At 32.8% G+C, this 56,265-nt stretch carries 67 protein-coding genes, 1 other RNA gene, 1 pseudogene and 1 riboswitch (1 of these 70 cut by a window edge); of the genes and pseudogenes, 17 read left to right on the forward strand and 52 right to left on the reverse strand.

What is annotated here, in order from left to right; genetic code table 11:
- Positions 1-32 precede the first annotated feature (32 nt).
- From B4E59_RS11790 to rpsH, 23 genes are all read right to left on the reverse strand, one after another.
- A complete protein-coding gene (locus B4E59_RS11790) occupies positions 33-2,297 on the reverse strand; it encodes an NADP-dependent malic enzyme (protein WP_291053177.1) in 2,265 nt (754 codons plus the stop codon).
- 143 nt (positions 2,298-2,440) lie between these two features.
- Positions 2,441-5,068 carry a carboxypeptidase regulatory-like domain-containing protein gene (locus B4E59_RS11795; RefSeq protein WP_291053181.1) on the reverse strand — a complete coding sequence of 876 codons (2,628 nt, stop codon included), beginning with the start codon at positions 5,066-5,068 and terminating at the stop codon, positions 2,441-2,443.
- 15 nt (positions 5,069-5,083) lie between these two features.
- Positions 5,084-5,890, reverse strand: coding sequence for a GLPGLI family protein (locus B4E59_RS11800; RefSeq protein ID WP_291049324.1), 807 nt, complete (start codon positions 5,888-5,890; stop codon positions 5,084-5,086).
- Positions 5,891-5,959: 69 nt separating this feature from the next.
- Entirely contained in the window at positions 5,960-6,205 is a 246-nt protein-coding gene (locus B4E59_RS11805; RefSeq protein ID WP_291053185.1) for a hypothetical protein, read from the reverse strand.
- Between the two features lie 158 nt (positions 6,206-6,363).
- Complete coding sequence (locus B4E59_RS11810; protein ID WP_280051335.1) at positions 6,364-7,209, reverse strand: GLPGLI family protein; 846 nt, start codon at positions 7,207-7,209, stop codon at positions 6,364-6,366.
- Between the two features lie 59 nt (positions 7,210-7,268).
- The gene (locus B4E59_RS11815; protein ID WP_286495360.1) at positions 7,269-8,570 is read right to left on the reverse strand and encodes a glycosyltransferase family protein; all 1,302 of its coding nucleotides are present in this window, start codon (positions 8,568-8,570) and stop codon (positions 7,269-7,271) included.
- A 7-nt stretch (positions 8,571-8,577) separates the two neighbouring features.
- Entirely contained in the window at positions 8,578-11,223 is a 2,646-nt protein-coding gene (locus B4E59_RS11820) for a YfhO family protein (RefSeq protein WP_286495359.1), read from the reverse strand.
- Complete coding sequence (locus tag B4E59_RS11825) at positions 11,213-11,470, reverse strand: hypothetical protein (protein WP_286495358.1); 258 nt, start codon at positions 11,468-11,470, stop codon at positions 11,213-11,215. Before B4E59_RS11825 ends, B4E59_RS11820 begins: the two co-directional genes overlap by 11 nt.
- Before the next feature lies 1 nt (position 11,471).
- Complete coding sequence (locus tag B4E59_RS11830) at positions 11,472-12,542, reverse strand: DUF6263 family protein (protein ID WP_291053188.1); 1,071 nt, start codon at positions 12,540-12,542, stop codon at positions 11,472-11,474.
- Positions 12,543-12,772: 230 nt separating this feature from the next.
- Positions 12,773-13,246: a 50S ribosomal protein L17 gene (gene rplQ, locus B4E59_RS11835; protein ID WP_038335555.1), complete on the reverse strand. Its 474-nt coding sequence runs from the start codon at positions 13,244-13,246 to the stop codon at positions 12,773-12,775.
- A 12-nt stretch (positions 13,247-13,258) separates the two neighbouring features.
- Positions 13,259-14,251: a DNA-directed RNA polymerase subunit alpha gene (locus tag B4E59_RS11840; RefSeq protein ID WP_038335552.1), complete on the reverse strand. Its 993-nt coding sequence runs from the start codon at positions 14,249-14,251 to the stop codon at positions 13,259-13,261.
- Positions 14,252-14,273: 22 nt separating this feature from the next.
- Complete coding sequence (rpsD, locus tag B4E59_RS11845; protein ID WP_038335550.1) at positions 14,274-14,876, reverse strand: 30S ribosomal protein S4; 603 nt, start codon at positions 14,874-14,876, stop codon at positions 14,274-14,276.
- Positions 14,877-14,923: 47 nt separating this feature from the next.
- Positions 14,924-15,313, reverse strand: a complete 390-nt coding sequence (rpsK, locus tag B4E59_RS11850; protein ID WP_019974178.1) for a 30S ribosomal protein S11 — start codon at positions 15,311-15,313, stop codon at positions 14,924-14,926.
- A gap of 11 nt (positions 15,314-15,324) precedes the next feature.
- Positions 15,325-15,702: a 30S ribosomal protein S13 gene (gene rpsM / locus B4E59_RS11855; RefSeq protein WP_038335547.1), complete on the reverse strand. Its 378-nt coding sequence runs from the start codon at positions 15,700-15,702 to the stop codon at positions 15,325-15,327.
- A gap of 12 nt (positions 15,703-15,714) precedes the next feature.
- Complete coding sequence (gene ykgO / locus B4E59_RS11860; protein WP_013598490.1) at positions 15,715-15,831, reverse strand: type B 50S ribosomal protein L36; 117 nt, start codon at positions 15,829-15,831, stop codon at positions 15,715-15,717.
- 75 nt (positions 15,832-15,906) lie between these two features.
- Positions 15,907-16,122 (reverse strand): translation initiation factor IF-1, encoded by a 216-nt coding sequence (gene infA, locus B4E59_RS11865; protein ID WP_019974180.1) that lies wholly within the window; start codon positions 16,120-16,122, stop codon positions 15,907-15,909.
- Positions 16,123-16,144: 22 nt separating this feature from the next.
- A complete protein-coding gene (gene secY, locus B4E59_RS11870; protein ID WP_038335544.1) occupies positions 16,145-17,515 on the reverse strand; it encodes a preprotein translocase subunit SecY in 1,371 nt (456 codons plus the stop codon).
- Positions 17,516-17,530: 15 nt separating this feature from the next.
- A complete protein-coding gene (gene rplO / locus B4E59_RS11875) occupies positions 17,531-17,986 on the reverse strand; it encodes a 50S ribosomal protein L15 (protein ID WP_114999016.1) in 456 nt (151 codons plus the stop codon).
- Between the two features lie 30 nt (positions 17,987-18,016).
- Positions 18,017-18,196 (reverse strand): 50S ribosomal protein L30, encoded by a 180-nt coding sequence (gene rpmD / locus B4E59_RS11880; RefSeq protein ID WP_038335538.1) that lies wholly within the window; start codon positions 18,194-18,196, stop codon positions 18,017-18,019.
- An 11-nt stretch (positions 18,197-18,207) separates the two neighbouring features.
- Complete coding sequence (gene rpsE / locus B4E59_RS11885) at positions 18,208-18,729, reverse strand: 30S ribosomal protein S5 (RefSeq protein WP_114999014.1); 522 nt, start codon at positions 18,727-18,729, stop codon at positions 18,208-18,210.
- 16 nt (positions 18,730-18,745) lie between these two features.
- Positions 18,746-19,099 carry a 50S ribosomal protein L18 gene (gene rplR, locus B4E59_RS11890; protein WP_114999013.1) on the reverse strand — a complete coding sequence of 118 codons (354 nt, stop codon included), beginning with the start codon at positions 19,097-19,099 and terminating at the stop codon, positions 18,746-18,748.
- Between the two features lie 13 nt (positions 19,100-19,112).
- Entirely contained in the window at positions 19,113-19,658 is a 546-nt protein-coding gene (rplF, locus tag B4E59_RS11895; protein WP_219034155.1) for a 50S ribosomal protein L6, read from the reverse strand.
- 22 nt (positions 19,659-19,680) lie between these two features.
- Entirely contained in the window at positions 19,681-20,082 is a 402-nt protein-coding gene (rpsH, locus tag B4E59_RS11900) for a 30S ribosomal protein S8 (RefSeq protein WP_019974187.1), read from the reverse strand.
- A 287-nt stretch (positions 20,083-20,369) separates the two neighbouring features.
- Positions 20,370-20,462, forward strand: a riboswitch (TPP riboswitch).
- Between the two features lie 82 nt (positions 20,463-20,544).
- Here rpsH and thiM point away from each other — a divergent pair.
- The 5 genes from thiM to B4E59_RS11925 are packed head-to-tail and all read left to right on the forward strand — an operon-like array spanning position 20,545 to position 24,074.
- Positions 20,545-21,348 carry a hydroxyethylthiazole kinase gene (gene thiM / locus B4E59_RS11905; RefSeq protein ID WP_221853935.1) on the forward strand — a complete coding sequence of 268 codons (804 nt, stop codon included), beginning with the start codon at positions 20,545-20,547 and terminating at the stop codon, positions 21,346-21,348.
- Positions 21,338-21,997, forward strand: coding sequence for a thiamine phosphate synthase (gene thiE / locus B4E59_RS11910; RefSeq protein ID WP_038335526.1), 660 nt, complete (start codon positions 21,338-21,340; stop codon positions 21,995-21,997). The genes thiM and thiE overlap by 11 nt, the downstream gene beginning before the upstream one ends.
- Complete coding sequence (gene thiD / locus B4E59_RS11915; protein WP_038335524.1) at positions 21,972-22,808, forward strand: bifunctional hydroxymethylpyrimidine kinase/phosphomethylpyrimidine kinase; 837 nt, start codon at positions 21,972-21,974, stop codon at positions 22,806-22,808. Before thiE ends, thiD begins: the two co-directional genes overlap by 26 nt.
- On the forward strand, positions 22,792-23,454 hold the full coding sequence (gene tenA, locus B4E59_RS11920; protein WP_038335522.1) for a thiaminase II: 663 nt from the start codon (positions 22,792-22,794) through the stop codon (positions 23,452-23,454). The genes thiD and tenA overlap by 17 nt, the downstream gene beginning before the upstream one ends.
- On the forward strand, positions 23,439-24,074 hold the full coding sequence (locus B4E59_RS11925) for an HAD family hydrolase (protein WP_125349695.1): 636 nt from the start codon (positions 23,439-23,441) through the stop codon (positions 24,072-24,074). The genes tenA and B4E59_RS11925 overlap by 16 nt, the downstream gene beginning before the upstream one ends.
- Positions 24,075-24,145: 71 nt before the next feature.
- Here the strand turns inward: B4E59_RS11925 and rpsN are convergent, their stop codons facing one another.
- The 18 genes from rpsN to rpsL all read right to left on the reverse strand — a co-directional run bounded on the left by rpsN (position 24,146) and on the right by rpsL (position 34,012).
- Complete coding sequence (gene rpsN / locus B4E59_RS11930; protein ID WP_019974193.1) at positions 24,146-24,415, reverse strand: 30S ribosomal protein S14; 270 nt, start codon at positions 24,413-24,415, stop codon at positions 24,146-24,148.
- 6 nt (positions 24,416-24,421) lie between these two features.
- Positions 24,422-24,985, reverse strand: coding sequence for a 50S ribosomal protein L5 (rplE, locus tag B4E59_RS11935; RefSeq protein WP_038335516.1), 564 nt, complete (start codon positions 24,983-24,985; stop codon positions 24,422-24,424).
- 1 nt (position 24,986) lies between these two features.
- Positions 24,987-25,301 carry a 50S ribosomal protein L24 gene (rplX, locus tag B4E59_RS11940; protein WP_038335509.1) on the reverse strand — a complete coding sequence of 105 codons (315 nt, stop codon included), beginning with the start codon at positions 25,299-25,301 and terminating at the stop codon, positions 24,987-24,989.
- Between the two features lie 9 nt (positions 25,302-25,310).
- Positions 25,311-25,679, reverse strand: a complete 369-nt coding sequence (rplN, locus tag B4E59_RS11945; RefSeq protein ID WP_019974196.1) for a 50S ribosomal protein L14 — start codon at positions 25,677-25,679, stop codon at positions 25,311-25,313.
- 8 nt (positions 25,680-25,687) lie between these two features.
- Positions 25,688-25,942 carry a 30S ribosomal protein S17 gene (rpsQ, locus tag B4E59_RS11950; RefSeq protein WP_019974197.1) on the reverse strand — a complete coding sequence of 85 codons (255 nt, stop codon included), beginning with the start codon at positions 25,940-25,942 and terminating at the stop codon, positions 25,688-25,690.
- Between the two features lie 16 nt (positions 25,943-25,958).
- On the reverse strand, positions 25,959-26,147 hold the full coding sequence (gene rpmC / locus B4E59_RS11955; protein WP_038335494.1) for a 50S ribosomal protein L29: 189 nt from the start codon (positions 26,145-26,147) through the stop codon (positions 25,959-25,961).
- A gap of 22 nt (positions 26,148-26,169) precedes the next feature.
- A complete protein-coding gene (gene rplP, locus B4E59_RS11960; protein ID WP_038335490.1) occupies positions 26,170-26,589 on the reverse strand; it encodes a 50S ribosomal protein L16 in 420 nt (139 codons plus the stop codon).
- Between the two features lie 36 nt (positions 26,590-26,625).
- Positions 26,626-27,348 carry a 30S ribosomal protein S3 gene (gene rpsC, locus B4E59_RS11965; RefSeq protein WP_019974200.1) on the reverse strand — a complete coding sequence of 241 codons (723 nt, stop codon included), beginning with the start codon at positions 27,346-27,348 and terminating at the stop codon, positions 26,626-26,628.
- 4 nt (positions 27,349-27,352) lie between these two features.
- Positions 27,353-27,769, reverse strand: coding sequence for a 50S ribosomal protein L22 (rplV, locus tag B4E59_RS11970; RefSeq protein ID WP_019974201.1), 417 nt, complete (start codon positions 27,767-27,769; stop codon positions 27,353-27,355).
- A gap of 9 nt (positions 27,770-27,778) precedes the next feature.
- Positions 27,779-28,057: a 30S ribosomal protein S19 gene (gene rpsS, locus B4E59_RS11975; protein ID WP_019974202.1), complete on the reverse strand. Its 279-nt coding sequence runs from the start codon at positions 28,055-28,057 to the stop codon at positions 27,779-27,781.
- Positions 28,058-28,060: 3 nt separating this feature from the next.
- Positions 28,061-28,885 carry a 50S ribosomal protein L2 gene (gene rplB / locus B4E59_RS11980; protein WP_038335472.1) on the reverse strand — a complete coding sequence of 275 codons (825 nt, stop codon included), beginning with the start codon at positions 28,883-28,885 and terminating at the stop codon, positions 28,061-28,063.
- A gap of 15 nt (positions 28,886-28,900) precedes the next feature.
- Positions 28,901-29,185: a 50S ribosomal protein L23 gene (gene rplW / locus B4E59_RS11985; RefSeq protein WP_038335466.1), complete on the reverse strand. Its 285-nt coding sequence runs from the start codon at positions 29,183-29,185 to the stop codon at positions 28,901-28,903.
- A 10-nt stretch (positions 29,186-29,195) separates the two neighbouring features.
- Positions 29,196-29,825 carry a 50S ribosomal protein L4 gene (gene rplD / locus B4E59_RS11990; RefSeq protein ID WP_038335460.1) on the reverse strand — a complete coding sequence of 210 codons (630 nt, stop codon included), beginning with the start codon at positions 29,823-29,825 and terminating at the stop codon, positions 29,196-29,198.
- Positions 29,816-30,445: a 50S ribosomal protein L3 gene (rplC, locus tag B4E59_RS11995; RefSeq protein ID WP_038335606.1), complete on the reverse strand. Its 630-nt coding sequence runs from the start codon at positions 30,443-30,445 to the stop codon at positions 29,816-29,818. The genes rplD and rplC overlap by 10 nt, the downstream gene beginning before the upstream one ends.
- A gap of 248 nt (positions 30,446-30,693) precedes the next feature.
- Positions 30,694-30,999: a 30S ribosomal protein S10 gene (gene rpsJ / locus B4E59_RS12000; protein WP_019974208.1), complete on the reverse strand. Its 306-nt coding sequence runs from the start codon at positions 30,997-30,999 to the stop codon at positions 30,694-30,696.
- Positions 31,000-31,009: 10 nt separating this feature from the next.
- Positions 31,010-33,133, reverse strand: coding sequence for an elongation factor G (fusA, locus tag B4E59_RS12005; protein ID WP_219034156.1), 2,124 nt, complete (start codon positions 33,131-33,133; stop codon positions 31,010-31,012).
- A 6-nt stretch (positions 33,134-33,139) separates the two neighbouring features.
- Entirely contained in the window at positions 33,140-33,616 is a 477-nt protein-coding gene (gene rpsG, locus B4E59_RS12010; protein ID WP_019974210.1) for a 30S ribosomal protein S7, read from the reverse strand.
- 12 nt (positions 33,617-33,628) lie between these two features.
- The gene (gene rpsL, locus B4E59_RS12015) at positions 33,629-34,012 is read right to left on the reverse strand and encodes a 30S ribosomal protein S12 (protein WP_019974211.1); all 384 of its coding nucleotides are present in this window, start codon (positions 34,010-34,012) and stop codon (positions 33,629-33,631) included.
- Between the two features lie 414 nt (positions 34,013-34,426).
- Here rpsL and B4E59_RS12020 point away from each other — a divergent pair, with 414 nt between their 5' ends.
- From B4E59_RS12020 to B4E59_RS12030, 3 genes are all read left to right on the forward strand, one after another.
- Positions 34,427-35,071: a DUF47 domain-containing protein gene (locus tag B4E59_RS12020; protein ID WP_038335434.1), complete on the forward strand. Its 645-nt coding sequence runs from the start codon at positions 34,427-34,429 to the stop codon at positions 35,069-35,071.
- Between the two features lie 22 nt (positions 35,072-35,093).
- Positions 35,094-36,200 (forward strand): inorganic phosphate transporter, encoded by a 1,107-nt coding sequence (locus tag B4E59_RS12025; protein WP_260509517.1) that lies wholly within the window; start codon positions 35,094-35,096, stop codon positions 36,198-36,200.
- A gap of 114 nt (positions 36,201-36,314) precedes the next feature.
- Positions 36,315-37,412, forward strand: a complete 1,098-nt coding sequence (locus B4E59_RS12030; RefSeq protein WP_038335433.1) for an inorganic phosphate transporter — start codon at positions 36,315-36,317, stop codon at positions 37,410-37,412.
- Positions 37,413-37,494: 82 nt separating this feature from the next.
- Here B4E59_RS12030 and B4E59_RS12035 read toward each other — a convergent pair whose 3' ends face one another.
- Genes B4E59_RS12035 through B4E59_RS12050 form a run of 4 tightly spaced genes read right to left on the reverse strand, consistent with a single transcriptional unit; the run spans position 37,495 to position 41,477 of the window.
- Entirely contained in the window at positions 37,495-39,210 is a 1,716-nt protein-coding gene (locus B4E59_RS12035; protein WP_291053196.1) for a phospho-sugar mutase, read from the reverse strand.
- A gap of 9 nt (positions 39,211-39,219) precedes the next feature.
- Positions 39,220-39,924, reverse strand: a complete 705-nt coding sequence (locus tag B4E59_RS12040; protein WP_291053199.1) for a GIN domain-containing protein — start codon at positions 39,922-39,924, stop codon at positions 39,220-39,222.
- A 17-nt stretch (positions 39,925-39,941) separates the two neighbouring features.
- Positions 39,942-40,904 (reverse strand): glycosyltransferase family 2 protein, encoded by a 963-nt coding sequence (locus B4E59_RS12045; RefSeq protein ID WP_114998995.1) that lies wholly within the window; start codon positions 40,902-40,904, stop codon positions 39,942-39,944.
- Between the two features lie 3 nt (positions 40,905-40,907).
- A complete protein-coding gene (locus B4E59_RS12050; RefSeq protein WP_114998993.1) occupies positions 40,908-41,477 on the reverse strand; it encodes a DUF4199 family protein in 570 nt (189 codons plus the stop codon).
- A gap of 229 nt (positions 41,478-41,706) precedes the next feature.
- Between B4E59_RS12050 and ffs the strand changes: the two genes are divergently transcribed.
- From ffs to B4E59_RS12070, 4 genes are all read left to right on the forward strand, one after another.
- An RNA gene (ffs, locus tag B4E59_RS12055) (signal recognition particle sRNA small type) lies at positions 41,707-41,805 on the forward strand.
- An 81-nt stretch (positions 41,806-41,886) separates the two neighbouring features.
- Positions 41,887-43,539: a CTP synthase gene (gene pyrG / locus B4E59_RS12060; RefSeq protein ID WP_125349700.1), complete on the forward strand. Its 1,653-nt coding sequence runs from the start codon at positions 41,887-41,889 to the stop codon at positions 43,537-43,539.
- Entirely contained in the window at positions 43,517-45,361 is a 1,845-nt protein-coding gene (yidC, locus tag B4E59_RS12065) for a membrane protein insertase YidC (RefSeq protein ID WP_286495353.1), read from the forward strand. Before pyrG ends, yidC begins: the two co-directional genes overlap by 23 nt.
- A 213-nt stretch (positions 45,362-45,574) precedes the next feature.
- A complete protein-coding gene (locus tag B4E59_RS12070; RefSeq protein ID WP_286495352.1) occupies positions 45,575-46,141 on the forward strand; it encodes an acetate uptake transporter in 567 nt (188 codons plus the stop codon).
- 66 nt (positions 46,142-46,207) lie between these two features.
- On the opposite strand, the gene B4E59_RS12075 is transcribed toward B4E59_RS12070, so the two are convergent.
- Entirely contained in the window at positions 46,208-46,522 is a 315-nt protein-coding gene (locus tag B4E59_RS12075; protein ID WP_180905890.1) for a GlsB/YeaQ/YmgE family stress response membrane protein, read from the reverse strand.
- 119 nt (positions 46,523-46,641) lie between these two features.
- On the opposite strand from B4E59_RS12075, the gene glmM reads away from it, so the two are divergent.
- The 4 genes from glmM (at position 46,642) to B4E59_RS12095 (ending at position 51,884) form a co-directional block, all read left to right on the forward strand.
- A complete protein-coding gene (gene glmM, locus B4E59_RS12080) occupies positions 46,642-48,024 on the forward strand; it encodes a phosphoglucosamine mutase (protein ID WP_286495351.1) in 1,383 nt (460 codons plus the stop codon).
- Positions 48,025-48,116: 92 nt separating this feature from the next.
- Positions 48,117-49,496 (forward strand): tetratricopeptide repeat protein, encoded by a 1,380-nt coding sequence (locus tag B4E59_RS12085; protein ID WP_291053206.1) that lies wholly within the window; start codon positions 48,117-48,119, stop codon positions 49,494-49,496.
- A 102-nt stretch (positions 49,497-49,598) separates the two neighbouring features.
- A complete protein-coding gene (locus B4E59_RS12090; RefSeq protein WP_291053208.1) occupies positions 49,599-50,192 on the forward strand; it encodes an acyl carrier protein phosphodiesterase in 594 nt (197 codons plus the stop codon).
- 63 nt (positions 50,193-50,255) lie between these two features.
- On the forward strand, positions 50,256-51,884 hold the full coding sequence (locus B4E59_RS12095; RefSeq protein WP_221853945.1) for an acyl-CoA carboxylase subunit beta: 1,629 nt from the start codon (positions 50,256-50,258) through the stop codon (positions 51,882-51,884).
- A gap of 53 nt (positions 51,885-51,937) precedes the next feature.
- Here the strand turns inward: B4E59_RS12095 and B4E59_RS12100 are convergent, their stop codons facing one another.
- The 3 genes and pseudogenes from B4E59_RS12100 to B4E59_RS12110 all read right to left on the reverse strand — a co-directional run.
- Positions 51,938-52,513 (reverse strand): sugar transferase, encoded by a 576-nt coding sequence (locus tag B4E59_RS12100; RefSeq protein ID WP_221853946.1) that lies wholly within the window; start codon positions 52,511-52,513, stop codon positions 51,938-51,940.
- A gap of 5 nt (positions 52,514-52,518) precedes the next feature.
- Positions 52,519-53,286: a CpsD/CapB family tyrosine-protein kinase gene (locus B4E59_RS12105; protein ID WP_349676127.1), complete on the reverse strand. Its 768-nt coding sequence runs from the start codon at positions 53,284-53,286 to the stop codon at positions 52,519-52,521.
- Positions 53,287-53,302: 16 nt separating this feature from the next.
- Positions 53,303-53,470, reverse strand: a pseudogene (locus B4E59_RS12110) (glycosyltransferase); the annotation flags it as partial.
- A 105-nt stretch (positions 53,471-53,575) separates the two neighbouring features.
- On the opposite strand from B4E59_RS12110, the gene B4E59_RS12115 reads away from it, so the two are divergent.
- Positions 53,576-54,091, forward strand: coding sequence for a DUF8465 domain-containing protein (locus B4E59_RS12115; RefSeq protein ID WP_221853947.1), 516 nt, complete (start codon positions 53,576-53,578; stop codon positions 54,089-54,091).
- A 112-nt stretch (positions 54,092-54,203) separates the two neighbouring features.
- On the opposite strand, the gene B4E59_RS12120 is transcribed toward B4E59_RS12115, so the two are convergent.
- From B4E59_RS12120 to B4E59_RS12130, 3 genes are all read right to left on the reverse strand, one after another.
- The gene (locus B4E59_RS12120; protein ID WP_291053213.1) at positions 54,204-55,181 is read right to left on the reverse strand and encodes an IS110 family RNA-guided transposase; all 978 of its coding nucleotides are present in this window, start codon (positions 55,179-55,181) and stop codon (positions 54,204-54,206) included.
- 239 nt (positions 55,182-55,420) lie between these two features.
- Positions 55,421-56,071: an alpha/beta hydrolase gene (locus B4E59_RS12125; RefSeq protein WP_221853948.1), complete on the reverse strand. Its 651-nt coding sequence runs from the start codon at positions 56,069-56,071 to the stop codon at positions 55,421-55,423.
- Positions 56,072-56,132: 61 nt separating this feature from the next.
- Positions 56,133-56,265, reverse strand: partial view of a TIGR02757 family protein gene (locus B4E59_RS12130; protein ID WP_221853949.1) — the 3' portion only. Its footprint extends 632 nt past the window's final position; the window shows 133 of its 765 coding nt (coding positions 633-765); its start codon lies beyond the right edge, outside the window — the gene reads right to left on this strand; its stop codon occupies positions 56,133-56,135.

A 56,265-nucleotide genomic window follows, 5' to 3' on the forward strand; every position in this document is an offset into this window, starting at 1 on the left:
AAGTGGATTTTTTGTATTATAAATTTTATATTTTACTGATGTTGTTGTGCATCAATTACAGCAATGGTAACCATATTCACAATTTCGCGAACAGTACTATCCAATTGTAACAAATGAATTGGTTTTTTCATTCCGATCAAAATTGGTCCAACCGCTTCTATATTTCCTAATTCTTGTAATAATTTATACGAAATATTCGCTGATTCAAGATTTGGAAAAACTAATGTATTCGCATGCGTTCCTGCTAATTTAGAAAATGGAAAATTACTTTGTAATTTCTCTCTGTTTACTGCAAAATTTGCCTGAATATCGCCATCAACTAAAACATCTGGATGATTTTGATGTAGATAATTCACTGCATTCTGAACTTTAGAAACCGTTTCTCCTTTATTTGATCCGAAGTTTGAATAAGATAATAATGCAATCTTTGGTTCAATTTTAAATTTCTTAATTGTTTCGTTAAATTGCAATGTAATGTTAACTAAATCCTCTGAAGTTGGATCTAAATTAACCGTTGTATCACCTAAGAAAACTGGTCCTTTTTCTGTCAACATCATATACATACTCGCAACTTTTTGACCTTGTTCCGCTCCAATTAATTCTAAAGCTGGACGAATCGCTTGCGAATAATTTTTCGTCATTCCCGAAATCATTGCATCTGCATAACCAAACTCAACCATACATGATCCAAAATAATTACGATCTCTCAATAATTTTTTCGCATCAGATTTTGAGATTCCTTTTCGTTGACGTTTCGAATAAATAAAATCAACGAATTGATTGTATCTATCCGAATCTTCTTCAGCATTTGTATCAACAATTTCAACATCTTCCAAATCCAACATATAATCTTTAATCATTTGTTGAATTTTATTTTTCTTTCCTAAAATAATTGGAATAGCGATTTTTTCTTCCTTTACAATTTGCGCTGCACGAAGAATTTCGAAACGATCTCCTTCAGCAAAAACAACACGTTTTGGATTTGATTTTGCCGTTTGTGTCAAATTACGCATAATCGTACTTTCTTTTCCGATTCGCTTAATCAAAGACAATTTATATGCTTCGAAATCTGTAATGATATTTTTAGCAACACCAGTTTCGATCGCCGCTTTTGCAACCGCAGCCGAAACTTCTGGTAACAAACGGGGATCATTAGGTTTTGGAATTATATAATCTTTTCCAAATTTGATCGAATGATTATTGTATGCTTGCGTCACAACTTCAGGAACTGGTTCTTTTGCTAATTCTGCAATTGCTCGAACAGCAGCAATTTTCATTTCCTCATTAATTGTCGTCGAACGAACATCTAACGCTCCTCTAAAAATATACGGAAACCCCAGTACATTATTCACCTGGTTTGGATAATCAGAACGCCCAGTTCCCATAATAATATCTTGACGCGTCGCAACTGCTAAATCGTATACAATCTCTGGATTTGGATTTGCCATTGCTAACACAATTGGGTTTTCTGCCATTGTATTCAACATATCTGCTGATAAAACATCTGCAGCCGATAAACCGATAAAAACATCTGCATCTTTAACAGCATCTGCCAATGTCGAAATATCACGATCTGTTGCCCATTCAGACTTAGAAGGATCAAGATTATCACGGTCAGAACGGATTACGCCTTTACTGTCTAACATCACGATATTTTCTTTCGTTGCACCAACAGAAATATACATTCCTGTACACGAAATTGCCGCAGCACCAGCTCCGTTTACTACAATTTTAACTTTAGAAATATTTTTTCCTTGTAATTCACATGCATTAATCAACGCTGCACCAGAAATAATAGCTGTTCCGTGTTGATCGTCGTGCATAACTGGGATATTCATTTCAGCTTTCAAACGTTTCTCAATTTCGAAACACTCAGGCGCTTTAATATCCTCTAAATTAATTCCTCCAAAAGTAGGCTCTAAAGCTTTTACCGTATTGATAAATTCATCAACATTTTTTGTATCCAATTCGATATCGAAAACATCAATATCAGCAAAAATTTTGAATAGAAGACCTTTACCTTCCATCACCGGTTTTGAAGCTACCGCACCAATATCTCCCAAGCCTAAAACGGCTGTACCGTTACTAATAACTGCAACCAGATTTCCTTTTGCTGTGTACTTATAAGCATTTTCTGGATCTTTTTCAATCTCTAAACAAGGCTCCGCAACACCTGGTGAATAAGCAAGCGATAAATCACGTTGTGTATTCGTAGGTTTTGTAGGCACTACTGCAATCTTTCCTGGTTGACCCATTGAATGGTAATTCAATGCATCTTTCTTACGATTGTCATTCATTTCTCTGTGGTTTATATTTTTTCAAAATAAATTTAGGTAAAATATATTCAACCCACTTATGACAGATGTTAGATTTTGATATTTTATTAAAATAAATTATCGAGTTATACAATTTTGAAGTTAATAATTATGAGGTTGATAAATTAAAAATTAAATCGAGTGGTAAACATAACTTGAGTTGGTCTCAACTTATAGATAAATCGTTGTTCATAATTGGAAGAAAAACTGTTTTGAGAAAAATATTTTTCATTAAAAAGATTATAAGCAGACAATTCAAAATCTATTTTCTTCTTTTTTAATGAATAACGATACATTAAATCTCCGAAAGTTGAATTTGGATTTAATCTTGAATCATCATTAACATACAAATCAAAATTAAGTTTTATATAATGCTGATCTGCAGGAAAAAAATGTAATCCTATTTGGTGGATTTGATTGGTGATTGAACGTGATTCAGATTCCTTTGAAAACTTATTTTTATAATTTGTTAAACCGTATTTATATTCAAAAGTCATCCAACTTAATAATCTGAAAGATGCATCAAAATTAGAAGTTAAAATGGTATTGTGAATTTCGATTAAATCATCATTTAATAATTGATCGTAGGTTGTAAAATTATAACCTCCAGCTAAATTAAATGTTGTCTTAATTTTAGAAAAATATTGACTTATTTTAGCATTAACAGAATGTGTTTTTTGATGATTTTTTAAGTTCAAAGCTTCTAAAACTGTACTTGCATCCGCATTATAGCTGTAATTGTAGATTAAGTTATTTTCTGACCAATTGTACGAATATCCAAAATTGATAAACCTAGATTTTATCGGATTTTTATACTCGAAACGTAAAGAAGAAATCCATTTTTTTACTTCGTTAAAATTTCCGTCATTTTGTTGAATAGAATTGTATCGATACAATATAAATCCTTCGTGCAAACGTGTTAAACTCCCCAAATCATTAGAGAAATTATGCGAGGTTGATACTTTCCAGAATTTTGAAAATTCTAAACCTATATTAAATTTTGGTTCGATGTAAAAACGATTGTATGAAGTTTTATTTCCGAAAGAATTATTCTCTAAATTATACCACTGAAAAGGAATTCCAAAAGAAAAATTAAGTCGATTCTTTCTGTACGAAAAGTTATTTTCTACATACGGATTTAAAGTTGACCAGCGTGTATTGTTAGTAAAAGTAGAATTTATTGGTTGATTATCTGCTAACAAATCACTTTTCATTGTATGATTGGTGTACTTAATTCCAATTTTTGATTGTAGCGTTAAAGCTTTTATTCCTTTTGAAAATTCAGCGAAATTATTTGTCGAAAATTTCTCAAAATTAATTTGTTGAAACACATTTTGATAATCATTTCCGTTGTTTATAAAATCAGTAAAAACTCCAGGAGAAACACTTAAATTCTCGTTATAATTTCTGTATGCAATAACAGAACGCAACGTAATTAATTGTTTACCAACTTTCTTGATTGTATTAAACTGATTGGTAAACTGCCGATTTGGTTGTGTTAATCGTTGTGTAATAAAATTATTATTTTGATTGAGATCTCCTCTCGAACTGTTCCAGTCTCCTTTAAATTCCAAGACATTTTCAAGATAATTTTTAGAACTATTTTGAGATAATGTTGCTTTTAGATTAAGACTTTCTATTTGCAAATAATTTTTTTTGATTTCGTTGAGAAATATATCACCTGTTGGTAAAAAATATTGTGTGTTTGTTTCTCCGAATCGCTTTTGAAAATCGTTGTGATAAGACAAGTTAATTCGTAAATCTAGCTCTTTTTTTAATTTAAAAAGATGATTCCAAGAACCAATATTTATTGCATTATCTAACCAACGTTCGCCATCAAAATTGGGAGTTTGTACACCTGCAATTGATAACCAACTTTCGTTCGAAAATTTTTCAGAGTCATTTAAAAAATCTTCAAGACTTAAGGTTTTTAATTGACGAGAAACATCATTTCCACGATTATTTCCTTGATAAGAACCTATCATTTGTTGCTTTTTTGTGAACAACATTGGTGTAATATTCGCCTGATACAACAATGGTGAAGCGCCAAGACCAACTTCTGCTTTACCAGAATAGGTAATTTTGCTTTTTAATTTGATATTTAATGCGGCTTTAGAGCTATAAACCAAACTGTCTAAAATCTTGATCGGTTGATGATTCTCTAAAATTTGTACTTTATCCACAGCGTCTGCAGAAAGATTTTCGTTTGCTAATGCATATTTTCCGCCCAACAAATCCATTCCTTCGATGTAGTATTTATTGATTGGTTCGCCTTGATACAAGATTCTACCAGAATTTTCGATTTCTATTCCAGGCATTTTTTTGATCACATCTGCTATAGAACGGTCTTTTATATCTTTAAAATTACTGACATCATAGGCAATTGTGTCGCCTTTTTTGCGAATTGGAGATTCTTTTAATTTAACTTCTTTTAACTCGATAGCTTTTTCTTGTAAAGTGAAATCAAAGTTTGTAGACGATTCATTTACCAAATCTGAAGTAAAAGCATAATTCATCGCACGAACCTTAATTTCATAGGTTTCGTGCGATGGATTATCTATTTTGATAGAATATTTACCATCAGATTTTGTAATAAAGTATGCCAACGTTTCGTCCGAAGTACTTGGTGAAATGGTAACATTAGCACCAGAAATAGGTTTTCCTTCTTCATTTTTAACAACACCAGAAATAGTAAGTTGTGCAAAAATAAAGTGTGAGATTAGAGTAAATAATAGTGTTAATTGATATCTCAAATTGATAATGATATTTTATAGGTATAGCATTAAATCTTTAATTATAAATCTATATTTTTGATTTTTTAAAAACTCTCTTATTTTTGTTTTTTTATCTTCGGAAACTTGTATTCCAGCGCTTTCAATTGAAATAGTTGGGTCCATGAAGTCCTGATTTATGATATTATTAAATTCTTTATTTGAAAGTTTAATTGCTTTTTTAATTCTTTTAGCTAAAATTTCTTTGTTTTGATTATTAACATCGTATTTATATTGGGATAAAGTCCAGTTGTAATTATTTTCTACATCATATAATTCTACAATTAGTCCTGGTAAATTTTTGAAAATAAATGGACCATCGTTAATGGGAATATTATCATTATACCAAGCAATCCACTGACGCCCTAAGTAAGTAGTAGTAGCTTTTTTTAATTCAATATTATTTTTATGCTTTTCATCTTTTAAATTCCATATGATATCAGGAAAACTTAATTCTGTTTCATAATTGATTGTTCCTAATTTAGAATTAAGAATCATTGTATTTGAAGCTTTCTCGTAGATGATAGTGGTTAGTTTAGAATTAGGAATTTGACCTAATTTACTCCAAGTTGTTTGAGGATTCTCGTTATTGAGATTAGCTAAATACTCAATTTCATTAATGTTGTAAGTATTTTTAGAAACATAATATCTATCGATATCGTTTCTTAAAACAAATATATCTTCTTCAATTATATTATTAGGATGTAAACTGTCATATTTATATGTGTAATTATATACAAATTCATATGATTGACATAAAGAGATAATTGGTATTAATAATAATATATATAATAGCTTTTTCATGGTATCGATAAATGTAGATAACTAAATAATATTTATTTAATTATCTACATAATTTATTAGATTATTACTTTAATTTGCAGGTGGAATAGATTCTATTAATTTTTCCATTTCACATAGCTTTTTATCTGCTTCATTTATTGCTGCTAAATCCCAAGTTGCGTCTTTATCTTTGCAAGCCATTATATAACCTCCACATTCTGTACTTGATTTAAATAAATCACATTCTTTTTCTACAACTGTAGTAGTGTTAGTTTCATTTGCCATTGCAAAAGTTCCGATAAGTGCAAAAGCACTTGTTAATAACATTTTTTTCATTTTTTAAGTAATTTAGTTTTTTAATAATCAATCATAGTTTGCAACCTACAATTGCCTCATTAACGTTAATTACATCAATAATAATAATAATAATAAATGAATAAAACAAATCGTTTTGTAAGTTAAGTAATTAAAAACAAATAGAATATGTTAAATTCTTACTCCAATTCAATAGGGTTATAAGGCATTCCACCCAAATTGGTTATAGGTTTCTTATTTTCGTCAAGAGCATATCCTTTTAACCTTTCAGCTGCATTTTCATGATAATCTTTTTCGGCTTTATAGAATTCTGTTTTTTTAACCTCTATAGGTGTTTTTTCACCTTGTGCTAAATAGATTTGTTTAGGTTTTTGGTTGATAGCGTTTGCTGTAAAATGATAATGTTCTTTATCATCATAAATTTCTAAAATAAGACCAGGCAAACCATAAAATTTATACGGACCAGCATTCATTGGGATTTCGTCTGTGTACCAAGCCGTCCATTTTCTACCACCGTAGTTTACAGTCGCTTTTTTTGCAGTATAATTCAATATTTGTTTGATGTCATTCAGTAGTTTCCAATCCAATTTTGGTAACGTTTCTTTATAAAAAAATGAATCGTGATAAATTTTATCTGCAAAAGTCAATTGATCTTTTTCTTTATCGATAATAATTTGATATCTAAAGGCAGATTTGAAACGTTGAGCCATACTAATATTAATATCATTTGCATTAACTGTTCCCAAATGACTATGTTTTTCGTCTATAGAATCTGATCCAATTCTATTGTAATCGACGAATTTATTGTAACGTTTACCAATTTGTAGAAGTGCTAAACCAGCTTTCGCTTTTTCCGGGTTTTTTATATTACGAACAACTTTGTAATCGTAAGTTATATTGTAATCAGATAACTCGAAATTTGTTTGGGAGTAATTAGAAGAATTGAATGTCGCGTCGGTTTTTATTTGTGGCTGTGCATATACAATGCAACCAATAAAAATGATAAAATAGTATAGTAATTTCATTATAAGGTTGTTAATTATGATGAAATTACTATAAATATTTTTATTCTACAAATATAGTATTAATTTATTTTTAAATTATTTACCACGTCAACCAACTTTTTAGTTAAGTTTTTACGGTTGAATTGTTGAACTTCGTCTTCGTTTGTTTCAAATTTTTGAAGAGGATTTCTTAACCATTGGTTATAAATAGAAAGGATGAAAGATTTTATTTCAGTAACATCTTGATGGCTAAAATAATCGCCAGCTTTCGTTTTATGCAGTATTTTTTGAACATCAGCCTCAGCTGGTCCAATTGCTAAAATAGGATTTCCAGTCGCCATATATTCAAATAACTTTCCAGGAATAATTCCTTTAGATGCAACATTATCAAAGTTGGTCAAAATCAAAACATTTGCTGTATTAATAGCGTTCAATGACTCTTGATGTGAAACGTAACCATGTGCAACCAAGTTTTTCTCTAAACCTGCATCAATCACTGTTTGTTTGACGTCATCAGCTAAAGAACCATAAAAATTAAGTTTTAAATCTTCTTTGAATGATTGATTTTCGGAAGTTAATTCAGCTAAAGCTTTCCACAATGCAACAGGATTTCGAAGCATTTCCAAACCTCCAGAATACGTCAAATGAAAGTGATTTTGATCTTTTTCTGTTTGTTGTTTTACTTCTTCAAAACCATTTGTAATTACTTCTACATGTTTTGCACCAATCTTCTTGAAATTTTCTCCATCAGCATAACTTGTTGCTAAAACAACATCTGCTTTTTGCATTACTTCACGCTCTAAATCTTCGTGTTTTTTTGCAGCCCAAAAAGTTAATTTCAATTCTTTGTGATAACTAATTTGAGTCCATGGATCACGAAAATCTGCCAACCATTTGAGATTTGGTAATTGTTTTTTCAATTTCAAACCGATTAAATGTAAGCTATGAGGCGGACCAGAAGTTACAATCGTATCTATATTTTCTTTCTGTAAAAAGTCTTTTAAATATTCTGCAGAAGGATTTACCCAAAACTTGCGCGCATCTGGAATAAAGAAATTTCCACGCACAAAAACTGACAATCTCGACATGAAAGATTGATTTTCTTTCTTTTCGAAATGTCCACCTTTATAAGCTTTATTCTTTGGATTCAGTTTTTCTGCTAACTGATAAGGTTCCCAAATTTTATTCTTGATGATTTTAACTTTTGGATTAATGTCCTTGGCTAAAGTTTCATCGAGAATTGGATAAGAAGGATTTTCTGGAATATAAACATAGGTTTCATATCCAAATTCAGGAAGATATTTTGTGAATTTCAACCATCTTTGAACACCAGGACCTCCCGCAGGAGGCCAGTAATAGGTGATGATTAATATTTTTTTCATTCCAAAATTAAGCCTTTTCAGCGACTAAGTTTAAATTCTCTTTTATAGAACATTTTTTATATCCCAAATAAATACCTCCAGCCACAACGATTAAAAGTAAAATATTCGAAACTATCACAATCATATTTCCAGTAGAAATAACTTGTGGTTTAAATTCCATCACGATTGTATGATTTCCTTTTTGTACAGGAACTGCACGCAAAACATAATTCGCTTTTTCGATCGGAACTTCTTTTCCATCAACCGTTGCAATCCAACCGTGCGGATAATAAACTTCTGAGAAAACAGCAATTTGATCTGTATTAGAAGAAGATTTATACGTCATCTTCATTAGTGAATAATCAACCAATTCAATTTTCGCATTAGTATCTGCCGAAACATTCATGTTTTTATTCTCAACCAAATCTTTACGTAAAATTACCGTGTTATTAATTGGAGTAGAATTTATCGCTAAAATTTCATCATTTGCATTTTCTGTCCATTTGATATTTGAGGCTAACCAAACACTTCCCAAAGCTGTAGGATTTTGCTGTACTTGCGGCTCCGTTGGACTTCCATGAATAATGTATTTCGTATTCATCATATTCAATACATTAATCAAACCTGTTTCATCTTTGATTCCATATTTTTTCAATTGCGGATCTTGAGAAAAATAGATATCCACAACATCTTGGTATTTTCCTAATTTCGCCGCATGATAACCACCAATTGAAGGAACAAAATATGAAGTTCCAGCTTCATTAAATGTACTCAAAACCGTATTGTACACACGGAAATGTGATTTATCTTGTTTTGAAATATTTAATAATAAATTATTCAATGGAACTTTGTAAGCAATTTGCGCTACATTATTGTTGTTCTCTGCTTCAGTTTGTAAACGAGGCGACATTTCAGTTGGGAAAGGATTATCAACAATGTATTTAGATACAAAATTATCTTCGTTCAAATATCTTTTATTCACCGTAAATCCGTCAATAAAAGCCAATGCACCAATCGCTAAAATGACGATAATTGGTTTTTTGATAAACTTGAATAAATAAGCCAACAACAAAGCCATTGTGAACAAAACAAAAATCAATGTGCGAACTGTATCCGCTTTAAACATAGAAATTCTATCTTGAATTAATGCTTCATCTAATCGTTTTATTAATCCATCCCAAAGTCCGATTGCATTTGGATTTGCTTGCTGAATTTGTCCGATTAATTGTTCAGTCATTAATTTTTCATTCTCTGATGTAAATGGAAAAATCATTCCACCGAATAAGAAGAAAATAATTAGAATTCCGACTGTAGAACCACCAGCTATATAAAGTACTTTCTTTTTGAATTCATCTGATTCGTCAGAATTAAAGAAATAATATAAAGTCAAAATTGCTAAGAAAGGCATTGTAAATTCGGCAATTACCAAGATTGATGATACAGCGCGGAACTTATCATACATCGGGAAATAATCAATGAATAAGTTGGTAACGAATGGTAAATTTTTACCCCAAGCCAAAATGAAACTTAGAATCGTTGCTCCAACTAACCATTTTTTATAGGTCGCGTATTTTCCACGTACCATAAACATTCCGATAATAAACAAGAAAACGACTACAGCTCCCTGATATGCAGGTCCGGAAGTTCCTGGCTGATCTCCCCAATATGCACTTCTCGGTTGACTTGCCACAGCTTGAAAAACTTGCTGATTGAACTCGTCTTCACCAAGGCTATATTGAGTATTTTGTAATTCTGATGTATAATTCTTTAAATCTTCTGGATTCGTTTGCGAACCACCACCCATCAAATTTGGAATAAAAAGATTTAATGTTTCTAATTTTCCATAACTCCATTGTGTGATATAATCGTGATCTAATCCGTTCGAATTCTTTTTCAACAAGGTCATCTCAGATTTTCCACGAGTTGTTTCTTTACTGTATTCGTAAGTTGACAATAATCGATTTGCATTCAATCCTGCTGCAATAATTAAAGCGACAACTACTAATGCAGATGATTTTAAGAAATCTGGTAATTCTTTTTTCTTTAAACTATCAATAAATTGAACAATTGCAAAAACCAACATCGCTAAAAACAAATAGAACGTCATTTGAATGTGATTGGCTTGTAATTGCAATCCCATAAACAAGGTTGTAAGTACAAAACCTGCAATGTATTTTTTACGATACAATAAAAGAATTCCGGCAACAAAAGGCGCGAAATAACCAATTGTATGGAGCTTTCCGTTATGCCCTGCTGCAATCAGCTCAAAATAATACGAACTAAAAGCAAAGAAAATTGCACCAACTAAAGCATATTGCCATTTTTTGAAAAGCGTTAAGCCAAGAATAAAAAATCCTGTAAATAACAAGAAAATATAATCTGCTGGACGTGGTAAAAATCTGAAAACACCATCTATCGTTTTGATAATATCAAAATCATATTTTGCTCCAGTTTGATAGGTTGGCATTCCACCAAACATCGCATCAGACCAATAGACATTTTCTCCTGTTTTGTCTTGATACGTCAACATTTCTTGCGCACTACCCCTGTAGTTGATAATATCAGGTTGAATAACAGATTTTCCCGATAAAACTGGTGAACAATACACCAATGCAATCACTGCAAAAAGCAGCAATGAGATAAGAACGTAGAGTAAATTCTTTTTATTTTTCATCCTTTTTTTCTTCGATTATTTCGTAATCCACCGTTTCGGCGTCTATATTATATTTCGGTTTGTCGAAAGATGTGTTTGGTTTCGATTCGTTGTACGAATCATTTGAGTTTTGGTTCTGATTATAAGCATTTCTTTGCTGATTAATTGCTTCTTGAAAAACTTTTTTCACTGCAAATACTTTTCTTAAAAATCTAAAAATAGTTAAGAAAATAATACTTAAAATTATAATCCAAATAATTGTTTTCATTTTAGTTAACTGTTGTGACAGTTGTAACCGACTCAGTCATCGTTTGTTTTTGACCTTGCGCTTCTACTGTACGTTTTAATGTTTCCTTTTTCGTTAAATTAACTTTGTTGATCCAACCAGATTTAGTGTCCAACAAAATTTTTCCATCTACATTCGCACTACTATTCGCAGACATTGTAACACCTTGTTGCGACTCATTACCTTTCAAACTTTGCGTTCCATTTACAGTAATTGTCGTATTTGCAGGCTCAACACTTGCTAAAGTTCTTTTCATCGAAATATTTCCTTTCATTGGACCTTGATCAATTTTTTGACTATCGCTCCAAGATTCTTTAAGCGCTAAAGTTTTGTTAGGGAAAATATTCATCGTTTCTTCAAATTGAGAAGAAATTGCTTGTTTGTTTAATGAATTGTCGATAATCTGTGTAAAGAATTTAAACTCTTCTGCTGAAACTTGTTTCTTCACAGAGTTAAGAATTGAAGTTTTGATTCCTTCTAATCCATCAACGCTTACAACTTTTCCTTTCTGATCAACTTTCATTGTATACGTTTTTCCTGTCATAGCTTTGTAAATCGACCAAGAAACCGCAATATCTTTGTTCGCTGGTTTTGCAGCATTTGTGTCATACGAAATTGATTTTCCCGAAGGATCTGTCATTTTCTCGCTATATTGTTTAGATTTCACTTCTAATGTATACACACCATCTTTGAAATCTTTTACCGTATAATCAATTTGTTTTTTACTTTCACTTGACATTTTTTGAGATTGTTTCCCGTCCGAAGCCGTGTGAGTTGTTTTAATTCCCAACGTCATTGGATAAGTCTTTCCTATCTCCAAATTGTATTTGTATGTATATTTGTCATCTGCACCTTTTGTTATTGCAACAACTTCTGTTTCAGCAGGCGTTTCAGCGATTTTCAAAGAATCTGTTGTTTCTATTTTGGCAACTGTATCACCTTTTTCGTTCACAATTAATTCTTTTCCATCTTTATCTTTTCCTACGACTTTATCATCTTTTTTACATGAAACAACTGCCATTGCTACAGCCATCATGAATAGTAATTTTTTCATATCAATTTTATGTTTGATAATTGGTTTATTGCCAAAATCAATCCAAAAATAAGGATTTTAGTTGATTTTTTAACATTAAGATTTTAAAACAATCATATCTAGAAAATTAGATGATTGAAAAGAATTTATTGTCAATCTAGAAAATTATAAAGTATTACAAATTGTCATAATTAATAAATACAAAAAAAGCCTCCCAATTTGGGAGGCTTTTTACTATATAATCGAATAGATTATGCTTCTTCTGTACTTTCAGTTTCAGCAGCTGGTGCAGCTTCTTCTGTTTTAGTACTTTTTTTACTACGACGTGTAGTTGCTTTTTTCTCTACTTTCGCGTTAGTGTAGATATCATTGAAATCTACTAACTCGATCATTGCAGTATCAGCACCGTCACCTAAACGGAATCCAGTTTTGATGATACGAGTGTATCCTCCTGGGCGATTTGCAATTTTAGGAGCTACAGTTCTGAATAATTCAGTTACAGCTTCTTTATCTTGTAAGTATGAAAATACAACGCGACGGTTGTTAGTATCGTCTGTTTTAGACTTTGTCAATAAAGGCTCAACATATGTTTGTAATGCTTTAGCCTTTGCTACTGTTGTGTTAATTCTCTTGTGAGTAATCAACGCTATAGCTAAATTAGATAATAAAGCTCTTCTATGAGAGGCAGTTCTACCTAAATGGTTAAATTTTTTTCCGTGTCTCATTTTTTAATAAAATTATTCTACGTCTAACTTATATTTTACGATGTCCATTCCAAAGTTAAGACCTTTGCTGTCCACCAATTCTTCTAACTCTGTAAGAGATTTCTTACCAAAGTTTCTGAATTTCATTAAGTCAGACTTAGCGAAAGAAACTAATTCGCCTAATGTTTCAACTTCAGCTGCTTTTAAACAATTTAATGCTCTTACTGATAAATCCATATCTACCAATTTTGTTTTCAATAATTGGCGCATATGTAATGCTTCTTCATCATAAGTTTCACCAGATGCAACTTCTTCCGCTTCTAATGTTATTCTCTCATCTGAGAATAACATAAAGTGGTGAATTAAGATTTTAGCTGCTTCAGTTAAAGCATCTTGAGGTGTTATAGAACCATCTGTTGTAATTTCAAAAACTAATTTTTCGTAGTCAGTTTTTTGTTCTACACGATAGTTTTCAATTGCGTATTTTACATTCTTAATTGGAGTGTAAATTGAGTCAATTGCTATAGTACCGATTGGCGCAGAAGCCTTTTTATTCTCATCAGCTGGTACGTATCCTCTACCTTTTTCGATTGTAAATGTAATTGTTACGTTTACTTTAGCGTCTAAGTTAGCGATAACTAATTCAGGGTTTAAAACTTGGAATCCAGAAATAAATTTCCCTAAATCACCTGCTGTTAATTGATCTTGCCCTGAGATAGTAGCAGTTACAGTTTCAGCATCTGATTCATCAATTTGTTTCTTAAAACGAACCTTTTTCAGATTTAAAATGATCTCTGTAACATCTTCCACTACTCCTGGAATAGTTGAAAATTCGTGCTCAACTCCTTCAATTTTGATTGAAGTGATCGCATATCCTTCTAATGAAGAAAGTAACACTCTACGTAGAGCATTTCCAACTGTAATCCCGTATCCTGGCTCTAATGGACGGAACTCAAATTGTCCGAATTTAGAGTCAGACTCTACTAAGATTACTTTGTCAGGTTTGATGAAATTTAAAATAGTCATTTTATTAGTCTGATTTTAAGGTTTATTTAGAATATAACTCGACGATTAATTGCTCTTTAATATCTTCTGGAATTTGAACTCTTTCTGGAGCTTTTGTGAAAGTTCCTGATTTTTGTTCGTCGTTCCAAATTAACCAATCGTACTCGCTACGTGCGTGTAAAGAGTTTGTGATTGCAGCTAAAGATTTAGATTTTTCTCTAACAGCGATTACATCACCAGCTTTTAATTGGTAAGAAGGGATGTTCACGATTTCTCCGTTTACAGTTACGTGTTTGTGAGATACTAATTGACGTGCAGCACTACGTGAGTTTGCGATACCTAAACGGTAAACTACGTTATCTAAACGAGATTCACATAATTGTAATAATACTTCACCTGTAATTCCTTTAGAAGCATTTGCTTTTTTGTATAAGTTAGCAAATTGACGCTCTAAAATACCGTAAGTATATTTTGCTTTTTGTTTTTCAGTTAACTGAATAGCGTATTCTGATTTTTTAGCTCTTCTTTTGTTAGGTCCGTGTTGCCCTGGAGGATATTTCTTTTTCTCAAAAGATTTATCGTCACCGAAAATTGGTTGTCCAAATTTTCTTGCAATTTTAGTTTTTGGTCCTGTATATCTTGCCATGATTTGTTACTATTAAATATATTAAATAATTAAATTGAGAAAAATGATTATACTCTTCTCTTTTTAGGTGGACGACATCCATTGTGTGGTAATGGAGTAACATCAACGATTTCAGAAACCTCGATACCACCGTTATGAATTGTTCTAATAGCAGATTCACGACCTTGACCTGGTCCTTTCACGAATACTTTTACTCTTCTTAATCCTGCTTCGTATGCAACTGTTGTTGCATCTTGAGCAGCTACTTGAGCAGCGTAAGGAGTGTTCTTTTTAGATCCACGGAATCCCATTTTACCTGCTGAAGACCAAGAGATAACTTCACCGTTTTTGTTTGTTAAAGTAACGATAACATTGTTAAACGATGCTTGAATATGAGCTTGTCCAGTAGCTTCAATAACTACTTTTCTTTTCTTTACTACTTTCTGATTTTTTGCCATGATCCTATTTATTATTTAGTGGCTTTTTTCTTGTTAGCAACTGTTTTCTTTTTACCTTTTCTTGTACGTGAGTTATTTTTTGTTCTTTGACCACGTAATGGTAAACCTAATCTGTGACGAATACCTCTTTGACATCCGATATCCATTAAACGTTTAATGTTTAATTGGATTTCTGATCTTAATTCACCTTCTACTTTGAAAGTTTCATTGATCGATGCACGGATTGCGTTGATTTCTTCATCAGTCCATTCGCTAACTTTTGTATCTTCTGAAATATTATTTTCAGCTAAGATTTTAGAAGCACTGCTTCTTCCGATCCCGTAAATGTATGTAAGTCCGATTACCCCTCTTTTGTTTTTAGGTAAATCTACACCTGAAATTCTTGCCATAATTCTAAATAATTAACCTTGTCTTTGTTTAAACTTAGGATTCTTTTTGTTGATCACATACAAACGTCCTTTACGACGCACAATTTTACAGTCAGCACTTCTCTTTTTAATGGATGCTCTAATTTTCATCTTTGTAAATTTATTTATAATCCGATAGAGTTAACGTATCTACATTAACTCTATCACCAGTCGTTATTATTTCTTTTAGTATCTGTAAGATATTCTACCTTTCGTTAAATCGTAAGGAGACATCTCTATTTTAACTCTATCACCTGGTAATAATTTGATATAGTGCATACGCATTTTACCAGATATGTTACATGTTACAACATGTCCATTTTCTAATTCGACACGGAACATTGCATTTGATAATGCTTCTGTAATCGTACCGTCTTGTTCAATATGTTTTTGTTTAGCCATAAATCTTTTTAATAAAATCTTATTAGATATCTCTTGAAGTTCTACCTGAAGACATTAAACCATCGTAACGGTGATTTAATAAATATGTATTAATTTGTTGTACAGTATCTAAGATAACTCCCACCATAATTAACATTGATGTACCTCCAAAGAACATTGCTAAGCTCTGTTCTACACCTAATAATTTTACAATCGCTGGCAAAACAGCAAGCAAAGTTAGTAAAATTGCTCCAGGTAACGTAATTTTTGATAAAATTTCGTCTAAAAAATTTGCAGTTTCTTTTCCAGGACGGATTCCAGGGATGATTCCTCCGTTACGTTTAAGATCTTCTGCCATTTGGTTTACTGGGATTGTGATTGCAGTATAGAAATATGTGAAGATAATAATTAGTAATCCGAAGATCAAATTGTATTCCCACGTAAATGGATCTGCCATTTTCGCGAAGAATGCTTTTACTGGACTTCCTTCGTCTAAGAAATAGTTTGCCAATGTTCCTGGTAAAAACATAATTGCTTGTGCGAAGATAATAGGCATTACACCTGCTGCATTTACTTTAAGTGGAATATATGAACGTACAGAGTCTGTAACTGATCTCATATATGAACTACTTGAAGTTTGCGCTCTTCTTACATATTGTACTGGTACTTTACGCACCGCTGCAACAATCATAATACACATTGCAATAACTAGGATTAACCCTAACATTTCTATCAAGAAGAAAATACCGTTTGAAGGGTCAACTTCAAATGCATTAAATATTGCTTTTGGTAAGTCGGCTAGGATACCAACCATAATTAAGATTGAAATACCGTTACCTATACCTTTGTCAGTAATTTTTTCTCCCATCCACATGGCAAAGATTGTCCCTGTAATCAAAATGATTGTTGAAGGGAACCAGAACCAAAAGTTGGTTGGAGGAATTACATAGATAGCATATGATGAAGTTGGATCGTAAGGTAAAATTTGAGAAGTTACTAATGTAAGGTATGCTGGTGCTTGCACCAAACAAATCCCGATTGTTAACCATCTCGTAATTTGGTTTACTTTGTTACGTCCGCTTTCTCCTTCTTTTTGTAGTTTTTGGATGTAAGGTACTGCTAATCCCATCAATTGTATAACAATCGAAGCAGAGATATAAGGCATAATTCCTAACGCAAATACGGAAGCTCTCTTAAAAGAACCTCCGGTAAAAGAGTTTAATAATCCTAAAATTCCTGAATTTGCATTTTCTTGGTCTGCAACAAAACGATTAACCTCGTTAATATCGACACCTGGAAGTGGAATATGAGAACCGAATCTATAAACCAACAATAGAAGGATAGTTACAAGTAACTTATCCTTCAATTCTTTTATGCTCCAGATATTTTTTATGGTCTGTATAAACCCTTTCATCTATAAAATATATTCTTAAGCGTTAACTAATTCTACTTTACCTCCTGCATTCACAATAGCTTCTTGAGCTGTTTGAGTGAATTTATCAGCAGTAACATTAACAGTTGCTTTTAACTCTCCACGACCTAAAATTTTCACTAAGTCATTTTTGTGAGCTAATCCTAACTGAACTAATGTTTCTTTATTTAAAGTATCTGTAATTTTGTTGTTATCAACTAATTGTTGAATTGTATCTAAATTGATTCCTGTGTACTCAACTCTGTTGATGTTTTTGAAACCAAATTTAGGTAAACGTCTTTGTAAAGGCATTTGTCCACCTTCGAAACCGATTTTTCTTGAATAACCAGAACGAGATTTAGCACCTTTGTGTCCACGACCTGCTGTCAAACCGTTTCCACTACCTTCACCTCTACCTTTACGGAATTTATTTTGTACTGAACCAGCAGCTGGTTTTAAATTACTTAAATTCATTTTTAATAATTTTTAAAAGGTTAAAAGCGATTAAGCTCTTTCTACTACTACTAAGTGTGAGATTTTACGGATCATTCCTTCAATTTGAGGAGTTGATTCGTGCTCAACAACTTGATTCAACTTTTTTAAACCTAAAGCAACTAATGTAGCTTTTTGAGATTTATCACGGTTGATTGCACTACGTGTTTGTTTTACTCTTACTTTGCTCATTTTACTTTTTTTTAACCGTTGAATACTTTAGTTACAGAAATACCTCTTTGACGAGCAATAGTCTCTACAGAACGTAAGCTTAATAAAGCGCGGAATGTAGCTTTTACTGCGTTATGAGGGTTAGAAGAACCTTTTGATTTTGATAATACATCATGTACACCAACTGATTCTAATACCGCACGTACTGTACCACCTGCAATTACCCCTGTACCTTTAGATGCTGGACGGATGAATACTTGCGCACCACCGAAACGAGCTTCTTGTTCGTGAGGAATTGTGTTGTTAAATAACGGGATACGTACTAAGTTTTTCTTAGCGTCTTCGATAGCTTTAGCGATTGCAGAAGCTACGTCTTTAGATTTCCCTAATCCGTAACCTACTACTCCGTTTCCGTCACCTACTACTACGATTGCAGAGAAACCAAATGCTCTACCTCCTTTTGTTACTTTAGTAACACGTTGTACTCCAACTAAACGATCTTTTAAATCTAAACCTGTTGGTTTTACTCTTTCTACGTTTTTAAATCCTAACATAATTTCTTTCTCTTTTTTAGAATTTTAATCCACCTTCTCTAGCACCATCTGCTAAAGCTTTGATTCTACCATGATATACGAAACCGTTACGATCAAAAACTACAGTTTCAATTCCTTTTGCAATAGCTTTAGCAGCTAATGCTTTACCAACTGATACAGAAACTTCAGATTTTGTACCTTCTACAGCAACACCTTTTTCACGAGATGATGCAGAAGCTAAAGTTACTCCATTGTTATCGTCAATAATTTGAGCGTAAATTTCTTTGTTAGAACGGTAAACTGATAAACGAGGTTTAGTTTCTGTTCCAAAAATATTTCGACGCACGCGTCTTTTTATTTTTTGTCTTTTTTCTACTTTAGATAATGCCATTTTTCAATGATTTTTATGCAGATTTACCTGCTTTTCTTCTAATAATTTCTCCTACGAATTTAATTCCTTTTCCTTTGTAAGGCTCTGGCTTACGGTAAGAACGAATTTTCGCTACAATCATTCCTAATAATTGATTATCATGAGATGATAATGTAATAATAGGATTTTTACCTTTTTCTGTTAAAGTTTCAACTTTAATTTCAACAGGTAATTCAATAACGATATTGTGAGAGAAACCTAATGACAAATCTAATTTTTGTCCGTTGTTAGATGCTCTATAACCAACACCAACTAATTCTAATTGTTTTTTAAAACCTTCTGTTACACCAGTAATCATGTTATTGATTAATGAACGGTATAAACCATGTAAAGCTTTGTTATCTTTAGAATCGTTTGGACGAACTACAGTTAAAACTCCGTCTTCGATTGTTAAATCAAATCCTTCTTTTAACTCTCTTGTCATTGTAATGTTGTTACCTTTTACAGTAACTACGTTATCTTTAAATTCAACAGTTGCTGCTGCAGGGATGTTGATATGTGCGTGTCCTATTCTTGACATAATTTCTTAATTTTTTAAAAGATTAATAAACAAAACATAAAACTTCACCACCTACATTCTCTTGACGAGCTTGTTTATCTGTCATCACACCTTTAGAAGTTGAGATGATAGCAACACCTAAACCGTTTAATACACGAGGTAATTCTTTAGATCCTGCGTATTGACGTAAACCTGGAGTTGAAGCTCTTTTGATTTTACGGATAGCTGGCTCTTTAGTAACTTTGTCGTACTTTAAAGCGATTTTAATTGTTCCTTGAGGTTGATCTTGTCCTTCGAATTTGTAGTTCAAGATGTAACCTTGTTCAAATAAGATCTTAGTGATCTCTTTTTTAATTTTAGATGCAGGAATTTCCACTACTTTGTGTCCTGCCATCATTGCATTTCTAACGCGAGTTAGAAAATCTGAAATTGGATCTGTATACATAAATAATTCTATAGTATAGCGCGTAAGCACTACTTTTAAAATTAAACTTTTACCAAAATGCACTATGCATTTGGGTTGCAAATATATTGCATATTTTTTAATTACAAACTATTAATCTAAATAATTTATTTTTAATCGTTTTATAACTAGGGATTAAGACAAAACATGAAACTCAATCTTTATATTTATTTATCTTTTTAATCGATCTCAACAATTAATTCTTGATGTAATCTTCTATTTTTATTCTTAAAAAATAGCTGAAAGTCAAAACAATTTATATAAATTTGATTTGGCTTTAGGGGTATTCTGAAAAGAATTGAGAGAGTCCCTTTGAACCTGATACGGTTAACACCGACGTAGGGAAAAGCAATATCTATGCAATTATTTAATATTTGCAACGCTTTATTTTCAAAGAAAATCCTCTTTAGCCATTAATTGTTTCATCTAAAAAATTATCAATTAATGGAAAATCTAATTATTCAAAATTTACATGCTGTCCGGACAAAAAATCCGCTTGTTCACAACATCACCAATTTTGTGGTGATGAACAATACTGCAAATGCTCTTTTGGCAATTGGAGCATCGCCTGTTATGATACATGCACACAAAGAAGTGGAAAATATCGTCAAAATCTCAAATGCATTAGTCATCAATATCGGAACTCTTGATGATTATTGGGCAGAAAGCATGCTAATTGCAGCAAAAAAAGCAGATCAACTGAATAAACCTTGGGTATTAGACCCTGTTGGAGCTGGAATTTCAACTTTCAGAAATGAACTTATAAAAGAACTGCTTCGCTATCATCCTACTGTCATAAGAGGAAATGCTTCAGAAATTTTAGCTTTAGATACCTTCGAAGCTGTTCAGGGAAAAGGAGTCGACAGTACACATCAAAGTAATCAAGCGATAAAAGCAGCACACAATTTAAACCAGAAAATTGGATCTGTTGTTTGCATTTCAGGTGCTTCAGATTTTATTGTATCCAACAATCCGATAATTGAAATTAAAAATGGTCATGAATTGATGACTAAAGTTACTGGTTTAGGTTGTTCAGCAACAGCTAGCATCGGTGCTTTTATTGGCCTTAATAAAAATCCTTTCCTCGAAACGGTTAGCGGCATGGCCATATTTAGTTTAGCAGGTGAATTGGCACAGAAAAAAAGTAATGGCCCAGGAACCTTACAAATGAATTTGTATGACACGTTATACCATATATCTGCAGAAGAAATTCAAACAAATTTGAAAATCTCAGTTTATGAAGATTAATCCAACTTTTCCTTATCCTTTGTATTTAGTCATTTCTGAAAAAGATTGTACGCATCTTCATTGGTTAGATGTTGCAGAGCAAGCAATTATAGGTGGGGTTGATATCATTCAGCTTCGGGAAAAAAATTGCACTGTCAGCGAGTATATTTCAAAAGCTACAATATTAAAAAAAATTACGGACCACTACAATATCCCTTTGATTATTAACGATTCATTAGAAGTCGCAACCGCTGTTAATCCTTGGGGAATACATGTCGGGCAGTCAGATATATTACCTTCTGAAATTCACAAAAATGCACAAGCTCTAAAAAATATTGGTTGGTCTTTAGAAATTATCAAACAGTTGAATGATGATGAAATGAAATATGTACATCATTTAGGGGTAAGTCCAATATTTTCGACTCCAACAAAAACCAATACGATTACTGAATGGGGTTTTGAAGGATTAAAATTTTTGAAAACTAAAACATCAAAACCATTGATTGCAATTGGCGGAATTAATGAAAGTAATATTGCTAAAATCATACAAGCCGGTGCAGATAGTGTTGCAATTGTTTCTGCAATTTGCGGAAGCAAAAATCCAAAAAAATCTGCCCAAATTTTAAAACAAATTATTAACGAAAATGAATACCATCCAAAAAGCATATAGTGTCTTAACAATTGCCGGATTTGACGGAAGCGGTGGCGCTGGCATACAAGCTGATACCAAAACAATTTCCGCTCATGGCTGTTATGCAACAAATGTATTGACAGCCTTGCCTGTTCAAAATACACAAGGCGTACAAAATATTTACGAAATTCCTGCACAAGCAATTCGTGAACAAATTCAATCCATATTAGAGGATATTTATCCTGATGCAATAAAAATTGGAATGGTTCATAGTGTTGAATTGGTTCATATCATTTCAGAGGAATTAAAAAATTACAATAGACCGATTGTTTATGACCCTGTCATGGTTGCGACAAGTGGACATCGGTTAATCAAAGAAGAAACACTTGAAGCTTGCATAGAAAAGCTTTTTCCTTTGGCCACGCTTATCACGCCAAATCTTGATGAAGCAAGTATTTTGGTAAATCATAAAATTGATTCTGCTGAATTGATGCTTTCTTATGGAGAAACGATTTTAAATTTAGGTTGTCAGAATCTTTTATTAAAAGGCGGACATCTTCAGCAAGAAAAAATTATCAGTTATTTATTTCAAAAAGAACAACCTGTACAAAGTTATACCTCTCAAAAAATAGAGACAAAAAATACGCATGGTTCAGGCTGCACACTATCTTCTGCAATTGCGTGTAATTTAGCTTTGGGGGTTTCACTCACACAAAGTGTACAACTAGCACAAGAATATGTTGAACAAGCAATATTAGGAAGTAAAGACCTAACAATTGGAAAAGGAAATGGACCTCTTAATCATTTATTTAATCCACAAAAATTAAAAACCTATGACATTCACAACTAAAGCTTGGGAAACCATCGCGCCTATTTACAATGATATTCTAAATATGCCTTTTATAATTGAATTGCAAAATGGGTCATTACCAATAGAGAAATTTCAGTTTTACATGTTACAAGATGCAAAATATTTGGAACATTTTGGGCGAGTATTAGCTGCCATTGGATCAAAATCTGAAGACAATCAACAAGCCATTGACTTTTTCGAATTCGGAAAAAATGCATTAATTGTTGAACGTGCTTTACACGAATCCTATTTTGAGGATTTTGGATTATCGCAAAACATCATCATCGAAACACAACCTGTTTGTCACCATTATTCACATTTCTTAAAAAGTACAGCTGCATTCGAACCTATTGAAATTGCATTAGCTGCTGTTTTGCCTTGCTTTTGGATTTATAAAGAAGTTGGTGATGAAATCATCAAAAATCAAACAAAAGAAAATAATCCATATCAAAAATGGATTGAGACCTATAGTGGAGATGAATTTGGTGAAGGTGTAAAAAAAGCGAAAAGTTATGTTGATAAGATTGCAGAAGGAGCAACTGAAAAAATAAAAGAACAAATGCTAGAAGCTTTTGTCAAAGCAAGCGAATTAGAATTTCAGTTTTGGAATGCATCTTATGAAAATATCACATGGGAAAGAAAATAAATGCCATCTTTTTTGATTTTGATGGGGTAATCGTAAATAGTCAACAATTATGGGAGCTGATGTTTGATGAAGTCATTAAAATATATCGGTTGGATACGATATGTTTGGTAGAAAATGACGGAATGAATTTCACAACAAATGAAGCAATCCAATTGATGTTAGAAAATCAGCAACGCTTTACAAATCATTTGTACGAGGAAATAATCGATTGGACAGAAAAATTTTATGTCGAAAACTTTCATCAGTTTGTACAATTAAATGACCACGTTGCTGAGATGTTGGAACATTTAAAAGCCAATCAAATTCAAATTGTTCTTGTTTCCAATTCCTCTAGAAGACAAATTAAGTATGCTTTTCAACAATTAAAACTTCATTCCTATTTTGATCACACTATTTCAGCAGATGATGTTTCAAAAGGCAAACCAAATGCAGAACCTTATTTAAAAGCTTTATCATTATGCGAAAAGCAAAAGGAAGAAGTTTTAGTTATCGAAGATTCACTCACCGGAATTAATTCAGCAAAAGATGCTGGTTTAAATTATAAAATTTACAACAATTCAGATTTTTGTCTTCAGCCAAATTACATAGCTGATTTTAGGGAATTGATCAAAGAAATATAAACCTTACAAAAACAAAAAAATCCTTACTCAATAAAGAGTAAGGATTTAATATTTCTAAAGCTATTGGTAAATTACCAAGACGCTTTTTTAACACCTGGGATTAACCCTTCGTTCGCCATTTCGCGGAAAGTTACACGAGAGATCCCGAAAGTTCTCATGTATCCTCTTGGACGACCTGTTAATTTACAACGGTTGTGTAAACGTACAGGAGAAGCGTTTTTAGGTAATTTTTGTAATGCTTCGTAGTCACCAGCTTCTAATAAAGCTTGACGTTTCGCAGCATATTTAGCAACTAATGCTTCTCTTTTGCGCTCACGCGCTTTCATTGATTCTTTAGCCATGACTTCTTATTTTTCTTTAGTAAATGGTAATCCGAATTTAGATAATAAAGCTTTTGCTTCTTTATCTGTGTTCGCTGAAGTTACAAAGGTAATATCTAAACCTTGAATTTTCTTGATTTTATCAATATTAATTTCTGGGAAGATAATTTGCTCTTTGATACCTAAGTTATAGTTACCTCTACCGTCGAAACCTGTAGAAGAAATACCGCTAAAGTCACGTACACGTGGTAAAGCTGCAGATACTAAACGATCTAAGAATTCGTACATTTTCTCACCACGTAAAGTTACTTTAGCACCAATTGGCATTCCTTTACGTAATTTGAAAGCTGCTTCATCTTTCTTAGAAATTGTTCCTACTGCTTTTTGACCAGTGATTAATTCTAACTCTTCGATAGCGTAATCAACGATTTTTTTGTCAGCTGTAGCCGCACCTAAACCTTGAGATAAAACAATTTTCTCTAATTTAGGAACTTGCATAATAGATTTGTATCCGAACTCTTCTTTAAGAGCAGCTACAATCTCTTCTTTATATTTAACCTGCGGACGAGGTGTGTATGTTGTTGTACTCATCTTAGATAGCTTTTCCTGATTTTTTAGCAATTCTTACTTTTTTCCCTCCTTCTTCTTTGATCGCTACTTTCGTTGCTTTCCCAGTTTCTGGATCTACTAAAGCCAATTTACATAAATAGATTTGAGCTTCTTTTTCAACAACTCCACCTTGTGGATTTTGTGCGCTTGGCTTTACACGTTTTTTTGCAATATTAACCCCTTCAACGATAGCTTTAGCTTTGTCAGGGAATACGCGTAACACAGTACCAGTTTGACCTTTGTTAGATCCTGATAAAACGACTACTTTGTCTCCTTTTTTAATTTTTAACTTTGCCATGTTGTTCTATTATAATACCTCTGGGGCTAATGATACAATTTTCATATATTCTTTATCACGTAACTCACGAGCAACTGGACCGAATACACGAGTACCACGCATTTCTCCTTGAGTGTTCAATAATACACATGCATTATCGTCGAAACGGATATATGAACCGTCTTTTCTACGAACTTCTTTTTTAGTTCTAACTACAACAGCTTTTGATACAGCACCTTTTTTAACGTTTCCTGAAGGTGTAGCTTCTTTGATCGCAACTACGATTTTGTCACCTACTGATGCGTATCTTCTTTTAGTACCACCTAAAACGCGGATTACTAATGCTTCACGAGCTCCTGTGTTATCTGCAACTTTTAATCTAGATTCTTGTTGTAACATAACTTATCTTATTTAGCTCTTTCAATGATTTCTACTAATCTCCATCTTTTGTTTTTAGACAAAGGACGAGTCTCCATGATACGCACTGTGTCACCTTCGTTACACTCGTTATTTTCGTCGTGCGCTGTATATTTCTTCGTTTTTAAAACGAATTTCCCATAGAATGGGTGCTTTTGCTTCTTAGTTTCAGCTACAACAATGGTTTTTTCCATTTTGTTTGATGTAACTAAACCTACTCTTTCTTTTCTTAATTTTCTTTCCATCAGTTACAGATTACTGTTATGATTGTTTTTCGTTTAACACGGTATTCAAACGAGCAATTGTTCTGCGTAAGTCTCTAATACCGATTGGATTTGCTACAGGAGAAACAGCGTTTGTCAATTTTAATTGATCGTAGTTCGCTTGTTCTTCAGCTATTTTAGCTTGTAACTCCTCAACACTTAGATTTCTAATATCTGCTGCTTTCATTTTTTCTTAATTTTTGAAATTATTAATTTTGGAAATCACGTGCAACGATAAACTTAGTCTTAACAGGTAACTTCTGAGCTGCTAAACGCAATGCTTCAGTTGCAACCTCTACTGGCACACCTCCTACTTCGAATAAGATACGACCTGGTTGTACAGGAGCTACCCAATATTCTGGTGCACCTTTACCTTTACCCATACGTACCTCTGCTGGTTTCTTAGTAATTGGTTTATCTGGAAATATTTTAATCCATAATTGACCCTCTCTCTTCATGAAACGAGTTGCAGCAATACGAGCTGCCTCGATTTGACGTGCTGTAATAAACGCTTCGTCTAAAGATTTGATCCCGAAAGTCCCGTAAGCTAATTGAGTTCCTCTGTGAGAAACACCTTTCATCTTACCTTTTTGGGTTTTTCTAAACTTTACTCTTCTCGGTGATAACATATCTACTTAATTCTTTATGTTAGTTGTTAAACTAAATTATCGCTTTCTATTATTAGATCTTTCACCTCCCTTTCTGTTGTTGTCAGACTTTTTTTGTTTTTTCTGTAATCCAACTAAAGGAGATAATTCTCTCTTACCATATACCTCACCTTTCATGATCCATACTTTGATCCCTAAACGACCATAAGTTGTATGAGCTTCTGAAATGTGGTAATCAATGTCTGCACGGAATGTAGACAAAGGAATACGTCCATCTTTATAAGTTTCAGAACGTGCCATCTCTGCACCGTTTAAACGACCAGAGATTTGAACTTTGATTCCTTCTGCGTTCATTCTCATTGCTGATTGAATTGCCATTTTAATAGCACGACGGTAAGAAATACGATTCTCAATTTGACGAGCGATACTATCCCCTACTAAGATTGCATCTAATTCTGGTCTCTTAATTTCGAAGATGTTAATTTGAACCTCTTTACCAGTGATTTTCTTTAACTCTTCTTTTAATTTGTCAACTTCTTGTCCACCTTTACCAATAATGATACCTGGACGAGCAGTAGTTACAGTTACTGTAACTAATTTTAAAGTACGATCGATGTAAATACGAGAAACTCCGGCTTTAGACAAACGTGCTCTTAAATAAGTACGAATTTTTGCATCTTCTGCAATTTTATCACCGTAATCATTTCCACCGTACCAGTTAGAATCCCATCCTCTGATGATTCCTAAACGATTTCCGATTGGATTAGTTTTTTGTCCCATATTCTTAATCTTGTACTTTTTGTTTATCTTCTTTAGTTCCTAAAACCAAAGTTACATGGTTTGAACGTTTTCTGATTCTATGTGCTCTACCTTGAGGTGCAGTACGAATTCTTTTTAATTGACGTGCACTATCAACAGAGATTTCTTTAACATATAATCCAGCTTCTTCAACATCAGCTCCTTCATTTTTGATTTGCCAGTTAGCGATAGCGCTTAATAACAATTTCTCTAAACGGATTGAAGCGTGGTTTTTAGTATATTTTAAAATACCTAAAGCTTTTTGAATTTCAACTCCACGGATAATATCTACTACTAATCTCATCTTACGAGGAGAAGTAGGAACATTATTTAATTTCGCAAAAGCTACCTGCTTGTTAGCTTCTTTGATTCTTTCGTTACTTAATCTTTTTCTAGATCCCATGGCCCTTTACTATTTTTTTCCTTTGTTTTTAGCTCCGGCATGACCTCTAAAAGTACGTGTAGGAGCGAACTCACCTAATTTATGACCTACCATATTCTCAGTAACATAAACAGGAATAAATTGCTTTCCGTTGTGTACTGCGATTGTTTGACCAACAAAATCAGGAGAAATCATTGATGCTCTTGACCATGTTTTGATCACGTTTTTGCTACCGCTTTCTACGTTAGCAAGAACTTTCTTTTCTAATTTATAGTGGATGAATGGTCCTTTTTTTAATGAACGTGCCATAAATTATTTTTTTCTTCTTTCAACAATATATTTGTTAGACGCTTTCTTCTTGTCACGAGTTTTGTAACCTTTCGCTGGAATACCGTTACGAGAACGAGGGATACCTCCTGTCGCACGACCTTCACCACCACCCATTGGGTGATCTACAGGGTTCATAACCATTGGACGAGTTCTTGGACGACGACCTTGCCATCTAGAACGACCAGCTTTACCAGAAACTTCTAACTGATGGTCTGTGTTAGAAACAACACCTACTGTTGCTTTACACTCCACTAAAATCATTCTTGATTCACCACTTGGTAACTTAACGATAGCATATTTACCATCACGCGCAACTAATTGAGCATAAGTACCTGCACTTCTTGCCATAACTGCTCCTTGCCCTGGACGTAATTCAATACAAGAGATTACTGTACCTAATGGCATATTTTTAAGCTTCATAGCATTACCTACTTCTGGTTCTACGTTTTCACCTGAAACAATTACTTGTCCAGCTTTCAAACCATTTTGAGCAATAATGTAACGTTTTTCACCATCTTCGTAAGATAATAAAGCGATGAATGCAGTTCTGTTTGGATCGTATTGTACAGATTCTACAGTTGCAGCACCTTCTTTATCACGTTTGAAGTCGATGATACGATATTTTTGTTTGTGTCCACCACCGATATAACGCATTGTCATTTTACCAGTGTTGTTACGTCCACCCGATTTAGATTTTCCTTCAACTAATGTCTTTTCTGGCTTAGCATTTTTATCTACTGCCGCAAATTCATTAACCACTCTAAAACGTTGTCCCGGGGTGATAGGTTTTAATTTTCTTACTGACATTTTTTAATTCTTAAATTATCCGAACAACTCTATTTCTTGACCTTCAGCTAAGCTAACGATCGCTTTTTTCAACTTATTTGTTTTTCCAGTTTGAAAACCTGTTTTTGTGTAACGAGTTTTTACTTTTGGAGCAGATACTAAAGTACTAACAGAAACTACAGATACACCGTAAGTTTTTTCTACAGCTTCTTTAATTTGAATTTTGTTAGCTTTTGTGTCTACATAAAACGAATATTGCCCTAACAACTCACTGTTATTAGTTGCTTTTTCTGAAATTACTGGTTTAATTATGATTCCCATTTTCTTCGTCTTATTTTGTTAAATTTTCTTGAACTGTTGCTAAAGAACCTTCTAAAAATACGATTTGAGAAGCATTGATTAAATCAAATACATTTAATTCCTCAGTTGTAACAACTTTAACTTTTTGTAAGTTACGAGAAGATAAATATACATTGCTATTAGATTCACCTAATACGAATAATGATTTTGTGTTCTCTAATCCTAAATCAGTTAAAACAGTTTTGAACTCTTTAGTTCTTGGAGCTTCGAAAGAAAAGTTTTCAACAACTTTGATTTCATTCTCAGCTAACTTTTGTGATAAAACTGATTTTTTAGCTAATCTCTTTTGTGCTTTGTTTAATTTGAAAGAGTAGTTTCTTGGACGTGGTCCGAAAACTCTACCTCCTCCTCTAAACACTGGAGATTTGATAGAACCAGCACGAGCTGTACCTGTTCCTTTTTGCTTTTTGATTTTACGAGTTGATCCCGCAATCTCAGCTCTTTCTTTTGCTTTGTGCGTTCCTTGGCGTTGAGCTGCTAAATATTGTTTAACTTCTAAGTACACTGTGTGTGTAGAAGGCTCAATTCCGAAAACTGCCTCGTCTAAAGATACTGTTCTTCCAGTTTCTTGACCTTTGATGTTTAATACTACTACTTCCATCTTCTAACGATTACGTATGAATTTTTAGGACCTGGGATAGCACCTTTAACAATTAAAAGATTTTTCTCAGTATCCACTTTAAGTACTTTTAAGTTCTGAACAGTAACTTGTTTACCACCCATTCTTCCAGCCATACGCATTCCTTTGAATACACGAGATGGATCTGAACCAGCACCGATAGAACCTGGAGCTCTTAAACGGTTATGTTGACCGTGTGTAGCTTGACCTACCCCACCGAAACCATGACGTTTAACAACACCTTGGAAACCTTTTCCTTTTGAAGTACCTGTAATACTTACAAATTCTCCTTCGTTGAATAATTCAACGTTAACTTCTCCTCCTAGAGTTAAAGAGTTCACGAATTCTTCACCGTAAAACTCAACTAACTTTCTCTTTGGAGTCGTTCCTGCTTTTTTAAAGTGACCTTTTAAAGCATTAGTCGTGTTTTTTTCTTTTGCGTCATCGAAACCAAGTTGAGCAGCAACGTACCCATCTTTCTCTACGGTTCTGACTTGAGTAACCACACATGGCCCAGCCTCTACGATTGTCACAGGAATATTTTTCCCGTTCTCATCAAATAAGCTAGTCATCGCGATTTTTTTACCAATGATACCTGACATTTGATTAAAATATGTTAATAATTTGTTTAATATTTCAGAGAATGTGGACTTTCGACCACTAGAGATCTTCTCTAAAATTAGCATGCAAATGTATGAATTAATTTGTAAACAACAAACTTTCAATTGATTATTTTTCAAAAGTTTACAAACAGCGAAAAATATCAATCAAAGCATTCTTAATAGCAATTCATAAAAAAACCCTGAGATGTGCACGTCTCAGGGTTTATATTTATTTAAAATACAGCTAACTATACTTTAATTTCTACTTCAACACCACTAGGTAATTCTAACTTCATTAAAGCATCAACTGTTTTAGATGAAGAAGAATAAATGTCTAATAATCTTTTGTGAGCTGATAATTGAAATTGCTCGCGAGATTTTTTGTTAACGTGTGGAGATCTTAAAACTGTAAAGATTCTTTTGTGAGTTGGTAATGGAATTGGTCCATTAACAACAGCTCCTGTAGCTTTTACAGTTTTTACGATTTTTTCAGCTGATTTATCAACTAAAGAATAATCGTAAGATTTTAATTTTATTCTAATTTTTTGACTCATTTTTCTTGAATTAAGCGTTACCTTTTGCTTTAGCGATTACAGCTTCAGACACGTTTGTTGGTGCTGGAGCGTAGTGATCGAATTCCATTGTAGATGTAGCACGACCAGAAGATAATGTACGTAATGAAGTTACATATCCGAACATTTCTGCTAATGGAACCATAGCTTTAATAACTTTAGCGTTATTTCTATCATCCATTCCTGATACTTGACCACGACGACGGTTTAAGTCACCTACAATATCACCCATGTTTTCTTCTGGAGTTAAAACCTCTAACTTCATGATAGGCTCTAAGATTTGAGCACCAGCGGCTTTTGCAGCAGCTTTGTAACCCATTTGAGCAGCTAACTCGAAAGATAATTGGTCAGAATCCACAGGGTGGAAAGATCCATCTTTTAAAGTAACTTTTAACGAATCCATTTCGAATCCTGCTAAAGGTCCATTCTTCATTGCAGCTTTAAAACCTTTCTCAATAGAAGGGATAAATTCTTTAGGAACGTTACCACCTTTAATTTCTGAAACGAATTCTAAACCTACTTTTCCTTCATCTGCTGGTCCCATTTCGAAAACGATATCAGCAAATTTACCACGACCACCTGATTGTTTTTTGTAAACCTCACGGTGATTAGCTGGACGAGAGAATGATTCTTTGTACTCTACTTGAGGCTCACCTTGGTTAACCTCTACTTTAAATTCACGTTTTAAACGGTCAACGATGATATCTAAGTGTAACTCACCCATACCAGAAATAACTGTTTGACCAGAAGCCTCATCAGTTTTTACTTGGAATGTTGGATCTTCTTCAGCTAATTTAGCTAAAGCCATACCTAATTTATCAACGTCAGCTTTCGTTTTAGGCTCAACTGCGATACCAATTACTGGATCTGGGAAGTCCATAGACTCTAATACGATAGGGGCTTTTTCATCACATAAAGTATCTCCTGTTTTGATATCTTTGAAACCTACTGCAGCTCCAATATCACCTGCTTCGATTCTCTCGATAGGCTCTTGTTTGTTAGCGTGCATTTGGAAGATACGAGAAATACGTTCTTTGTTACCAGAACGAGTATTTAATACGTAAGATCCAGCGTCTAATCCACCTGAATAAGCACGGAAGAATGCTAAACGACCTACGAATGGGTCAGTAGCAATTTTGAATGCTAATGCTGCGAATGGCTCATCAACTGAAGGTTTTCTTGAGATAGGCTCGTCAGTTTTTGGGTCAGTTCCTGGGATCGCTTCTTTATCACTTGGTGATGGTAAGTAACGACATACAGCATCTAACATGAATTGTACACCTTTGTTTTTGAACGAAGATCCACAAGTCATTGGGATGATAGACATATCTAATGTTGCAGCACGTAATGCAGCGTGAACTTCTTCTTCAGTAATAGAGTTTTCGTCCTCCATGTACTTCTCTAATAAGTTCTCGTCATACGCAGCTACTTCTTCAATTAATTGACCACGGAATTGTCTTACATCGTCAACCATATCAGCTGGGATTTCAACAACATCAAATGTAGAACCATGATTCTCATCATGCCATACAATTGCACGGTTTTTAATTAAATCTACAACTCCTTTAAAGTCTGCTTCGTCACCGATTGGTAATACAATAGGAACAGCATTTGACCCTAACATTTCACGTACTTGACGACATACATTTAAGAAGTCAGCTCCTTGACGGTCCATTTTGTTAACGAAACCTAAACGAGGAACTTTATAGTTATCTGCTAAACGCCAGTTTGTTTCAGATTGAGGTTCAACTCCATCTACTGCTGAGAATAAGAAAACTAAACCATCTAAAACACGTAAAGAACGGTTTACCTCTACTGTAAAGTCAACGTGACCAGGAGTGTCGATAATATTAAAGTGGTACCCTTTAGCGTCTGGTAATGGTTTACCTTGTTCTGTTGGGAATGTCCAATCTACTGTTACAGCTGCAGAAGTAATTGTAATACCTCTTTCAGCTTCTTGCTCCATCCAGTCAGTTGTAGCTGATCCTTCGTGAGTTTCTCCAATTTTGTGATTCTTACCTGAATAGAATAAGATACGCTCTGTCGTTGTAGTTTTTCCTGCATCGATGTGAGCAGCAATACCAATGTTTCTTGTGTATTTTAAATCTCTTGCCATCTTGTATTAGAATCTAAAGTGAGAGAATGCTTTGTTAGCTTCTGCCATTTTGTGAGTATCTTGACGTTTTTTAACGGCAGATCCTTCCTCTTTAGCAGCTGCAATAATTTCTCCAGCTAATTTTTGAGCCATCGATTTCTCGTTTCTGTTACGAGAATATTTGATTAACCATTTCATTGCTGTTGAAATTTTACGGTCTGGACGAATTTCCATTGGAATTTGGAATGTAGCTCCACCAACACGGCGAGAACGTACTTCTACGTGAGGCATTACATTAGATAATGCTTCTTTCCAAATGTCTAATGAAGTTTTTTCTGCATCTTCTTTACGAGAATCTACGATTTCTAACGCATCATAGAAAATTTTGAATGCTACAGATTTTTTTCCGTCGTACATTAAGTTGTTTACGAAACGAGTTACTAACTGATCATTAAATTTAGGATCTGGAAGTAAAGGTCTTTTTTTAGCTCTTGTCTTTCTCATCTTACCTTAAATTTATTTTTTAGCATCTTTAGGACGTTTCGCTCCATACTTACTTCTACGTTGAGTACGTCCGTTTACTCCCGCAGTATCTAACGCTCCACGTACAATGTGGTAACGCACACCTGGTAAATCTTTAACTCTACCTCCTCTAACCAATACTATCGAGTGCTCTTGAAGATTATGACCTTCACCACCGATGTACGCGTTAACTTCTTTCCCGTTTGTTAATCTAACACGAGCAACTTTACGCATTGCTGAGTTAGGTTTCTTAGGAGTTGTAGTGTAAACACGTGTACAAACACCGCGGCGTTGTGGACATGATTCCAATGCAGCCGATTTACTCTTCTTGGTTAGTTTTTTTCTACCTTTTCTAACTAATTGTTGAATTGTTGGCATACTAATTAAATTTCCTTTTAAATTTGGATTAAACCCATTTTTTGGGCATGCAAAACTACAAATAATTTATACAAAAACAAATAATAATGGATTTATTTTACATTGATTTATAATTTTTTAAAGAATTATAAACTATATTTTACAGAATTTTAATTCAAGAATAACAAAACAAGTAAATTATCAATAAACCTAATTTTTGATAAGTGATAGTATCTTATCTACATCTATTGACAACAAAATTTATTAAAACTTTATCCTATATTATTTTTCTCTAAGCTAATAACTTTTCGTATTTTTAATTAATCTGAATATCATATAATTATCGATATATTTTAATAAAAACGTTCGCATAATATTTATTTAATGTTAATTTTACATTAGAAAAATTAATTTTGCACTTCAAAACATTATTGAATGTCGGTAAACTCATTTTTTAAATTATTTACTCCGAAGGATAAAGTATTCTATCCTTTGTTCGAGGAAGCTTCAAAAAGTTTAATCAAATTAGCTGAATTGTTACATGAATGTGTAAACGCTCCAGTTGAAGAACGCGAAGATTACATCGCGCAAATTTCTAAGATAGAAAGCAAAATTGAATATCTTACTCAAAAAACAAATTTAGAGTTAAGCAAAAACTTTATCACACCTTTTGACAGAGAAGATATTTATCAATTAGTAAAATCTATCGATTATGTTGCAGATAATTTAAATGGAGCAGCGAATCGTATCAATATTTATCAAGTAGATAAAATTACAAAATCTATCCGCAAAATTACAGCTGTTAACTTAGAGGCTTGTCAATTAATCGGAGAGGGAATTGAGCAATTGAAAGATTTGAGAAACGTAAATCGTATTTACGAAATATGTGAACGAATCAATAAATTAGAAAATAAATCGGATCGTATTTTTGATAAAGCAGTTCAGGAAATTTTCGAAAACGAAACTGATGTTAAAAATATCATCAAGTATAAGGAGGTTTTATCTTCATTAGAATCTGCAACAGACAAGTGTAAAAGTGTTGCTAACGTATTGGAAGCTGTAGCGGTAAAACATTCATAACCAAAACTTAATCTAAAAGATTATGACAGATTTTTTTTCAGCGTTTTCGAGCATGTTATCGTCTACGCCAGGAATGTTATTGATTACTATTATCGTCTTAGCTTTTGTTTTTGATTATATTAATGGTTTTCACGACGCCGCAAACTCAATTGCTACAATTGTTGCAACTAAGGTTTTAACGCCTTTTCAAGCTGTACTTTGGGCTGCCGCATTCAACTTTGCTGCTTACTTTATTTCAGTTTATTGGATTGGAGAATTTAAGATTGGTAACACTATTGCAAAGTCGATTAACGAGCATTTTATTACACTAGAAGTTATTTTAGCTGGAATTATCGCTGCAATTTCTTGGAACTTATTAACATGGAAGTTTGGTATTCCTTCTTCTTCTTCTCATACATTAATTGGTGGTTTCATTGGAGCTGCATTAGCTCACGCCGGTGGTTTTTCTGCTGGTGGAGAAGATGTAATTGTTTACAAAAAAGTAATTCCAATTATTTGCTTTATCGTATTAGCACCATTAATTGGTATGATTATCGCCTCGATATTAACCATAATCACGCTTCATATTTGCAAAAGAGCCAAACCTGCAAAAGCAGAATGGTGGTTCAAGAAATTACAATTAGTTTCTTCTGCTCTTTTCTCTTTAGGACATGGTATGAATGATGCGCAAAAAGTAATGGGTATTATTGGAGCAGCGGTTATCTTTTATCACATTAATGTCGATTTTGATCCGGCTTATGTACAAGCAGAAGATAAATTCCAGTATTTCGTAGCGCATTGGATGTGGGTTCCTATTACATCGTTTGTTGTTATCGCATTAGGTACAATGGGTGGTGGATGGAAAATCATCAAAACGATGGGTTCTAAAATTACAAAAGTAACGCCATTGGAAGGTGTAGTTGCTGAAACTTCTGGAGCAATGACGCTTTATATTTCTGAGCATTTCGGAATTCCAGTTTCTACAACGCATACAATTACAGGTTCTATTATTGGTGTAGGTTTAACGAAACGTGTATCTGCAGTTCGTTGGGGAGTTACAATCAGTTTACTTTGGGCGTGGGTTCTTACTATCCCAGTCTCTGCATTATTAGCTGCATTAATCTACTACATCGTAACATTATTTGTTTAAAAATAACAATCAATATCATTAATATTTAGGAGCTTTTATTAGCTCCTTTTTTATTTTTGAAATAATTTTCGAAATTGATAAATGATAAGTTTAATAAAGTTTTAAATTTGCGCCATGCAATTAACTGTATTATTTATCATTATCGGCTTAGCCATTTTATTTGATTTCTTAAATGGTTTTCACGATGCCGCAAACTCTATTGCAACGGTTGTTACTACAAAGGTTTTAACTCCTATTCAAGCCGTTATATGGGCTGCATTCTTCAATTTTGTTGCTTTCTTCATTGCCAAATTTATCATTGGAGAATTTGGAGTTGCAGACACAATCGCAAAAATTATTAAAGAAGATGTTGTCGTCGCATTTGGATCCAATCCATCTATCGTTGTTATGGCGGCGCTTTCTGCAGCAATCACTTGGAATATTTTAACTTGGAAATTAGGAATCCCTTCCTCTTCATCTCACACCTTGATTGGTGGTTTAGCTGGAGGTGCATTAGCTGCAACAGGTTATGATTTTTCTGCTATTAACAGTACGATTATCTTAACGATTATCGCTTTTATTTTGGTTGCACCAATTATTGGTTTAGTCGCTGGTAATGTTATTTACATCATCACGCTGAATCTTTGTCGAAATGCAAAACCACATAAAGCAGATGCTTGGTTCAAGAAATTGCAATTAGTTTCTTCTGCGATGTTGAGTATTGGTCATGGTTTGAATGATTCTCAAAAAGTAATGGGAGTGATCACGTTTGCTTTACTTGCTAATCAAACTGCAATTGTTAATACGGATATGAATGATTGGATTTTGAATGATGTTTTCAATTGGAAGCATTGGTTCATCACAACAAGTAGTACTGATATTCACGATTGGGTTCCGATTATGTGTTTCTCTGCAATTGCTTTAGGAACTTTAGGTGGCGGAATGAAAATCCTAAAAACGATGGGAAATAAAATTACAAAAATTACTCCTATCGAAGGTTTCACTGCTCAAACAGCTTCAGCTATTACATTATTTTTTACTGAACATATCAAAATGCCAGTTTCTACAACTCACGTGATCACAGGATCTATTATTGGTGTTGGAATGGTAAAAAGAGTTTCTGCCGTTCGTTGGGGAGTTACAATTAGTTTATTATGGGCTTGGATTTTGACAATTCCAGTTTCTGCACTTATTGCAACAGGATTTTATTATCTATTTTCGATGTTTTTCTAACATTAAAAATTTAATCATATAAAAAATGGCTGTCAAAATTGACGGCCATTTTCTATTTATTTTAATATTTATTCTTGAATGATTATTTGCTAAAATCTTCTTTCAATAAATCGATTTTCGCTAACAACGTTTGTTGAACAGCTGGATAATCTTCTTTGTTAGAAAGTGAAGCATTTACAGAGAAATAATATTTAATCTTTGGTTCTGTTCCAGAAGGACGACAAGCTACTTTACTTCCATCCTCTGTATAGAAAATCAATACATTTGACTTTGGTATCTCAATCGCTTTTTCTTCACCAGAAATTAAATCTTTGTCGATAGAAGATTGAAAATCTTTTACACGAACAACTTTAGATCCTGCTAATTCTTTTGGAGGATTTGATCTAAATTCAACCATCATTTTAGCAATTAACTCTGCACCTTCTTTTCCAGGTTTTACAATACTAATTAAATCTTCTTGATATGCTTTTCCGATTTCAAGATAGATTTCCATTAATTTATTGTACAGAGAACTTCCTTTTGCTTTTTGTACAGCAGCAATTTCAGAAACCAATAAAGCTGTTGTAACAGAATCTTTATCACGGATAAAGTCTCCAACCATAAATCCGAATGATTCTTCTCCTCCTCCAACAAAACTTTCTTTGCCTTCGAATTTGCGAATCATATCAGCAATCCATTTGAAACCTGTTAATCCTACTTTACAATCAACATTGAATTTCGCAGCAATATCATAGAAAATATCAGACGTTACGATTGTCGATCCGATAAATTCATTTCCAACTAATTTCCCCGATTTTTGCCATTTTTCTAATAAATAATAAGCCAAAACAGTATTCATTTGGTTACCATTTAATAAAACAATTTCACCTTCATTGTTACGCGTTGCAACACCTACACGATCCGCATCAGGATCTGTTCCAATCACAACATCAGCACCAATTTCATTCGCTAAAGTAACTGCCATAGTCAAAGCCTCTGGTTCTTCTGGATTTGGCGATTTTACTGTTGGGAAATCTCCACTTGGAATTGCTTGTTCAGCAACTTGATGAACTTGAGTAAAACCAGCTTTATCAAAAGCTTTTGGCGTAATTGCAACGGCAGTTCCGTGAATAGAAGTAAAAACAATTTTTATATCTTCCTTACCATCTTGTGTAAAACTTCCGTTCGCTACACATGCATCAATAAAAGCTTCATCAATTTCTTTACCTATATACGTTAACAATGCATCGTTACCTTGAAATTTGATTTCTTCTACTTTTACATTATTTACTTCATTAATAATTTCTCCATCTTGTGGCGGAACAATTTGCGCTCCATCATTCCAATAAACTTTGTAACCATTGTAAATCGGAGGATTGTGGGAAGCTGTCAACACAATTCCAGCATCACAACCTAAATGACGAACTGTAAAAGACAATTCTGGCGTTGGGCGAAAAGATTCAAACAAATAAACGTTGATTCCATTCGCAGTCAAAACATCGGTAACCATTTTTGCAAACGTATCCGAATTGTGACGAACATCGTACGCAATCGCAACTTTTTTCTCTTTATTCAGAAATTGTTGATTGATATAATTTGCTAAACCTTGCGTCGCTGCACCAAGTGTATATTTGTTTAAACGATTTGTTCCAACACCCATTATACCACGCATTCCTCCTGTTCCAAACTCAAGGTTTTTATAAAAAGAATCGTCTAATTCGGTTGGATTATTATCAATTAAATCTTGAACAGCTTTTCTTGTTTCCGCATCATAAGCGTCAGAAAGCCATAATTTAGCATTATCTAAACTTGAAGTCATTCTTATCTTTTATTTTTTTAATACTTGGGCGCGGTCGGCAATTTTTGTATCCTTATTAGGATCGCCCATAAAATTTACAATTGAGTTTCCTTTTGCAGAACCATATAAGGTTTGGCGTGCATTGATGTCTAATAAAGCGTTATCATCAGTCGTAAAATTAGCTTCATTGACCTCGTATTTGAATAAATTCAATTGTGCTTCGCCATAAGCTTTCACTTTCATAGTTCCAGCAGTTCCTTCTAACATAATATTAGATTGATCATCTGCTTTCAAATCAAAGTTGTTTGTAATCAAAAAAGTTTGATTAATTCTTGCTTGATCCTTCGCATTCATTGTCAATTTATCGACATTCAATGTTCCAGAAGTAGTCAAAGAAGTTTGTTTATTTACATCAATCTTTTCTAAATCTCGTGTCACATAAACGTACAAATCGTAGGCGCTATAATGGTCTACATTTGATTTTTCTTTGATTGTAACCGCATTATTTTTTGCTTCAACTTCTAAATTGTCAATAATATTTTGATGCGATTCTACTTTAACTCCAGATTTATTCCCCGGAACTAAAATAACATTACAATTACACGAAACGCTCAAATCTTTGATATTATCAGCTGTATATTCTTTTTGAGCCGTTGCAGCACCTTCTCCATCAATTGATGATGAACACGAAGTTGCAACTAAACCTAAAAATCCTAATAAAAATATTTTCTTCATAGCAGTTGGTTATTTAATTAGTTTAAATTCAATTCTTTTTGAACTAAATACAATTGTTTTTCGCGATTATTACGAACAATTAACTCGCCCAAAAATCCCGCCAAAAATAATTGCGTTCCTAAAATCATAAAAACTAACGAAATATAAAAATAAGGACTATCTGTGATTAATCTGGCTGGTGTATGGGAAATATAAACTTTATATAATTTCTCGATTCCTAAATAAAATGAAGCGAAAAACCCTAAAATAAACATCAATGTACCCAATAAACCGAAAATATGCATTGGTTTATTCCCAAACCTTGACGCAAAGAAAAGTGTAATCAAATCCAAGAAACCATTTACAAAACGATTTGCTCCAAATTTTGAAACACCATATTTACGCGCTTGATGTTTTACTTTTTTCTCAATAATTTTCGAATATCCCGCATTTTTCGCTAAAACAGGAATATAACGGTGCATATCACCATACAATTCGATATTTTGCGTTACTTCCCAACGATAAGCTTTCAAACCACAGTTAAAATCGTGCAATTTTACACCAGAGGTTTTACGTGCTACACCATTGAATAATTTCGAAGGAAGATTTTTTGTCAATTTATTATCTTGACGATTTTCTTTCCAACCCGAAACAATATCTGCTTTTTGGTTTTTCAGCATTTTGTATAACGACGGTATTTCCTCAGGAAAATCTTGTAAATCTGCATCCATAGTAATCACAACATCACCTTTCACTTCTTTAAAAGCCGCGCTAAGTGCTGGAGACTTACCATAATTTTTACGGAATTTAATTCCTTTCACTTCTGTATTGAAGTTGGCAATATACTCTATAATTTGCCACGAATCATCTGTACTCCCGTCATCAACGAAAATAACTTCGAATGTAAAATCATTCTGTTCACAGACTTTTTTGATTCTGTAGAATAATTCCTCTAAGGAATCTTGTTCGTTCAGTAAAGGAACAACAACTGAAATATCCATATGTTAAAAAACACGTTTTTTTAAGAATTGTGAAAACATCGCTGCAATTGCGATGTAGAAAGATAAGAAAATTGAGGATAATCCGAAGAAGTTTTTCACAGTAAATAAATTAAGTGTTTTATAATCATCCGAATTTCTAAATGTTTCGATATCTTTTGCGACTTTTGGATCAGACATATTAGACGTAAAAGTATCTAATAACCCTTGTTTCAAACTATCTTGTGCCCATTCTCCATAAGTATTGAAGAATACAAAAATAACAATCAAACTCATGATTCCTGCAAAGAAAATCGTGTAGAAACCAACTTTAAAACCTTCTTTGAAAGTCATTAATTCTTCTGAAGTTTGATGATTTTTTGCTTTATTTTTCGATAAATTGAAAATTATTAAAAAACAATATAATGCATACAAAGGTAATACAATAAAACAGCAAATCATGAAGCTGTAAGTGTAATAATCTTTTACAGAAACTGTTCCGTTTAAAGAAAAATAAAAGTAAAGCGCGAAAAACAATGCTAATGTAATTGCTGTAAGCACCAAAGAGTTTTTGAAAATTTTATTAAAACTAATCATTCTGCAAAGATAATTATATCTCGTAATTCTTTCTCTATTAAATTGTATGATTTAAAAAGGAATTTATCTTCATAAATTCTTTTCTTCAATTATTTTATACAATATCAATTACTTTTTTAGTTCTAATTTTTATTTGTAAATCAATCTATTAATTCAATCAGACCTAAGCAACAAGAAAGTTTTTTCAATAAACACTTTTATTTTTACAAAACTTTCTTACCTTTGCATCAGGCAAGTCCTACACAACCAGCTCCTGTTGAATCCTCCAGGACGGGAACGTAGCAAAGGTATACGGTCGTAGCGGTGTGATGTAGATCGCTTGCCTATTTTTATTTTTCTAAATTTCACTCCCACTTTTTTTTACCCCATTATTTATTCGTAAATTTGCAACCATTGATTTAAAGATTCAATGGAAACAAACAAAGCACCAAAGTACATTTTCGTTACCGGAGGAGTAACATCGTCGTTAGGAAAAGGAATCGTAGCATCATCATTAGGAATGCTACTAGAAGCAAGAGGATATAGAGTAACAATTCAGAAATTGGATCCCTATATAAATGTAGACCCAGGAACACTTAATCCTTACGAGCATGGAGAATGTTACGTTACGGAAGACGGTGCAGAGACCGATTTAGATTTAGGACATTATGAGCGTTTCTTGAACCGTGCAACGTCTCGTGCTAACTCAGTTACTACAGGTCGTATTTATCAAACAGTTATAGAAAAAGAACGTCGTGGAGATTATTTAGGAAAAACAGTTCAAGTTGTTCCTCATATCACAAACGAAATAAAACGTCGTATCAAATTATTAGGTAATACAGGTGATTATGATATCATCATTACTGAAATTGGAGGTACGGTTGGAGATATTGAGTCTTTACCTTATATCGAATCTATCCGTCAGTTAACTTGGGAATTAGGAGAACATAATTCTTCTGTTATTCACTTAACATTAGTCCCTTATTTAGCTGCTGCGGGTGAATTAAAAACAAAACCTACTCAACATTCTGTTCGTACATTAATGGAAAATGGTATTCATGCCAATGTTTTAGTTACACGTACGGAGCGTCATTTACCAAAAGATGTAAAAGCTAAATTGGCTTTATTCTGTAATGTTCGCAAAGAAAATGTAATCGAAAGTATGGATGCAGACACAATTTATGAGGTTCCATTCTTATTACATAAACAAAATTTTGACGAAGTTGTTTTAAAAGGCTTAGATTTGCCAACTGATCAAGAACCAGATTTTACAGTTTGGAACAAATTCTTATCAAATCATAAAAATCCTAAAAACGAAATAGAAATTGCTTTAGTTGGTAAATACGTTTCGTTACACGATTCTTATAAATCAATTACAGAAGCATTTACACATGCTGCTGCAACTTGCGAAACGAATGTAAAAGTTCGTTGGGTATATTCTGGTGATATTACAGAAGACAATGTTGGAGAGCAGTTGAAAGGCGTTTCGGGAATTTTGATTGCACCAGGTTTTGGAGATCGTGGTATTTTAGGTAAAATAATTGCTGCAAATTATGCACGAAGAAATAATATTCCAACATTAGGAATTTGTTTGGGAATGCAAATTATGGCAATTGAATTTGCGCGTAACGTTTTAGGTTACGAAAAAGCAGATTCAGCAGAAATGGATTTAACAACGCCTTATCCAGTTATCAGTTTGATGGAAGATCAAAAAGATGTATCGGACAAAGGAGGAACAATGCGTTTAGGAAATTGGAAATGTGAATTAACTCCAAATTCAAAAATTGAGAAAATTTACAACACAACCGAAATCTTAGAACGTCATCGTCATAGATATGAATTCAACAATGATTTTTACGATGAATTTGTTGAAAACAATTTTATTCCAGTTGGTAAAAACCCTGAAACAGAATTAGTAGAAATTTTAGAACATAATCAACACCCATATTATATAGGTGTACAATTCCATCCGGAATATAAAAGTACAGTTGCTTCGCCACATCCTTTATTTATAAGTTTTATCGAAGCTTCTTTATTGAATAAACAAAATGATTTATTAAATGCAACAAGAGAAAAAATTTGATTTTAACCAAACGATTGGTTTTATTTTAATTGCAATTCTTTTTGGCGTATTCTATTTTCTAAACAAACCTTCGGAAGCGGAGGTCGAAGCTCAGAAAAAAGAATTAGTTCAAAAGCAAGAGCAAGCAAAAAAACAGGAACAATTAAATAAAACAGCTACAACACAAGCTTTTCAAACTGTAGATCCTACATTAGCAAAAGATGTTGAAATTAGTAATGATAAACTAAAAGTTACTTTTTCGCCAAAAGGAGCTCAAATTTCTGACGTACAAATCGTTGGATATACAGCTTACAATGACAAAAAAGATGGACACAAAGATCCTTTACATTTGATAAAAGATGGATCAAGTAAGTTCAATTTATCATTCAAAACAAAACAAGGAGCTGTTCTTAATGTTTCGGATTTAGTTTTTGTACCTCAAGTACAGAAAAATGCGAACAATACAATTGTGACGTTTACAGCAAATGCGCAAAATAGTCAAATTCAATACATCTATACATTAGGCGATTCTTATGGTATCGATTTCGAAGTTAAAACGCAAGGTTTATCTAACATCACTTCTGATAAAAATGTAGATTTAGCGTGGACAATGGATGGTTTCAGTACTGAAAAAGGGAAAGATCAAGAAAAATATTGGTCACATACTTATTTTCAGTTCAAAGGAAACAAAGACATCGAATACGAATTATTTGGTTCTGACGAATGGGAAGAAGAGGAAGCTATTTCTTGGGTAGCCAACAAACAACAATTCTTCGCAACAGTTTTATCAAATGATGAAGGGTTTAAAACAACAAAAGGTGGTTCTAAAAACTCTGATAAAGAGGATTTAACTTATAGTAAACACTATCACTTAAACTCAAAATTAGAGTTAAAAAATAATGAAATCAATACAAAATTCACATGGGATTTTATTCCATTGGATTATAAAATGTTGAAAGATTATAACGACAAAGGATTCCAAAACTTAATTGACTTTGGTTGGGGATTATTTGGTTGGTTGAATAAATATTTCTTCTTGAATGTATTTAAATGGTTGGCAGCAATGAGTATTCCTTTAGGATGGGTAATCTTCTTGATGACAATCGTTGTAAAATTGATTTTATCTCCAATTATGTACAAACAATACCGTCAATCTGCATTGATGAAAGTTGTTCGTCCAGAGTTGAATGAAATCAACGAAAAATACAAGGATCCAAAAGATGCGATGAAGAAGCAACAAGAAACAATGGCAATTTATCGTAATGCAGGAATCAATCCATTAGCAGGATGTTTACCAGCATTATTACAAATTCCTATTTTCTATGCGTTATTCCGTTTCTTCCCGAACTTAATCGACTTGAGAGGTGTTCCTTTCTGGTTCGTAGATGATTTAACAGCATTCGATGATTTAATCAAATTACCAGAATGGGTTCCATTCCTTAATGGTCACTTAAGTGTATTCGCTTTATTATACATTGTTGCAATGATGATTTATTTTAAAGTTTCTGGATCTATGGATAACTTCCAAATGCCACAACAAGAAGGAATGCCAAACATGCAATTCATGAAATACATGATGTATGTAATGCCAGTTTTCTTCTTTGTATTCCTTAACAATTACGCTTCAGGTTTATCTTGGTATTATTTAGTATCCAATGCGATTAATATTTTCATCGTGTTATATATTAAGAAATATATGATTCACGAAGCGAAGATTCATCAAATCATCGAAACAAATAAAACGAAACCTAAAAAAACAGGTAAGTTTGCTTCGAAAATGCAAGAAATGATGAAACAAGCTCAAGAAATGCAAGAGCAACAACAAAAGAACAAAAAGAAATAATCACATTATATTTCAAATTCAAAAATCCGTTAATAATAATTAACGGATTTTTTTATTTATTTAAGACAATAAAAATTTTAGTAACCAATTTATTAAATATCAATAATTTATTCATTTAAAATACTTTTGTAGTGTACGTTACACACTTTTTATGAATAAATTCTTTTTTATTTATTATTTTCAGATTATTATTGTCTAAAAATAATAAATAACATGAATAATATTTACTCGATTAAAGACCAAACAGCAAACCCTGGACCTTTAGGATTATTTGGTTTTGCAATGACAACTGTTTTATTAAATATACACAATGCAGGCTTTTTTCCTGTTAATAGTATGATTATGGGAATGGGTGTTTTCTTTGGAGGTGGAGCACAATTTGTGGCTGGCGTTATGGAATGGAAAAAAGGAAACAACTTTGGTAGTATTGCATTCATGTCTTATGGTGCTTTTTGGTTAACACTTGTATTTATATGGTTAGCACCGATGTTTGGCGTAGAAAAACCGGACGGAAATGCAATGGGATGTTATTTAGGAATGTGGGGATTATTTACATTAATCAACTTTTTACAAACATTAAAAGGTAATTTGGTCGGAAAATTATTATTTGGTTCGTTAACCTTATTATTCTTGTTATTAGCAGCAGGTAACTTTACAGGAAGTCAAAGTATTTTACATTTTGCTGGTTGGACAGGAATCATCTGCGGATTTATTGCTTTTTACGAAGCTTCTGCAATTATGATTAATCAGAAATACGAAAAAGCAATTCTTCCTTTATAAATAATATGAATAAAAAAAATCCTTTATCAGAGACTGATAAAGGATTTTTTTTATAATTGAAATGAATTATTTATTAAACATTGGTGCTAATAATTTTTTCCAGATAAATAATAAAATTAATGATCCTAAAATTGAAAAAATCCAATCCAACGGACTGAAAAAACTCACTTCTCCATCATGAGAAATTCCTAAAATTGTACGCATATAAGCTCCTAAATATGCACCAACAATACCTATAAGTGCAGTTACCCAAAATCCTCCCGGATCTTTACCTGGCATTATTGCTTTAGCAATTCCAGCACAAATTAAACCGAACACTAAGTATACCAAAAAGCTCCAAACTCCGGTAATACCTAACATAATAAATGAAGTTGTCATCATAATTAATAGTATTTTTTATGGTTTTAAAAATTGTTAAGTAAATCTTAACTAAAATCGTTCCAAAAAGATAAGAAAAGTTTTTGTAATTTGTAAATTTGTAACACTATAAAATAAAATTTATGTCTCTAATCAAATCTATTTCAGGTTTTCGTGGAACAATCGGAGGAAAACCGGGAGATAATTTAACTCCTATAGACGCTGTAAAATTCGCAGCTGCTTACGGAACTTGGCTTAAGAATCAATCAAATCAATCAGAATATAAAGTAATTGTAGGTCGTGACGCTCGTATTTCTGGACAAATGGTTTCTCAATTAGTTTGTTCAACTTTACAAGGATTAGGAATTAATGTTGTCGATTTAGGTTTATCTACTACTCCAACTGTAGAAGTTATGGTGACACATTTACATGCAGATGGAGGAATTATTTTAACTGCTTCTCACAATCCAAAAGAATGGAATGCGTTGAAATTATTGAATGCAAAAGGAGAATTTGTTTCTGCAACAGATGGTGCGCAAATTTTAGCTTTCGCAGATAAAGATGATTATACATTTGCTAAAGTTGATGATTTAGGTTCTTATGAAACTTTTGATGATGCAATTGATTTACATATCGAGAAAATTTTGGCTTTGCCATTAGTGAATGCAAAAGCGATTCAAGAGAAAAATTTCAAAGTTGCGATTGACGCAGTAAATTCAACTGGAGGAATTGCAATTCCTAAGTTATTACAACGTTTAGGTGTAATTCATTACGATATGTATTGCGAGCCAAACGGACATTTTCCTCATAATCCAGAGCCTTTAAAAGAACATTTAGGTGATATCTGTAAAAAAGTAATCGACGAACAAGCTGATTTCGGAATTGTGGTAGATCCAGATGTTGACCGTTTAGCAATTATCGATGAGAAAGGTGAAATGTTTGGAGAAGAATACACATTAGTTGCAGTCGCAGATTATGTATTGTCAAAAACGCCTTCAGCAACAGTTTCTAACTTATCTTCTTCTCGTGCATTACGCGATATTTCTGAAAAATATGGTCAAAAATATTCACCATCAGCAGTTGGAGAAGTAAATGTTGTAGTTGAAATGAAAAACGTTGATGCTAAAATTGGTGGAGAAGGAAACGGTGGTATTATTTATCCAGAATTACACTACGGGCGCGATTCTTTAGTAGGAATTGCTTTATTCTTGACATATTTAGCTGAACAAGATAAATCAGTTTCAGAATTGAGAGCTTCTTATCCAGCATATTTTATGGCGAAAAAGAAAATCGAATTAACACCAGAAATCAATGTTGACGAATTGTTAGTTAAAATTCAGGAAGTTTACAAAAACGAAGAAATCAATACGGTTGATGGAGTTAAAATTGATTTCCCTACAGAATGGGTTCATTTAAGAAAATCAAACACAGAGCCAATTATTCGTATTTATACTGAAAGTACCTCAGAAGAAAATGCAAATAAATTAGCTGATAAAATGATCGAAAGCATAAAAAATATCATCTAAAACAATCTATTTTAATTGTTTAACAAATGTGCAAAACTCTAACAATTCGTTATGATTTTTGCACATTTTATTTTGTAAATTAGTCTATCACTATGGACGAAGATTTTTTTAATAACGAGCTAATTGAAGGTTTTGAGCAAATGCTTGATAATCGTGAATATAAGTATTACGATTCGGAGGATTTGGTCGAAATTATTGAGTTCTATCTTGAAGTAAATGATAGCGAATATGCAAAACGTTCGTTGGATTTTGCAGAAAAAATGCATCCCGAGAATATAGATATCAAAATCAAGAGAATCGAATATTTTCTTACAACTGAGGATTTAAAAAAAGCTGCAAAACTCATCAAAGATTTAAAAGATTTAGCTGCAAACGAATTAGATTACCTTCTTGTACAAGCACGTTTTTGGGGATTGAAAAATATGCCTCGAAAAGCGATAAATTTTTATGAAGAAGCTTTGCAAATAGACGAAGAAGAAACTGATTTTATTTGCAATTGTATCGGAAATGAATATTTGAATTTAGATGAAGTTCATTCTGCGTTAATTGCTTTCAAAAAAGCATTGAAATTCAATCCAGAAAACGATTATACTTTCTACTCTATTATTCAATGCTACGAAGAAATTCATAATCCTGATGAATGCATCGAATTTTTAAAAGATTTTATTGACGATAATCCATATTCGGAAGTTTCTTGGTTGCAACTTGGTCTGTTGTACAATCACAAAAAAATGTATGACGAAGCTATAAATGCATTGGATTACGTGCTCGCGATTAATCCTAACTCTATTGTTGGTCATGCTAACAAAGCGCTTTCATTGGAAGAATTAGGAGAATATAATAAAGCAATAGAAACGCTAGAAGAAACATTAGAATTTGATGATTCGCCCGCTGTTACGCATATGAAAATTGGTGAATTGTACGAAAAGTTAGAGAAACCACAAAAAGCATTGAAAGCTTATCATATTGCGATAAAAGAAGATCCGCAATTGGATAAAGTTTGGGCAAAAGCAGCTTCGCTTTACAACAAATTAGAAAATATTGAAGAAGCCGAATATTACATTCAGCGAGCGATAGAATTGAATGGCGATAATTACGAATATTATACAGATTCAACTTACTATTTTCTGAAACAAATGAAGTTTGAGGAAGCTATAAAAAACCTTTCAAAACTTGTTGAAATGAAACCTTTAGTATTCAATACTTGGTTTGCTTACGTCGAAACTTTGATTGCCGTTGGAGAATACGAACAAGCGATTGCAGCCTTATTAACAGGTGCTTTGAAGAATTTTAATCGTGCCGAATTTTTCTATCAATTAAGCAATGTTTACTACATAACTGATCAAGATCAATTAGGTAATGAAGCATTAGGAAATGCATTAAGTTTGGATCGAAATTTAAAAGAATCGATGATTGAATATTATCCGATTTTAGAAGAAAAAATCAATCAAATTTCTGGAAACAACGAATAAAATATAATTCTTAAGCCATCTTTTTAGATGGCTTTTTTCTTCATAGTAAAATAACACAGGTTTGTTCAAAAAAACTTAACTTTATGAAACTAAACAAGCCTTATGAACTTTGTCGCACATCAATATTTATCTTTCGGAAATCAATCGCTTCAGATTGGAAATTTGCTTGGAGAAATTGTTAAAGGAAAACAATATCTAGATTTTCCAGAAGAAATTCAGAAAGGGATTTTATTGCATCGTTCGATTGATACATTTACAGATTCTCACGAATCGGTGAAGAAAAGCTCAAGTTATTTTCACGAAACACAACACAAATTTGCACCAATTATTATTGATGTGATTTATGATTATTTTTTTATTAAATATTGGAATAATTATTCTGAAACTCATTTCGAAAAATTTAAAACAGATTGTTATCAATTATTTAAGGATGAATACAATTCGCTTCCAAAAAAACTACAAGAAATCATTTTTTATTTGTTGAAATATGATTGGTTCGAAAATTATTCGACCATAGAAGGCGTTCAAAAAACATTAAAAGGAATCGGAAGTCGAGCAAAATTTGAGAATAATTTACATCAAATCATTCCCGAATTTGAAAAAAATTATGCGAATCTAGAAACTGATTTTCTATCATTTTTTCCTCAAATCCAAACGCATTGCAAGAACTTTGTATTCATTGATTCTCAAGTCTAAATTTCATTTTAAGAATTCGATAAAATTCATTAGTTTAGGGCTGTAAACAAACAGAAAACCACAATGGATTTAACTTTTAATAAAAGAGAGGATCATAACAAATTATTACTTTCTAAACTACGCCAAAAACTGAAACAAGTTTACCTTGGCGGAGGTCAAAAAAGAATTGATGCGTTGCATAGCAAAGGAAAAATGTCTGCAAGGGAACGTATTGATTATCTTTTGGACGAAAAAAAACCGAACATAGAGATTGGTGCTTTAACAGGAGATGAAATGTACAAAGAACACGGCGGATGTCCTTCGGGAGGTGTTGTTGTGAAAATTGGTTATATTTCTGGTAAACAGTGTATTGTTGTTGCAAATGATGCGACAGTAAAAGCTGGTGCTTGGTTCCCAATTACAGGTAAAAAGAATTTGCGTGCTCAAGAAATTGCGATGGAAAATAAATTGCCAATTATTTATTTGGTGGACAGCGCAGGTGTTTATTTACCAATGCAAGATGAGATTTTTCCTGATAAAGAAATGTTTGGTCGAATTTTCCGCAATAATGCAATCATGTCATCAATGGGAATTACTCAAATTTCTGCTGTGATGGGAAGTTGTGTTGCTGGTGGAGCATATTTACCAATTATGAGCGACGAAGCAATGATTGTAGACAAAACAGGTTCTATTTTCTTGGCAGGAAGTTATTTGGTAAAAGCAGCAATTGGCGAAGATATTGACAACGAAACTTTAGGTGGAGCAACAACACATTGCGAAATCTCTGGCGTGACTGATTATAAAGCAAAAGATGATAAAGATGCGTTGGATAGAATAAAATCTATTGTTGGTAAAATTGGTGATTATGAAAAAGCTGGATTTAATCGAATTGAAGCAGCAAAACCTGCTTTAGATGAGAAAGAAATCTATGGTATTTTACCTGAATCACGTTCTGAGCAGTACGATATGTATGAGATTATTAACAGACTTGTTGATAACTCGGAATTGGACGAATATAAGCCTGATTATGGGAAATCAATCATCTGTACGTATGCTCGAATTGATGGTTGGGCAGTTGGAATTGTAGCTAATCAACGTAAAATCGTGAAGTCTAAAAAAGACGGAATGCAGTTCGGTGGTGTGATTTATTCAGATTCTGCGGATAAAGCGACTCGTTTTATTGCGAATTGTAACCAAAAGAAAATTCCGTTAGTTTTCTTACAAGATGTGACTGGTTTTATGGTTGGATCTAAATCTGAACATGGTGGTATTATCAAAGATGGTGCGAAAATGGTAAATGCAGTTTCGAATTCTGTTGTTCCAAAATTCACGATTATAGTTGGTAATTCTTATGGTGCAGGAAACTATGCTATGTGTGGAAAAGCTTATGATCCTAGATTAATTGCGGCTTGGCCTTCGGCTCAATTGGCAGTTATGGGAGGTGAGCAAGCGGCGAAAGTTTTGCTACAAATAAAAGAAGCGACTTTGAAAGCGCAAGGTGTAGAAGTTGATGAAGTGAAAAAGCAAGAACTTTTGAACGAAATTACAGCAAAATACAATGATGAAACAAGTCCTTATTATGCTGCGGCACGTTTGTGGACAGATGGAATTATTGATCCTTTGGATACGCGTAAATGGATTTCGATGGGAATTGAAGCTGCGAATCATGCTCCGATTGAAAAACAATTTAATTTAGGTGTTATCCAAGTTTAGAAAAACGAAAATATTTTTAAAAATAGAAGAGAATCCAATTTAGGATTCTCTTTTTATTTTTTGAATATTGTTTGAAACATGTAAATCAAATCTTGTCGAAAACTCCAATTCTTTACATATTCTACATTGATCTTAACTTTATCTGGCCAAAGAATTTCATCATTATATTTGATTGGATCATTTACATTGGATAAAATTTCTTCTTCTTTACAATATTTCAATTGAGCAGGACCAGTAATTCCAGGTTTAACTTTCAACACCAATCTATCCTCTCCAACCAATTTATCTGCATAACCAGCGACATCAGGACGAGGTCCAACAAAACTCATTTCCCCTATTAGAATATTGAATAATTGAGGTAATTCATCTAATTTATAATCTCGAAGAATCTTTCCAATTTTGGTAATTTGATGTTGATCGGTTGTTATTGTCGATTTAGAAACCCCTTTAATCGTTCTGATTTTATAAATATTGAAAAATCTTCCGTCTTTCCCAACTCTTTTTTGTGTAAAAACGCCAAATTGATTGGTATCTATAGAACTTATGATAATTAACAAAACAATTAACCCAACTAAAAATATTAGTAGGATTAATGCAAGTATATAATCAAATATGTTCTTTAAGATCATTTCAATTAAAAGAATTTACTTTTATTTCGAGAAGCTAAACATTTTATTTTTCCGAATGATGAATTATCAAAATTCTCATCTCCAGCAAAATATCCGTAGCCGTAACTATAACCGTAGCCGTAGCCGTAACCATATCCGTAACCGTAGCCAGTTTTAATTTGGAAATCGTTGAATATAATTCCGACATTCGAAACCTCACCTTCATCATATTTATTCGAAATTGCATGGATAAAGTTTTTCTCCGAATAGTTGTAACGTGTTACATACAATGTGCAATCTGCGTTAAGCATCAAATCGTACGAATCTGTTACTAATCCTATTGGCGGTGAATCTATAATTACGAATTCATATTTCTCTTTCAATTCAGCAAATAATTGATCCATTCGATTACTCAAAATCAATTCTGAAGGATTTGGAGGAATTGGACCTGCTGAAATAATATCTAAATTTGGTAAAATTGTACGTTGTGTAATTTGATTTAACTCTAAATCATCCGCAACATAGTCTGTTACACCTGTTTTATTATTAATGTTAAAATCATCAAAGATTTTTGGTTGACGTAAATCTAATCCAATCAGAACCGTTTTCTTATCCATAGAACCAAGTGAACTCGCAATATTCATCGCATTGAAAATTTTACCTTCACCTCCAATAAATGATGTCATTAAAATCGTTTTGTTATCATCTTCAAGTCCTGGATTCTTGTATAAATATTTCAGATTAGAACGAATTGATCTAAACGATTCAGAAATTCCTGATTTTGGATTGTTGATTACAACTAAAGGTTATAGGAATTTCTTTAATCAATTCGCCTTGATACAAGTTAAGCATCAAAGTAAAGTCGAATTTATCTTTTGGTAAGTTTCGCAACAAATCTAAAACTACTATTGGAACTCCACCCATTTCTAATGAACGAAGCCTAAAAAGTACTTTTATTTTTCTATGTTGATTTGACATTTGGTTAGTTTAATAAACAAAAATACAACATTGAGTTTGAATTGAATAATACAACAACTTAAAAACTCATAAAATAATTCTTAATTTTGCAGAAAAAGTAGTCGAATGTTCAAAATTGGTACAAAAGTTAAAGTGATAGATGATAATATTTCGGGAACAATTTCCAAATTGAAAGGTGATTTTGTTTACTTTAATGATGAGTTTGGTTTTGAATATGAGTATCGCCAAGATGAAATCATCAAAGATATTGAAATTGACTATGAAGAATATCGAGATGAGAAAATCAAAGAATTTTCGAAACCAAAGTTTAAGACTTTTCGCAAATCTCATCGACATCCTTATTTAACGCGAGAAATTGATTTGCATATCGAAAATTTAGTTGATAATTGGCGTGATTTGGATAATGCGCAAATTATACAAACACAATTAGATGTTGCACGAAATGAGGTGGAGCGCGCTATGTTCGAAAGTCAAATTCGATTGATTTTAATTCACGGTTATGGAAAAGGAATTCTGAAAAAAGAAATTACCGAATTGTTATATCGTTACACGAATATCGAATTCTATGACGCCTCGTTCAAGGAATATCACGGCGACGCCATAGAAGTTAAATTTATTTAAATTGAGATATTTCGATACAATTTTCTTATTCTATCGAAACGAAAATCACTCAATATGACAATTTTCATTATTATTAGTCATTGGCTATAAACAAAGAAAGTCATTCTGATTTCTATGACAAAACCAAGTTATTTTTATAAATAGTTTGATTTTTAATTAGAGCATAAATCCGATGAATAATTTTGTTTCTCACAGCGTTTAAAACAGCCATTTTATTTTTACCTTGTTCAACTTTTCGATGATAGTAAATCGCCAAGTCATTTTCTAACCGAATAGCACTCATAGCTGCTAAGTGCAATAGTTTTTTCAACTCTTTATCTGCCATAGTTGATACTTTTGGTCTTCGTTTTATAGATGTTCCAGACTGAAAATCAAATGGAGCTACTCCTGCATAACAAGCCATTTGTCTTGGCGTATTTATAGTTGTAAAACCATCTGTTTTTATCAACATATTAAATGCTAAAACTTTTCCTACTCCAGGGATTGATTGTATTCTTTTATAATGATCGTAAAGTTGTTCATCTTCACAAATTAGCTGATAGATTCTATCTTCTATTTCATTAATTTGTTTGGTTAATATATCGATGAGTTTAGTGTTTAAACGCAATACAGCTTTATCCATAGTTGGTTTTAAGAATTGATCGTCCTGTGTTTGAGCTAATAATCCTGCTCTTATTTTAACGCGATGTTTTCTTTCAGCATTCAATAGTTTAATTTTTTCAATGACCTTTGAATTAGGTTTCCACAGCTGAAGATCCATATAGTTTTTCAATAAAAATTGAGCGATGCGTTCACTATCAATTTTATCATTTTTACCTCTAACTAATCCCATACTTTTTTTCAAATGCAAAGGATTGATTACATAAACAGTAAAAGAAAAATGGACTAAAACACTATAAAGTATAGCATTAAATCGACCTGTATTTTCCATTCCAATCAAAATTTCTTGTTTTATATCAAACTGTTTGAAAAAAACTTTGATTGCTTTTTCTGTATTAGGAATGTTATCAAAACGATTCACTCCATTTTCTTGAATGCAGATGTCTAAAGTTAATTTACTCACATCAATTCCGATAATAATTTTTTCCATAAATTTGAATTTAATGAGAAGAGAAACTTATCAATAACTCGATTCCTTACTAATGGGTTATAAGCCCGAATTTCTATTTGAGAATTTGATAAGAAAGAGTTGAGTCTTAATCAGAATATGAGATTATATAGCTCTGAACTCGTTATAGTGTACTCAAACTCTTTTCTCTTCTTTTTATACTACAATTTAAGATTTTCAAATCTAAAGGAATTTGTTTCAGAATTTCATTATTTTTAGGATTAAAATCTTTTGATCCAATCCATCAAATCATAATAATTTTGAGGAACAATTCCGTGTCCACTTCTATATTCGTGGTATTCAAAATTAATATTCATCGATTTTAAAAACTCGTCACCCATTCGTCCTAATTCAATTGGCAATACAACATCTTCTGTTCCGTGCGAAACAAAGAAATTTAAGTTCGAAAAATCTTTCGATTGATCAAAATCTCCAATAATTTTAGCTTCTGGATAACCACTTAAAATAGCCACGTTTTTAATCTTTTCTGGATTATTTAGCGAAATCGCATAACTCAAAATTGCACCTTGGCTAAAGCCCATCAATGTTACATTTGCGTCATCTAAATTCTCTTGTTGAACAATTGCATCAATAAATTCGACCAATTTATTACGCGATTCTATTGCTTGCGTTTCATCCATCCATTTTTCATTGTTCACAAAATTAATATCATACCACGCATATCCGCCATACACAATATCATGCAACGCTCGTACACTTATAATATGCGCATTCTGCGGTAAATCTTGTGCAAATGAAAACAAATCTTCTTCGTTGCTTCCATAACCATGTATCAGCACAAAAAGAGGCGTTTTTTCAGTCGAAACAACAGGTAAACGTTCGATATATTTTATTCCATTCAATTCTTTCATACAAACTTATTTTTAGCGAATTTAATTCTAATTTTTCTAAATAAAATTATTTTCAGTTCAGTTAAAACCCTTCGAAAACACCCAAACCAAATAAAGCGAAATCATATTTCACAGGATCATTTGCATCCATTTCTCGCAATTTTGTATCAAGTTCTTTCAATGCTTTTGCATCATTTTGTTTTCGAGTCAGAATA

Source organism: Empedobacter sp. UBA2044 (assembly GCF_002333005.1).
In the GTDB taxonomy this organism is placed as follows: domain Bacteria; phylum Bacteroidota; class Bacteroidia; order Flavobacteriales; family Weeksellaceae; genus Empedobacter; species Empedobacter falsenii_B.

Excerpts from the sequence above, each read along its gene's own strand:
- secY (WP_038335544.1), bottom strand. The coding sequence starts at position 17,515 with ATGAAAGGGTTTATACAGACCATAAAAAATATCTGGAGCATAAAAGAA.
- B4E59_RS12100 (WP_221853946.1), bottom strand. The coding sequence starts at position 52,513 with ATGATCTTAAAGAACATATTTGATTATATACTTGCATTAATCCTACTA.
- rplR (WP_114999013.1), bottom strand. The coding sequence starts at position 19,099 with ATGGCATTATCTAAAGTAGAAAAAAGACAAAAAATAAAAAGACGCGTG.
- B4E59_RS12020 (WP_038335434.1), top strand. The coding sequence starts at position 34,427 with ATGTCGGTAAACTCATTTTTTAAATTATTTACTCCGAAGGATAAAGTA.
- B4E59_RS11800 (WP_291049324.1), bottom strand. The coding sequence starts at position 5,890 with ATGAAAAAGCTATTATATATATTATTATTAATACCAATTATCTCTTTA.
- B4E59_RS12085 (WP_291053206.1), top strand. The coding sequence starts at position 48,117 with ATGGACGAAGATTTTTTTAATAACGAGCTAATTGAAGGTTTTGAGCAA.
- rpsG (WP_019974210.1), bottom strand. The coding sequence starts at position 33,616 with ATGAGAAAGACAAGAGCTAAAAAAAGACCTTTACTTCCAGATCCTAAA.
- rplC (WP_038335606.1), bottom strand. The coding sequence starts at position 30,445 with ATGTCAGGTATCATTGGTAAAAAAATCGCGATGACTAGCTTATTTGAT.
- rplD (WP_038335460.1), bottom strand. The coding sequence starts at position 29,825 with ATGGAAGTAGTAGTATTAAACATCAAAGGTCAAGAAACTGGAAGAACA.
- rplQ (WP_038335555.1), bottom strand. The coding sequence starts at position 13,246 with ATGAGACACGGAAAAAAATTTAACCATTTAGGTAGAACTGCCTCTCAT.
- rplX (WP_038335509.1), bottom strand. The coding sequence starts at position 25,301 with ATGGCAAAGTTAAAAATTAAAAAAGGAGACAAAGTAGTCGTTTTATCA.
- rpsS (WP_019974202.1), bottom strand. The coding sequence starts at position 28,057 with ATGGCACGTTCATTAAAAAAAGGACCATTCATCCACTATAAATTAGAA.
- yidC (WP_286495353.1), top strand. The coding sequence starts at position 43,517 with ATGCAACAAGAGAAAAAATTTGATTTTAACCAAACGATTGGTTTTATT.
- rpmC (WP_038335494.1), bottom strand. The coding sequence starts at position 26,147 with ATGAAAGCAGCAGATATTAGAAATCTAAGTGTTGAGGAGTTACAAGCT.
- B4E59_RS12045 (WP_114998995.1), bottom strand. The coding sequence starts at position 40,904 with ATGGATATTTCAGTTGTTGTTCCTTTACTGAACGAACAAGATTCCTTA.
- rpsC (WP_019974200.1), bottom strand. The coding sequence starts at position 27,348 with ATGGGACAAAAAACTAATCCAATCGGAAATCGTTTAGGAATCATCAGA.
- rpsL (WP_019974211.1), bottom strand. The coding sequence starts at position 34,012 with ATGCCAACAATTCAACAATTAGTTAGAAAAGGTAGAAAAAAACTAACC.
- rpsE (WP_114999014.1), bottom strand. The coding sequence starts at position 18,729 with ATGTTAGGATTTAAAAACGTAGAAAGAGTAAAACCAACAGGTTTAGAT.
- tenA (WP_038335522.1), top strand. The coding sequence starts at position 22,792 with ATGACATTCACAACTAAAGCTTGGGAAACCATCGCGCCTATTTACAAT.
- rpsJ (WP_019974208.1), bottom strand. The coding sequence starts at position 30,999 with ATGAGTCAAAAAATTAGAATAAAATTAAAATCTTACGATTATTCTTTA.
- thiE (WP_038335526.1), top strand. The coding sequence starts at position 21,338 with ATGAAGATTAATCCAACTTTTCCTTATCCTTTGTATTTAGTCATTTCT.
- B4E59_RS11825 (WP_286495358.1), bottom strand. The coding sequence starts at position 11,470 with ATGAAAACAATTATTTGGATTATAATTTTAAGTATTATTTTCTTAACT.
- B4E59_RS12025 (WP_260509517.1), top strand. The coding sequence starts at position 35,094 with ATGACAGATTTTTTTTCAGCGTTTTCGAGCATGTTATCGTCTACGCCA.
- glmM (WP_286495351.1), top strand. The coding sequence starts at position 46,642 with ATGTCTCTAATCAAATCTATTTCAGGTTTTCGTGGAACAATCGGAGGA.
- B4E59_RS12115 (WP_221853947.1), top strand. The coding sequence starts at position 53,576 with ATGTTCAAAATTGGTACAAAAGTTAAAGTGATAGATGATAATATTTCG.
- B4E59_RS12095 (WP_221853945.1), top strand. The coding sequence starts at position 50,256 with ATGGATTTAACTTTTAATAAAAGAGAGGATCATAACAAATTATTACTT.
- rplP (WP_038335490.1), bottom strand. The coding sequence starts at position 26,589 with ATGTTATCACCGAGAAGAGTAAAGTTTAGAAAAACCCAAAAAGGTAAG.
- rpsH (WP_019974187.1), bottom strand. The coding sequence starts at position 20,082 with ATGTATACAGATCCAATTTCAGATTTTCTAACTCGCGTTAGAAATGCA.
- B4E59_RS12090 (WP_291053208.1), top strand. The coding sequence starts at position 49,599 with ATGAACTTTGTCGCACATCAATATTTATCTTTCGGAAATCAATCGCTT.
- rplN (WP_019974196.1), bottom strand. The coding sequence starts at position 25,679 with ATGTTACAACAAGAATCTAGATTAAAAGTTGCAGATAACACAGGAGCT.
- B4E59_RS11790 (WP_291053177.1), bottom strand. The coding sequence starts at position 2,297 with ATGAATGACAATCGTAAGAAAGATGCATTGAATTACCATTCAATGGGT.
- rplF (WP_219034155.1), bottom strand. The coding sequence starts at position 19,658 with ATGTCAAGAATAGGACACGCACATATCAACATCCCTGCAGCAGCAACT.
- rpsQ (WP_019974197.1), bottom strand. The coding sequence starts at position 25,942 with ATGGAAAGAAAATTAAGAAAAGAAAGAGTAGGTTTAGTTACATCAAAC.
- rpsD (WP_038335550.1), bottom strand. The coding sequence starts at position 14,876 with ATGGCAAGATATACAGGACCAAAAACTAAAATTGCAAGAAAATTTGGA.
- B4E59_RS12125 (WP_221853948.1), bottom strand. The coding sequence starts at position 56,071 with ATGAAAGAATTGAATGGAATAAAATATATCGAACGTTTACCTGTTGTT.
- B4E59_RS12120 (WP_291053213.1), bottom strand. The coding sequence starts at position 55,181 with ATGGAAAAAATTATTATCGGAATTGATGTGAGTAAATTAACTTTAGAC.
- pyrG (WP_125349700.1), top strand. The coding sequence starts at position 41,887 with ATGGAAACAAACAAAGCACCAAAGTACATTTTCGTTACCGGAGGAGTA.
- rplO (WP_114999016.1), bottom strand. The coding sequence starts at position 17,986 with ATGAATTTAAGTAATTTAAAACCAGCTGCTGGTTCAGTACAAAATAAA.
- B4E59_RS12070 (WP_286495352.1), top strand. The coding sequence starts at position 45,575 with ATGAATAATATTTACTCGATTAAAGACCAAACAGCAAACCCTGGACCT.
- rplB (WP_038335472.1), bottom strand. The coding sequence starts at position 28,885 with ATGTCAGTAAGAAAATTAAAACCTATCACCCCGGGACAACGTTTTAGA.
- B4E59_RS11925 (WP_125349695.1), top strand. The coding sequence starts at position 23,439 with ATGGGAAAGAAAATAAATGCCATCTTTTTTGATTTTGATGGGGTAATC.
- B4E59_RS12035 (WP_291053196.1), bottom strand. The coding sequence starts at position 39,210 with ATGACTTCAAGTTTAGATAATGCTAAATTATGGCTTTCTGACGCTTAT.
- B4E59_RS11830 (WP_291053188.1), bottom strand. The coding sequence starts at position 12,542 with ATGAAAAAATTACTATTCATGATGGCTGTAGCAATGGCAGTTGTTTCA.
- B4E59_RS11810 (WP_280051335.1), bottom strand. The coding sequence starts at position 7,209 with ATGAAATTACTATACTATTTTATCATTTTTATTGGTTGCATTGTATAT.
- thiD (WP_038335524.1), top strand. The coding sequence starts at position 21,972 with ATGAATACCATCCAAAAAGCATATAGTGTCTTAACAATTGCCGGATTT.
- rplE (WP_038335516.1), bottom strand. The coding sequence starts at position 24,985 with ATGAGTACAACAACATACACACCTCGTCCGCAGGTTAAATATAAAGAA.
- B4E59_RS12030 (WP_038335433.1), top strand. The coding sequence starts at position 36,315 with ATGCAATTAACTGTATTATTTATCATTATCGGCTTAGCCATTTTATTT.
- fusA (WP_219034156.1), bottom strand. The coding sequence starts at position 33,133 with ATGGCAAGAGATTTAAAATACACAAGAAACATTGGTATTGCTGCTCAC.
- infA (WP_019974180.1), bottom strand. The coding sequence starts at position 16,122 with ATGGCTAAACAAAAACATATTGAACAAGACGGTACGATTACAGAAGCA.
- thiM (WP_221853935.1), top strand. The coding sequence starts at position 20,545 with ATGGAAAATCTAATTATTCAAAATTTACATGCTGTCCGGACAAAAAAT.
- rpsK (WP_019974178.1), bottom strand. The coding sequence starts at position 15,313 with ATGGCAAAAAATCAGAAAGTAGTAAAGAAAAGAAAAGTAGTTATTGAA.
- B4E59_RS11840 (WP_038335552.1), bottom strand. The coding sequence starts at position 14,251 with ATGACTATTTTAAATTTCATCAAACCTGACAAAGTAATCTTAGTAGAG.
- B4E59_RS11805 (WP_291053185.1), bottom strand. The coding sequence starts at position 6,205 with ATGAAAAAAATGTTATTAACAAGTGCTTTTGCACTTATCGGAACTTTT.
- ykgO (WP_013598490.1), bottom strand. The coding sequence starts at position 15,831 with ATGAAAATTAGAGCATCCATTAAAAAGAGAAGTGCTGACTGTAAAATT.
- rplV (WP_019974201.1), bottom strand. The coding sequence starts at position 27,769 with ATGGGATCTAGAAAAAGATTAAGTAACGAAAGAATCAAAGAAGCTAAC.
- rplW (WP_038335466.1), bottom strand. The coding sequence starts at position 29,185 with ATGGGAATCATAATTAAACCAGTAATTTCAGAAAAAGCAACTAATAAC.
- rpsN (WP_019974193.1), bottom strand. The coding sequence starts at position 24,415 with ATGGCTAAAGAATCAATGAAAGCGCGTGAGCGCAAAAGAGAAGCATTA.
- B4E59_RS12050 (WP_114998993.1), bottom strand. The coding sequence starts at position 41,477 with ATGATTAGTTTTAATAAAATTTTCAAAAACTCTTTGGTGCTTACAGCA.
- B4E59_RS12075 (WP_180905890.1), bottom strand. The coding sequence starts at position 46,522 with ATGATGACAACTTCATTTATTATGTTAGGTATTACCGGAGTTTGGAGC.
- B4E59_RS11815 (WP_286495360.1), bottom strand. The coding sequence starts at position 8,570 with ATGAAAAAAATATTAATCATCACCTATTACTGGCCTCCTGCGGGAGGT.
- B4E59_RS12040 (WP_291053199.1), bottom strand. The coding sequence starts at position 39,924 with ATGAAGAAAATATTTTTATTAGGATTTTTAGGTTTAGTTGCAACTTCG.
- rpmD (WP_038335538.1), bottom strand. The coding sequence starts at position 18,196 with ATGAGCAAAGTAAGAGTAAAACAAACACGTAGTGCAATCAACCGTGAT.
- B4E59_RS11820 (WP_286495359.1), bottom strand. The coding sequence starts at position 11,223 with ATGAAAAATAAAAAGAATTTACTCTACGTTCTTATCTCATTGCTGCTT.
- rpsM (WP_038335547.1), bottom strand. The coding sequence starts at position 15,702 with ATGGCAAGAATTTCAGGTGTAGATTTACCTAAAAACAAAAGAGGGGTA.